General features: G+C 66.1%; 56 protein-coding genes, 1 pseudogene and 2 riboswitches (2 of these 59 running past the window's edge). Of the genes and pseudogenes, 32 read left to right on the top strand and 25 right to left on the bottom strand.

Going from position 1 to position 55,709, the window contains the following annotated elements; all coding sequences use genetic code 11:
• Positions 1–213: the 3' end of a 2,3,4,5-tetrahydropyridine-2,6-dicarboxylate N-succinyltransferase gene (gene dapD, locus ABID59_RS30615; RefSeq protein ID WP_354031997.1), read on the top strand. Its footprint begins 759 nt before the window's first position; the window shows 213 of its 972 coding nt (coding positions 760–972); its start codon lies off the left edge, out of view; it ends in the stop codon at positions 211–213.
• 18 nt (positions 214–231) lie between these two features.
• Here the strand turns inward: dapD and bluB are convergent, their stop codons facing one another.
• From bluB to cobU, 3 genes are read right to left on the bottom strand one after another with little or no spacing between them, the layout of a single operon-like run.
• Positions 232–864, bottom strand: a complete 633-nt coding sequence (gene bluB, locus ABID59_RS30610) for a 5,6-dimethylbenzimidazole synthase (RefSeq protein ID WP_354085838.1) — start codon at positions 862–864, stop codon at positions 232–234.
• 3 nt (positions 865–867) lie between these two features.
• Positions 868–1,653: an adenosylcobinamide-GDP ribazoletransferase gene (cobS, locus tag ABID59_RS30605; protein ID WP_354085837.1), complete on the bottom strand. Its 786-nt coding sequence runs from the start codon at positions 1,651–1,653 to the stop codon at positions 868–870.
• Entirely contained in the window at positions 1,650–2,153 is a 504-nt protein-coding gene (gene cobU / locus ABID59_RS30600; protein WP_354085836.1) for a bifunctional adenosylcobinamide kinase/adenosylcobinamide-phosphate guanylyltransferase, read from the bottom strand. The genes cobS and cobU overlap by 4 nt, the downstream gene beginning before the upstream one ends.
• A 121-nt stretch (positions 2,154–2,274) precedes the next feature.
• Between cobU and cbiB the strand changes: the two genes are divergently transcribed.
• Together cbiB and cobD are read left to right on the top strand one after the other, a co-directional pair.
• Complete coding sequence (cbiB, locus tag ABID59_RS30595; protein ID WP_354085835.1) at positions 2,275–3,216, top strand: adenosylcobinamide-phosphate synthase CbiB; 942 nt, start codon at positions 2,275–2,277, stop codon at positions 3,214–3,216.
• Between the two features lie 11 nt (positions 3,217–3,227).
• A complete protein-coding gene (gene cobD, locus ABID59_RS30590) occupies positions 3,228–4,193 on the top strand; it encodes a threonine-phosphate decarboxylase CobD (protein ID WP_354085834.1) in 966 nt (321 codons plus the stop codon).
• On the opposite strand, the gene ABID59_RS30585 is transcribed toward cobD, so the two are convergent.
• Both ABID59_RS30585 and cobO read right to left on the bottom strand, forming a co-directional pair.
• Positions 4,182–5,630, bottom strand: coding sequence for a cobyric acid synthase (locus tag ABID59_RS30585; protein WP_354085833.1), 1,449 nt, complete (start codon positions 5,628–5,630; stop codon positions 4,182–4,184). The genes cobD and ABID59_RS30585 overlap by 12 nt on opposite strands.
• Positions 5,631–5,669: 39 nt before the next feature.
• Positions 5,670–6,305 (bottom strand): cob(I)yrinic acid a,c-diamide adenosyltransferase, encoded by a 636-nt coding sequence (gene cobO / locus ABID59_RS30580; RefSeq protein WP_354085832.1) that lies wholly within the window; start codon positions 6,303–6,305, stop codon positions 5,670–5,672.
• Between the two features lie 40 nt (positions 6,306–6,345).
• Positions 6,346–6,565: riboswitch (cobalamin riboswitch) on the top strand.
• 96 nt (positions 6,566–6,661) lie between these two features.
• On the opposite strand from cobO, the gene ABID59_RS30575 reads away from it, so the two are divergent.
• The 7 genes from ABID59_RS30575 to cobJ are packed head-to-tail and all read left to right on the top strand — an operon-like array spanning position 6,662 to position 14,569.
• Positions 6,662–7,036: a DUF1636 family protein gene (locus tag ABID59_RS30575; protein ID WP_148755512.1), complete on the top strand. Its 375-nt coding sequence runs from the start codon at positions 6,662–6,664 to the stop codon at positions 7,034–7,036.
• Complete coding sequence (gene cobW / locus ABID59_RS30570) at positions 7,033–8,067, top strand: cobalamin biosynthesis protein CobW (protein ID WP_354085831.1); 1,035 nt, start codon at positions 7,033–7,035, stop codon at positions 8,065–8,067. The genes ABID59_RS30575 and cobW overlap by 4 nt, the downstream gene beginning before the upstream one ends.
• Positions 8,067–11,315 carry a cobaltochelatase subunit CobN gene (gene cobN / locus ABID59_RS30565; RefSeq protein ID WP_354085830.1) on the top strand — a complete coding sequence of 1,083 codons (3,249 nt, stop codon included), beginning with the start codon at positions 8,067–8,069 and terminating at the stop codon, positions 11,313–11,315. Before cobW ends, cobN begins: the two co-directional genes overlap by 1 nt.
• Positions 11,312–12,475 carry a precorrin-3B synthase gene (gene cobG / locus ABID59_RS30560; RefSeq protein ID WP_354085829.1) on the top strand — a complete coding sequence of 388 codons (1,164 nt, stop codon included), beginning with the start codon at positions 11,312–11,314 and terminating at the stop codon, positions 12,473–12,475. The genes cobN and cobG overlap by 4 nt, the downstream gene beginning before the upstream one ends.
• Complete coding sequence (locus tag ABID59_RS30555) at positions 12,475–13,104, top strand: precorrin-8X methylmutase (protein WP_354085828.1); 630 nt, start codon at positions 12,475–12,477, stop codon at positions 13,102–13,104. The genes cobG and ABID59_RS30555 overlap by 1 nt, the downstream gene beginning before the upstream one ends.
• 2 nt (positions 13,105–13,106) lie before the next feature.
• Positions 13,107–13,838, top strand: a complete 732-nt coding sequence (locus ABID59_RS30550; RefSeq protein ID WP_354085827.1) for a precorrin-2 C(20)-methyltransferase — start codon at positions 13,107–13,109, stop codon at positions 13,836–13,838.
• Positions 13,835–14,569 (top strand): precorrin-3B C(17)-methyltransferase, encoded by a 735-nt coding sequence (gene cobJ, locus ABID59_RS30545; protein ID WP_354085826.1) that lies wholly within the window; start codon positions 13,835–13,837, stop codon positions 14,567–14,569. The genes ABID59_RS30550 and cobJ overlap by 4 nt, the downstream gene beginning before the upstream one ends.
• On the opposite strand, the gene ABID59_RS30540 is transcribed toward cobJ, so the two are convergent.
• Positions 14,545–15,291 carry a cobalt-precorrin-6A reductase gene (locus tag ABID59_RS30540; RefSeq protein ID WP_354085825.1) on the bottom strand — a complete coding sequence of 249 codons (747 nt, stop codon included), beginning with the start codon at positions 15,289–15,291 and terminating at the stop codon, positions 14,545–14,547. The two genes, cobJ and ABID59_RS30540, sit on opposite strands and share 25 nt — an antisense overlap.
• On the opposite strand from ABID59_RS30540, the gene cbiE reads away from it, so the two are divergent.
• The 7 genes from cbiE to cobT are packed head-to-tail and all read left to right on the top strand — an operon-like array spanning position 15,290 to position 21,462.
• Positions 15,290–16,471, top strand: coding sequence for a precorrin-6y C5,15-methyltransferase (decarboxylating) subunit CbiE (gene cbiE / locus ABID59_RS30535; protein ID WP_354085824.1), 1,182 nt, complete (start codon positions 15,290–15,292; stop codon positions 16,469–16,471). The two genes, ABID59_RS30540 and cbiE, sit on opposite strands and share 2 nt — an antisense overlap.
• Positions 16,468–16,836 (top strand): cobalamin biosynthesis protein, encoded by a 369-nt coding sequence (locus tag ABID59_RS30530; RefSeq protein WP_354085823.1) that lies wholly within the window; start codon positions 16,468–16,470, stop codon positions 16,834–16,836. The genes cbiE and ABID59_RS30530 overlap by 4 nt, the downstream gene beginning before the upstream one ends.
• Positions 16,833–17,615 (top strand): precorrin-4 C(11)-methyltransferase, encoded by a 783-nt coding sequence (gene cobM, locus ABID59_RS30525; RefSeq protein WP_148755502.1) that lies wholly within the window; start codon positions 16,833–16,835, stop codon positions 17,613–17,615. The genes ABID59_RS30530 and cobM overlap by 4 nt, the downstream gene beginning before the upstream one ends.
• Positions 17,615–18,925, top strand: coding sequence for a cobyrinic acid a,c-diamide synthase CobB (locus ABID59_RS30520; protein WP_354085822.1), 1,311 nt, complete (start codon positions 17,615–17,617; stop codon positions 18,923–18,925). The genes cobM and ABID59_RS30520 overlap by 1 nt, the downstream gene beginning before the upstream one ends.
• Positions 18,922–19,653 carry a uroporphyrinogen-III C-methyltransferase gene (cobA, locus tag ABID59_RS30515; protein WP_148755500.1) on the top strand — a complete coding sequence of 244 codons (732 nt, stop codon included), beginning with the start codon at positions 18,922–18,924 and terminating at the stop codon, positions 19,651–19,653. Before ABID59_RS30520 ends, cobA begins: the two co-directional genes overlap by 4 nt.
• Entirely contained in the window at positions 19,650–20,399 is a 750-nt protein-coding gene (gene cobF / locus ABID59_RS30510; RefSeq protein WP_354032014.1) for a precorrin-6A synthase (deacetylating), read from the top strand. Before cobA ends, cobF begins: the two co-directional genes overlap by 4 nt.
• Before the next feature lie 10 nt (positions 20,400–20,409).
• Positions 20,410–21,462: a nicotinate-nucleotide--dimethylbenzimidazole phosphoribosyltransferase gene (gene cobT / locus ABID59_RS30505; protein WP_354085821.1), complete on the top strand. Its 1,053-nt coding sequence runs from the start codon at positions 20,410–20,412 to the stop codon at positions 21,460–21,462.
• Here the strand turns inward: cobT and ABID59_RS30500 are convergent, their stop codons facing one another.
• On the bottom strand, positions 21,463–22,035 hold the full coding sequence (locus ABID59_RS30500; protein ID WP_354085820.1) for a histidine phosphatase family protein: 573 nt from the start codon (positions 22,033–22,035) through the stop codon (positions 21,463–21,465).
• Between the two features lie 72 nt (positions 22,036–22,107).
• Positions 22,108–22,310, top strand: a riboswitch (cobalamin riboswitch).
• Positions 22,311–22,428: 118 nt separating this feature from the next.
• Here ABID59_RS30500 and ABID59_RS30495 point away from each other — a divergent pair.
• On the top strand, positions 22,429–24,786 hold the full coding sequence (locus ABID59_RS30495; protein ID WP_354085819.1) for a TonB-dependent receptor: 2,358 nt from the start codon (positions 22,429–22,431) through the stop codon (positions 24,784–24,786).
• Between the two features lie 12 nt (positions 24,787–24,798).
• Complete coding sequence (locus ABID59_RS30490; protein WP_354085818.1) at positions 24,799–26,232, top strand: PepSY domain-containing protein; 1,434 nt, start codon at positions 24,799–24,801, stop codon at positions 26,230–26,232.
• Position 26,233: 1 nt separating this feature from the next.
• Here the strand turns inward: ABID59_RS30490 and ABID59_RS30485 are convergent, their stop codons facing one another.
• On the bottom strand, positions 26,234–27,601 hold the full coding sequence (locus ABID59_RS30485; protein ID WP_354085817.1) for an amidase: 1,368 nt from the start codon (positions 27,599–27,601) through the stop codon (positions 26,234–26,236).
• A gap of 132 nt (positions 27,602–27,733) precedes the next feature.
• On the opposite strand from ABID59_RS30485, the gene ABID59_RS30480 reads away from it, so the two are divergent.
• Positions 27,734–28,069: a hydroxyisourate hydrolase gene (locus ABID59_RS30480; protein ID WP_354085816.1), complete on the top strand. Its 336-nt coding sequence runs from the start codon at positions 27,734–27,736 to the stop codon at positions 28,067–28,069.
• Here ABID59_RS30480 and ABID59_RS30475 read toward each other — a convergent pair whose 3' ends face one another.
• From ABID59_RS30475 to ABID59_RS30450, 6 genes are all read right to left on the bottom strand, one after another.
• Positions 28,070–28,885 carry an ABC transporter permease gene (locus tag ABID59_RS30475; protein WP_354032021.1) on the bottom strand — a complete coding sequence of 272 codons (816 nt, stop codon included), beginning with the start codon at positions 28,883–28,885 and terminating at the stop codon, positions 28,070–28,072. It lies immediately after the preceding gene.
• Entirely contained in the window at positions 28,885–29,748 is an 864-nt protein-coding gene (locus ABID59_RS30470) for an ABC transporter permease (protein ID WP_354032022.1), read from the bottom strand. The genes ABID59_RS30475 and ABID59_RS30470 overlap by 1 nt, the downstream gene beginning before the upstream one ends.
• 4 nt (positions 29,749–29,752) lie before the next feature.
• Positions 29,753–30,799, bottom strand: coding sequence for an ABC transporter substrate-binding protein (locus ABID59_RS30465; RefSeq protein ID WP_354085815.1), 1,047 nt, complete (start codon positions 30,797–30,799; stop codon positions 29,753–29,755).
• A gap of 29 nt (positions 30,800–30,828) precedes the next feature.
• Positions 30,829–31,923, bottom strand: coding sequence for an ABC transporter ATP-binding protein (locus ABID59_RS30460; protein WP_354085814.1), 1,095 nt, complete (start codon positions 31,921–31,923; stop codon positions 30,829–30,831).
• Positions 31,924–32,030: 107 nt separating this feature from the next.
• The gene (locus ABID59_RS30455) at positions 32,031–32,783 is read right to left on the bottom strand and encodes an aspartate/glutamate racemase family protein (RefSeq protein WP_354085813.1); all 753 of its coding nucleotides are present in this window, start codon (positions 32,781–32,783) and stop codon (positions 32,031–32,033) included.
• On the bottom strand, positions 32,780–33,517 hold the full coding sequence (locus tag ABID59_RS30450) for a GntR family transcriptional regulator (RefSeq protein ID WP_354085812.1): 738 nt from the start codon (positions 33,515–33,517) through the stop codon (positions 32,780–32,782). The genes ABID59_RS30455 and ABID59_RS30450 overlap by 4 nt, the downstream gene beginning before the upstream one ends.
• A gap of 179 nt (positions 33,518–33,696) precedes the next feature.
• Here ABID59_RS30450 and ABID59_RS30445 point away from each other — a divergent pair, with 179 nt between their 5' ends.
• Complete coding sequence (locus ABID59_RS30445) at positions 33,697–34,437, top strand: maleate cis-trans isomerase family protein (RefSeq protein ID WP_354085811.1); 741 nt, start codon at positions 33,697–33,699, stop codon at positions 34,435–34,437.
• 26 nt (positions 34,438–34,463) lie between these two features.
• The gene (hydA, locus tag ABID59_RS30440; protein WP_354085847.1) at positions 34,464–35,873 is read left to right on the top strand and encodes a dihydropyrimidinase; all 1,410 of its coding nucleotides are present in this window, start codon (positions 34,464–34,466) and stop codon (positions 35,871–35,873) included.
• Positions 35,874–35,901: 28 nt separating this feature from the next.
• On the opposite strand, the gene ABID59_RS30435 is transcribed toward hydA (ABID59_RS30440), so the two are convergent.
• Complete coding sequence (locus ABID59_RS30435) at positions 35,902–37,035, bottom strand: MFS transporter (RefSeq protein WP_187435350.1); 1,134 nt, start codon at positions 37,033–37,035, stop codon at positions 35,902–35,904.
• Between the two features lie 246 nt (positions 37,036–37,281).
• On the opposite strand from ABID59_RS30435, the gene ABID59_RS30430 reads away from it, so the two are divergent.
• The 7 genes from ABID59_RS30430 to ABID59_RS30400 all read left to right on the top strand — a co-directional run bounded on the left by ABID59_RS30430 (position 37,282) and on the right by ABID59_RS30400 (position 45,433).
• Entirely contained in the window at positions 37,282–38,214 is a 933-nt protein-coding gene (locus ABID59_RS30430; protein WP_354032028.1) for an N-carbamoyl-D-amino-acid hydrolase, read from the top strand.
• Positions 38,215–38,274: 60 nt separating this feature from the next.
• Positions 38,275–39,744: a dihydropyrimidinase gene (gene hydA / locus ABID59_RS30425; RefSeq protein ID WP_354085810.1), complete on the top strand. Its 1,470-nt coding sequence runs from the start codon at positions 38,275–38,277 to the stop codon at positions 39,742–39,744.
• Between the two features lie 216 nt (positions 39,745–39,960).
• Complete coding sequence (locus tag ABID59_RS30420) at positions 39,961–41,565, top strand: ABC transporter substrate-binding protein (protein ID WP_354032030.1); 1,605 nt, start codon at positions 39,961–39,963, stop codon at positions 41,563–41,565.
• A gap of 17 nt (positions 41,566–41,582) precedes the next feature.
• The gene (locus ABID59_RS30415; protein ID WP_148755481.1) at positions 41,583–42,524 is read left to right on the top strand and encodes an ABC transporter permease; all 942 of its coding nucleotides are present in this window, start codon (positions 41,583–41,585) and stop codon (positions 42,522–42,524) included.
• Positions 42,521–43,444: an ABC transporter permease gene (locus tag ABID59_RS30410; protein WP_354032031.1), complete on the top strand. Its 924-nt coding sequence runs from the start codon at positions 42,521–42,523 to the stop codon at positions 43,442–43,444. The genes ABID59_RS30415 and ABID59_RS30410 overlap by 4 nt, the downstream gene beginning before the upstream one ends.
• 19 nt (positions 43,445–43,463) lie before the next feature.
• Complete coding sequence (locus ABID59_RS30405) at positions 43,464–44,453, top strand: ABC transporter ATP-binding protein (protein ID WP_354085809.1); 990 nt, start codon at positions 43,464–43,466, stop codon at positions 44,451–44,453.
• Complete coding sequence (locus ABID59_RS30400; RefSeq protein ID WP_148755478.1) at positions 44,450–45,433, top strand: ABC transporter ATP-binding protein; 984 nt, start codon at positions 44,450–44,452, stop codon at positions 45,431–45,433. The genes ABID59_RS30405 and ABID59_RS30400 overlap by 4 nt, the downstream gene beginning before the upstream one ends.
• Before the next feature lie 9 nt (positions 45,434–45,442).
• On the opposite strand, the gene ABID59_RS30395 is transcribed toward ABID59_RS30400, so the two are convergent.
• Positions 45,443–45,661: a hypothetical protein gene (locus tag ABID59_RS30395; RefSeq protein WP_354085808.1), complete on the bottom strand. Its 219-nt coding sequence runs from the start codon at positions 45,659–45,661 to the stop codon at positions 45,443–45,445.
• 27 nt (positions 45,662–45,688) lie between these two features.
• Between ABID59_RS30395 and ABID59_RS30390 the strand changes: the two genes are divergently transcribed.
• The 3 genes and pseudogenes from ABID59_RS30390 to ABID59_RS37480 form a co-directional block, all read left to right on the top strand.
• Positions 45,689–46,111, top strand: coding sequence for an OsmC family protein (locus ABID59_RS30390; protein ID WP_354085807.1), 423 nt, complete (start codon positions 45,689–45,691; stop codon positions 46,109–46,111).
• A 165-nt stretch (positions 46,112–46,276) separates the two neighbouring features.
• Positions 46,277–46,792 (top strand): peptide-methionine (S)-S-oxide reductase MsrA, encoded by a 516-nt coding sequence (gene msrA, locus ABID59_RS30385; RefSeq protein ID WP_148755476.1) that lies wholly within the window; start codon positions 46,277–46,279, stop codon positions 46,790–46,792.
• Positions 46,793–46,808: 16 nt separating this feature from the next.
• Positions 46,809–46,916, top strand: a pseudogene (locus tag ABID59_RS37480) (tripartite tricarboxylate transporter substrate binding protein); the annotation flags it as partial.
• A gap of 27 nt (positions 46,917–46,943) precedes the next feature.
• On the opposite strand, the gene ABID59_RS30380 reads toward ABID59_RS37480, so the two are convergent.
• The 9 genes in view from ABID59_RS30380 to ABID59_RS30340 are tightly spaced (at most 30 nt apart) and all read right to left on the bottom strand, a layout consistent with a single transcriptional unit that may run on beyond the window.
• Positions 46,944–47,573: an FMN-dependent NADH-azoreductase gene (locus ABID59_RS30380; RefSeq protein ID WP_187435348.1), complete on the bottom strand. Its 630-nt coding sequence runs from the start codon at positions 47,571–47,573 to the stop codon at positions 46,944–46,946.
• Positions 47,574–49,151: an isochorismatase family protein gene (locus ABID59_RS30375; protein ID WP_354085806.1), complete on the bottom strand. Its 1,578-nt coding sequence runs from the start codon at positions 49,149–49,151 to the stop codon at positions 47,574–47,576.
• Between the two features lie 21 nt (positions 49,152–49,172).
• Positions 49,173–50,021, bottom strand: coding sequence for an MBL fold metallo-hydrolase (locus ABID59_RS30370; RefSeq protein WP_354085805.1), 849 nt, complete (start codon positions 50,019–50,021; stop codon positions 49,173–49,175).
• 30 nt (positions 50,022–50,051) lie between these two features.
• Positions 50,052–50,936 (bottom strand): amidohydrolase family protein, encoded by an 885-nt coding sequence (locus ABID59_RS30365; RefSeq protein WP_354085804.1) that lies wholly within the window; start codon positions 50,934–50,936, stop codon positions 50,052–50,054.
• Entirely contained in the window at positions 50,933–52,054 is a 1,122-nt protein-coding gene (locus tag ABID59_RS30360; RefSeq protein WP_354085803.1) for a vWA domain-containing protein, read from the bottom strand. The genes ABID59_RS30365 and ABID59_RS30360 overlap by 4 nt, the downstream gene beginning before the upstream one ends.
• Positions 52,051–52,932 carry an AAA family ATPase gene (locus ABID59_RS30355; RefSeq protein WP_148755470.1) on the bottom strand — a complete coding sequence of 294 codons (882 nt, stop codon included), beginning with the start codon at positions 52,930–52,932 and terminating at the stop codon, positions 52,051–52,053. Before ABID59_RS30355 ends, ABID59_RS30360 begins: the two co-directional genes overlap by 4 nt.
• Positions 52,933–52,944: 12 nt before the next feature.
• Entirely contained in the window at positions 52,945–53,967 is a 1,023-nt protein-coding gene (locus tag ABID59_RS30350) for a xanthine dehydrogenase family protein molybdopterin-binding subunit (RefSeq protein ID WP_354085802.1), read from the bottom strand.
• Positions 53,968–55,563 carry a xanthine dehydrogenase family protein molybdopterin-binding subunit gene (locus tag ABID59_RS30345; RefSeq protein WP_354085801.1) on the bottom strand — a complete coding sequence of 532 codons (1,596 nt, stop codon included), beginning with the start codon at positions 55,561–55,563 and terminating at the stop codon, positions 53,968–53,970.
• A gap of 12 nt (positions 55,564–55,575) precedes the next feature.
• Positions 55,576–55,709: the 3' portion of a (2Fe-2S)-binding protein gene (locus ABID59_RS30340; protein WP_354085800.1), read on the bottom strand. 343 nt of this gene lie beyond the right edge of the window; 134 of the gene's 477 nt are visible here — the last part of the coding sequence; the start codon falls outside the window, past its right edge — the gene reads right to left on this strand; its stop codon occupies positions 55,576–55,578.

Below are 55,709 nucleotides of genomic sequence, written 5' to 3'. Positions count from 1 at the left end.
GGCATTTCATTGGGTGACGATTGTATCGTCGAGGCGGGCTGTTACGTCACGGCAGGCGCGCGCATCCTTCTGGAAGATGGCCGGGTGCTGAAAGCCAAAGAGCTCTCGGGTGAGAGGGGCCTGCTTTTTCGTCGTAATTCCCAGAGCGGCGCTCTTGAGGCAACCAGGCGTACTCCAAATTGGGACGGCCTCAACTCGCAGCTTCACGGCTAGGTCTGAGAGGCAGCTCGCTTAGCGCCGCAGCGTGAATTCGTCTGCACCCCGCCGGTGCTCCCAATTCGCCCGCTCGAGCTCGGGCTGATCGCACTCCGCCTCGGGATAGCCGATGCAGAGATAGGCGATGAATTTCCAGGACGCGGGCACGTCGAGCACGCCGCCGATGCGCTCCGGATTGAGGATCGAGACCCAGCCGATCCCGATCCCCTCGGCGCGTGCGGCGAGCCACATGGCGGTGATCGCCGCGACCACGGAATATTCTGTTGTCTCCGGCATGGTCGCGCGGCCGAGGCCGTGGCCGATCTCGCTGGCCTTGTCCGCGAATATTGCGAGATGGCGAGGTGCCTGTTCGAGCCCAGAGAGCTTGAGCGCGGCATAGCGCGCGGCGCGCTCGCTGGAGTAGCAGTTCAGCGCGTCGGCGTTGCAGGTCCTGAAATCGTCGATCACGTCGCGGCGCCGTACCGCATCATCGACAGTGACGAAGCGCCATGGCTGGCTCAGGCCGACCGACGGCGACAGGCAGGCCGTCTCGATCAGCCGCTCCACGGCACCGTCGGGCAGCGCATCGGTGCGAAAGCGGCGCACGTCGCGGCGCCACACGAACAGCTCGCGCAATTGCCGGCGGAAGGCGTCGTCGAACTCGACCATCGATCATCCTCCCGCGTGAAGGAAGGCTGCGGCCACCAGCAGGATCAGGATCTCGCCGGCCTGCTCGAAAGCGCCGAGGATGTCGCCGGTCTGCCCGCCGATCTGACGGATGGCAAGCTGCGCCACGATCAGCCCGGCGAGCGAGAGCAGGACCAGGCCGACCAGCGCCTTGGCCGGTCCGAGCGCAACGGCGAGGGTGAGCGTTCCAACAGCGAAGGCGATCGCCACGCTGCGGCCCGGCGGCGATCCGGCGCGCGCGGAGAGCCCGTCGGGACGCGCAGGGGCGACCAGCGACATGAAGGCCGGCACGCCGGCGCGGGCCGCAGCGTGGGCCGAGCACAAAGCCAGCATCACGGCCCATGGATCGGCGATTGCGGCGAGCGCACTCCAGCGCAGGCCGAACGACAGGATCAACGCACAGACGCCATAGCTGCCGATTCGGCTGTCGCGCATGATCTCGAGCTTGCGCTCGCGCGTCCGTCCGCCGCCGAGGCCGTCGGCGGTATCTGCGAGCCCGTCCTCGTGCAGCGCGCCGGTGATGAGGGTCGTTGTCGCGAGAGCGAGCAGGGCGGCCATGCCTGGTGCCAGTCCCAGTCTGCTCGCAAGCGCATAGGATACTGCGCCTGCAAGGCCCACCAGCAATCCCGCGATCGGCAGCGCCCAGGTCGCGCGCGCGATGTCACCATCGCCGGCCGGCTTTGACGATGCCACCGGCACGATCGTGACGAAGGACGCCGCGATCCTGAGATCGGCGACCACGTCTTTCAGAATGGCGGCGCGCGGCTTCATTTCAGTTTCATCGGCAGGCCGGCGACGACGAGCTCGACTTCGTCGGCGGCCGTCGCAATGGTCTGGTTCATGATCCCGGCGGCATCGCGAAAGCTGCGCGCCAATGCGTTGTCGGGCACGATGCCGAGACCGACCTCATTGGTGACGAGAATCACCGGGCTGCCGAGGCGGGGCAGGGCGGCGGCGAGCTCGGTCACCTCGCGTTCCCAGTCGCGCGCCGCATGCATCAGGTTGGAGAGCCACAGCGTCAGACAGTCGACGAGCCGCGCGCCGCCGCCATCGGTTGCGACCAGCGCGGGCACGAGATCGAGCGGCACCTCGCGCTCGATCCAGTCGGTTCCGCGGCGCGCGCGGTGTTGTGCGATGCGCGCCTTCATCTCCGCGTCGAGCGCCTCGGCCGTCGCGACATAGACCGGCTGCCCGGGGAAGGCGCGCGTGCGCGTTTCCGCACGCTTGCTCTTGCCCGATCGCGCTCCGCCCGTGATCAAGATGACGGCCATGAAGGTCTCCTGTGGGCCTGACTAATCACCAATCGCGGCCAAAGACAAAGCCGAAATCAGGCATCCGGGGGCTTGCGCTCGCCGCTCGCTTTGCGCAACAGGGGCGGGACAGGAGGCCAGTGTGGGTTTTGCGGGCGCGATGGTGGTGGCGATGGCGGTGGATGCCTTGCTGGGCTGGCCGTCAAAGCTGTTTGCGCGGATCGGCCACCCCGTGACCTGGCTGGGCGGGCTGATCGCCGCCATCGATGCCGGCTGGAATCGCGAATCTGACCCGCCGGCGCTCCGCCGCGCTGCCGGCATCGCCGGCGCGCTTCTGGTGATTGCGCTCGCGGTTGCGCTCGGCTGGCTGCTCCAGTCCTTGCTTCCCCCGAGTTGGATCGGAATCGTGCTGGCCGGCATTTTGGCCTGGCCGCTGGTCGCCTTGCGCTCCCTGTATGATCACGTCGCTGCCGTCGCGAATCCCCTGCTGGGCGGCGACATCACCGCGGCACGCGCGGCGGTCTCGCGCATCGTCGGCCGCGATCCCGCCGCGCTCGATGAAGCCGGCATCGCGCGCGCGGCGATCGAGAGCCTCGCGGAGAACGCGTCCGACGGCATCGTCGCTCCGGTGTTCTGGGGTGCGCTGTTCGGCCTGCCCGGTATTTTTGGCTACAAGGCGATCAACACGCTGGACTCCATGATCGGCCATCGCAACGAACGGCACGAAGCCTTTGGCTGGGCCGCGGCGCGCATCGACGACGTCGCGAATTTCGTTCCGGCCCGTCTGACCGGCTTTCTGTTCGTGCTGCTGGCGCGGAAGCGATCCGAGGCGCTGTCGTGCATGACACGCGACGCGCGCCGTCATCGCTCGCCCAATGCCGGCTGGCCGGAGGCGGCGATGGCGGGAGCGCTCGGCGTGCGGCTCAGCGGCCCTCGCATCTATCACGGCAGCATCACCGACGAGCCCTGGCTGAACGGAGGAGCGCGCGATCCGCTTGCGGCCGACATCGGCGAGGGATTGACCGTCTACCGTCGGGCCATGCTGCTGCTCGCGGGGCTCCTTGCGATCCTGGCCTGCGCGTGAAAGAACAGGGCATGCGCGAGCACGGTGGAAATCTTGATCACGCCCGGTGGCATTTTGGCGGCCACGCAGAGGACTGGATCGATCTGTCGACCGGGATCAACCGGCTGGCCTATCCGGTGGGCGAGATCGCCGCGCATCATTGGCAGGCGTTGCCGTCGCGATCCGAGATCGACGCGCTGCATCAGGCCGCCCGGCACGCCTATGGCACGAGCGCGCCGATCGTTGCGATGAGCGGCGCACAAGCCGCCATTCAATTGGTGCCGCAACTCGCGCCGCGCGGCCGGGCGCGCATCCTCGCGCCGACCTACAACGAATATGCTCCCGTTCTGTCGGCTGCGGGATGGGAGGTCGAGGAGGTGAGGGCGCCCGACGCGCTGGCGGGGGCGAACCTTGCCATCGTCGTCAATCCCAACAATCCCGACGGCCGCCGTTATGCGCCGAAGGATCTGCTCGCGCTGTTGCCGCGCGTCGGTCACCTCGTCATCGACGAGAGTTTTGCGGACGGCATTCCCGAGCTCTCGCTCGCTTCGGAAGCGGGGCGGCCGGGGCTGCTGATCCTGCGCTCCTTCGGAAAGTTCTATGGTCTTGCCGGCCTGCGGCTCGGTTTTGCGATCGGCCATGCGGATGACATCGGCAGAATCGCGGCGGCGTCAGGTCCATGGCCGGTCTCTGGAGCTGCGATCGCGATTGGCTGCCGCGCCTTGCGCGATGACGCCTGGGCCAAGGCGACGTCAGCGCGGCTTGCCCGCGACTGCGTTCGCCTCGACGACATCGCGCAGTCGCAAGGCTGGCGGCTGGTTGGCGGTGCGCCACTGTTTCGCCTCTACGAGGCGCCGGATGCGCGTGCTGCGCAGGAAAAGCTGGCACGCGGCCAGATCTGGTCCCGCGTCTTCGCGCAAAAGCCGACATGGCTGCGCCTTGGGCTTCCGGGCGCTGAGGCCGAATGGTTGCGCCTTGCCGAGGTCCTAGCGCGCTAGCGCGAGCAGGCCTTCGACGTCGAGATGTTGTTCGATGTGATCGGCGAGTGCGTCGAGCGCGCTGTCGACCCTGGCGTGATAGGGCTCGTCGCCCGCGGGAATGTCGAGCTTTGCAAGGAATGCCCTGCGAAATGCGTCCGACGTAAAAAGGCCGTGCAGATAGCTGCCTTGCACGCGCCCATCGCGTGAGATCGCGCCTTCGGGCTCGCCGTTCAGTTTTGCGAATGGCCGCGCGCGATCAGGTCCATCGGTGCGACCGATATGGATTTCGTAGGCCTGGATCGGCTGATCCGTCGCCGCATGCACCGCCGTCACACGCGTCAGCGTCTTCTGCGGGCTCATCACAGTTTCCACATCCAGCAGGCCAAGCCCCGGCGTGTCGCCCGCGGGCCCCTCAATGCCATCAGGGTCGGCGACGCTGCGTCCGAGCATCTGATAGCCGCCGCAGAGACCGAGCACATGACCGCCCCTGCGGTGATGCGCGAGCAGATCGATGTCCCATCCCTGTGCGCGCAGGAAGGCGAGATCGCCGCGGGTGGATTTTGAGCCGGGGATGATGACGAGGCTGACATCGCCCGGGATCGCTTCGCCCGGACGCACCATCACGAGGTCGACACCCGGCTCGAGCTTCAGCGGATCGAGATCGTCGAAATTGGCGATCCGCGACAGCGCGAGGCAGGCGATCTTGCACTGGCCTGGCTTGCGCGCGTCGCTTAAGCCCAGCGCGTCCTCGGCCGGCAGCTCGCCGGCGCGCGCGAACCAGGGCAGCACGCCAAGGCCGCGCCATTCGGTCTTCGCTTCGATCAGCCTGTAGCCGTCGTCGAACAGCGTGGGATCGCCGCGGAACTTGTTGATGACAAAACCCTGGATCATCGCGGCATCATCCGGGTCGATCACGGTCTTGATGCCGACGAGTTGCGCGATGACGCCGCCGCGATCGATGTCGCCGACCAGCACGACGGGCACGTCGGCCTTGCGCGCAAAGCCCATATTGGCGATGTCGGCTTTGCGCAGATTCACCTCGGCCGGACTGCCGGCGCCTTCGACCAGCACCAGATCGGAGCGCGCCTTCAGCCGCTCAAAGCTCTCCAGCACCGCGCCCATCAAGGAAGGCTTCATCGCCGCATATTCGCGCGCACGCGCGGTCGCGATGCGCTTGCCCTGCACGATGACCTGCGCGCCGACATCCGTCTCGGGTTTCAGCAGCACCGGGTTCATGTCGGTGTGCGGCGCGACGCCGGCGGCGAGCGCCTGCAGCGCCTGGGCGCGGCCGATCTCGCCACCATCGATGGTGACGGCGGCATTGTTCGACATGTTCTGCGGCTTGAACGGGAGCACGCGGAGGCCGCGGCGCGTGAAGGCGCGCGCGAGACCGGCGACGATGAGCGATTTGCCTACGTCCGAGCCGGCTCCCTGGATCATCAATGCGCGCGCCATGGTTTTATTAGAGCTTGGTTTTTTCAGAGCTTGGCGTCTTCAGAACTCGACACCGGCCTGCGCCTTGATGCCGGAGCGGAACGGATGTTTCACCAGCGTCATCTCGGTGACGAGATCGGCGATCTCGATCAGCTCGTCCTTGGCGTTGCGTCCGGTGAGCACGACATGCGTCATCGGCGGCTTCGAGGTCTTCAGGAAATCGACGACCTCCGCGATGTCGAGATAGTCGTAGCGCAGCGCGATGTTGATCTCGTCGAGCACGACCATGCGCAGATTGGAATCGAGAATCAGTTCCTTCGCCTTGTCCCAGCCGGCGCGCGCGGCTGCGATGTCGCGGGCGCGGTCCTGCGTCTCCCAGGTAAAGCCTTCGCCCATCGCATGGAACTGGCAGAGCTCGCCAAAATGGCCGGTGAGCAGGCGCCGCTCGCCGGTATCCCAGGCGCCCTTGATGAACTGCACGACGGCGCAGGGGAAGCCGTGGGCGACGCAGCGCACGATCATGCCGAAGGCGGAGGAGGACTTGCCCTTGCCGGCACCGGTATGGACGATGATGAGGCCCTTTTCGCCGCTCTTGGTCGCCATGATCTTGTCGCGCGCGACCTTGATTTTCGCCATCTTCGCGGCATGCCTGGCGTCGGCTTCCGCGGCCGTTTTTGTATCCGGTTCAGGCGTCATCGTACCCGGTCCTTCGGCTTGACAAGAGGCGGCCGGGGGCAAATGGTGACCCGGCGTTGGTTCCTGTCCTATGACAGGCGAAGAGGGAATGCGATAGGGTCCGAATCGGCAAGATTTGGGTCCAAACTGCAGCCGCCCCCGCGACCGTGACCGGAGAGATGCCCAAAGCCACTGATCCTACTTGCGGATCGGGAAGGCGGGGATCGAAGGGGAAACCCTGCTCCGCAAGCCGGGAGACCTGCCAGCGCGGACGATTCTTGAACCGGCGGACGGGGTGTTCCGCGACGGGGAAACGGGCCTTCGCAAGAACGGTTCGTGTGCCTCTTCGCCTCCCGCAGATACTTCTGGAAGAGGCGATGACCGTTACACTTCACGTCTGCATCACCTGCCGTGCCGGCGAGACGCCGAGCGAAGGCGAGGCGACACCCGGCAAGCGCCTGCATGGAGCGATCCTCGAGGCCGGCGTGCCCGACGGCGTCAATGTGGTTCCCGTCGAATGCCTGTCTGCATGCAGCCAGGGCTGCTCGGTGGCGCTCAGCGCGCCCGGCCGCTGGTCCTATGTCTATGGCCGGCTGTCGGATGCCAACGCGCAGGACGTGGTCGCGGGCGCTGCCGCCTATGCCGCCGCGCCCGATGGCCTCGTGCCGTGGCGCAGCAGGCCTGAGATCTTCCGCAAGCAGTCGCTTGCCCGCATTCCCCCCATTGCCGTGTTGCCGGAGGCCGCCGAATGAACTCGCTCGCAAAAGTCCCTGTGACGGTGGTCACCGGCTTTCTCGGCTCCGGCAAGACGACGCTGATCCAGCATCTGCTCGCCAATCCCAACGGCAAGAAGCTCGCCGTGCTTGTCAACGAGTTCGGCAGCGAAGGCGTCGACGGCGAGATCTTGAAGTCCTGCGCGGATGCGAACTGCCCCGAAGAGAACATCGTCGAGCTCGCCAATGGCTGCATCTGCTGCACCGTTGCGGATGATTTCATTCCGACCATGGAGAAGCTGCTTGCGCGCCCGGTGCGGCCTGATCACATCCTGATCGAGACCTCGGGGCTGGCGCTGCCGAAGCCGCTACTCAAGGCGTTCGACTGGCCGGAGATCCGCTCGCGCATCACGGTTGATGGCGTGATCGCGCTCGCCGATGCCGAGGCGGTCGCCGCCGGCCGCTTTGCGCCGGATCCGGCTGCGGTCGAAGCGCAGCGCGCGGCGGACGAAAATCTCGATCACGAGACGCCACTGTCGGAAGTGTTCGAGGACCAGATCGCCTGCGCCGACATCGTGCTGCTGACCAAGGCCGATCTTGCGGGCGCAGCCGGCATTGAGGCCGCCAAGGCGTTGATCACCGCCGAGATGCCGCGTCGCGTGCCGATGCTGCCGATCACCGACGGCGCCATCGATGCGCGCGTCATCCTTGGCCTCGGCGCGGCCGCCGAGAATGATCTCGCCGCGCGCCCCTCGCATCATGATGGCGAGGAGGAGCATGAGCATGATGATTTTGCCTCCGTCGTGATCGATCTTCCTGAGGTCACTGACATCGATGCGCTGGTCGCATCGGTGCAGCGTCTGGCGCGCGAGCAGAACGTGCTGCGCGTCAAGGGCTACATTGCGGTCGCGGGCAAGCCGATGCGCCTGCTGCTGCAGGCGGTCGGCGAGCGGGTGCGCCACCAGTTCGACAAGCCCTGGGGCGCGGGCAACAGGCGGTCGAAGCTCGTCGTGATCGGCGAGCACGGCGATATCGACGCGGCCGCGATCAAGGCGGGATTGGGAGTCTGATGCACGTCGTCTTCCGCGAGAGCCGCGGTCTCGAGGAGACCGCGACGCCAAGGGACATCGGCCAGGACCCGGCCGATCTCGTGGTGCTCTCGTACTCGGATTCCGACCTCGCGGCGTTCGCGGCCGGCTGGCGCCGCGGCCGCACCAGCCTGCCGTCGCTGCGGCTTGCCAATCTCGCAGAATTGCGTCATCCGCTCTCGGTGGACACCTATATCGAGCGCACGTTGTCGCAGGCGCGCGGCATCCTGGTGCGGCTGATCGGCGGTGAGTCCTATTGGCCGTACGGGCTGGCTGCGCTGCAGGAGCTGGCAAGAGATCGCAACATCGTGCTCGCCGTGCTGCCGGCTGATGGTCGTGACGACACGCGGCTCGATGCCTATTCCACCTTGCCGGTCTCGACGCTGCGCCGGCTGAAAGTGCTCTGCGACACCGGCGGCCCCGTCGCCGCGCAAGCCGCGATCACGCAACTCGCGCTGGCATCGGGTCTCTATGCCGGGCCGGTCGTCGGCGAGATGACCGTTCCCGAGATGGGCTTTTACGATCCCGCACGCGGCGTCATCGGCGCGCCGGTGCCGAGTGAAGGGAGGCCGCTCGCGCTGGTGGCGTTCTATCGCTCCTATCTCGCGGCTGCCGACACCGGTCCGGTCGATGCGCTGATCGCCGCGCTGCGCGAACAGGGGTTTGACGCTCACGGCGCGTTCGTGACCTCGCTGAAGGCTACAGGCGTTGCGGATTGGCTGAGGACGTATCTCGCGAAGAATCCTCCGGCGGCGATCGTCAATGCGACGGCGTTCTCGGCGATGGGCGACGACGGCACGACGCCGTTCGATGCCGCGTCATGTCCGGTGTTCCAGGTCGCGCTCTCATCGGCGCGACGCGAGGACTGGGCGGAATCGCTGCGCGGCCTGTCGCCGGGCGATCTTGCGATGCATGTGGTGCTGCCCGAGGTCGACGGGCGCCTGTTCGCGGGCGTGGTGAGTTTCAAATCGGCTGCGATGCGGGATATCGATCTGCAATTTTCGCATCTGGCTCATCAGCCGGACGAAGAGCGCGTGAAGGCCGTCGCCGCACGCGTGGCGGCCTGGCGGCGGCTTGCGGAGAAACCTGCCGCCGAGAAGCGGTTGGCGATCGTGCTCTCGAACTATCCCGGCCGTCCGCACCAGATCGCGCATGCGGTCGGTCTCGACGCGCTCGCCTCGGTCGAAGCGCTGGTGTCCGATCTGACTGAAGCCGGCTTCGATGTTGCGCCGATCAGAGCGCTTGGCGAGACATTGCTCAGCCAGAAACTAACCTGGAGCGTCGCCGAGTACCGCGTGGCGCTCTCGCGCCTTCCGCAAAGTTTGCAGGACGATCTCGCACAAGCCTGGGGTGCGCCGGAGACCGATCCGAACTGCCGCGACGGCGCGATCCACTTCTCTGCGATCCAGTGCGGCCACTCGATCATCGCAGTCCAGCCCGAGCGTGGCGACGCGACCACGCGCGATTCCGACTATCACGATCTCGCCCGTACGCCGCGCCATGCCTATGTCGCGTTCTATCTCTGGCTCCGGGAGCAGGAGATTGATGCCGTTGTGCATATGGGCGCGCATGGCACGCTGGAATGGCTGCCCGGGAAATCCGTGGCGCTGTCGTCGCGCTGCTGGCCGGAAGCGCTGATCGGCGCTCTGCCTGTCATCTATCCCTTCATCGTCAACGATCCCGGCGAGGCCGCGCAGGCCAAGCGGCGCATCGGTGCCGTGACCATCGGCCATCTGCCGCCGCCGCTTGAACAATCTGCGGTACCGGAAAGCCTGCGCCGGCTTGAACGTCTGCTCGACGAATATTCGACCGCTGACGGTCTCGATCCCGCCCGCCGCCAGCGCCTGATCGCTGCGATCCGCGACGAGGCGCGCACGGCAGGCCTCGAGGACGATCTCGACCTGGATGCCTCGGCCGCGCCGGCCGAAGCGATCCCGCGGATCGATCGCTTCGTCTGCGATCTCAAGGAAAGCCAGTTCGGCGATGGCCTGCACGTGTTCGGCCGCGGCGTCTGTGGCGAGGCCGAGCGGGACGGGTTGCGTGCCGCGCTCGCGGGCCAGCGCGTGGCGCCGGGCCCGTCAGGCTCGCCCTATCGCGGACGTCAGGACGTGCTGCCGACGGGACGCAATCTCTTCGCCGTCGATCCGCGCGCGGTGCCGACACCGTCGGCGCATGCGCAGGGGATAAAACTCGCCGAAGAGCTGCTGCGTCGTCATCTTCAGGATCACGGCGACTGGCCGAAAGGCCTTGTCGTCGATCTCTGGGGCTCCGCGACGATGCGCACCGCGGGCGAGGAGTTCGCGATGGCGCTGCATCTGGCCGGTCTCGCGCCACACTGGGATCACGCCTCCGGCCGCGTCACCGGCTACGATATCATCGCGCCGGCCGAGCTCGGCCGTCCCCGCATCGATGTCACGCTGCGCGTGTCAGGCCTGTTCCGCGATGTCTTCGCAGGCCTTGCGCAATTGTTCGAAGCCGCCACCGAGGCGCTGGCGTCGCGCGAGGAGGAGGGCGAGGAGAATCCCTATCGCCACCGCGCCTCGCGCGTGTTCGCGCCGCGCCCCGGACAATACGGCGTCGGCCTCTCGGCAATCCCCGATGCGTTCACGCCCGAGACGCGCGACGCCGCGGGCGAAGCCTGGCTGTCGGCATCGTCCTGGGCGTTCTCCGCCGATGGCGAGATCAAGCCGGATCGCGCCGGCATCGAACAACGGCTCGCATCGGCCGATGCTTTCGTTCACCTCCAGGATCTGCCGGAAACCGATCTGCTGCTCGCCGCCGACTATGCCGCGCATGAAGCCGGCATCGCCGCAGCCGCCGCGCATCTGGGTGCGGCGGGGCCATCGCTCTATCATCTCGACACGACGCGCCTCGACGAGCCGCATGCGCGCACGCTGACCGAAGAGATTTCGCGCGTCGTCCGGGCGCGCGCGGCCAACCCGGCCTGGATCGCAGGCATGATGCGCCACGGTTTTCGCGGCGCCGCCGAGATCACCGCGACGCTGGAGCACATGGCTGCCTTCGCCCATCTGGCGGGGGCCGTGCCGCCGCATCTGTTCGATCTCTACTACGACGCGACGCTCGGCGACGCCGACGTCCGTGCCTTCATGGCCGGCGAAAATCCGGCGGCGCTCGCCGCGATGGAGACCTGCTTCACGCGGCTGCACGAGGCCTCGCTCTGGCGGACGCGCCGTAATTCGATTGCGGCTGCGCTGAAGGAGGCGTCATGAGCGCGGCTTCGGTGAAGGGCTGGTGTCCCGGCGCGCTGCGGCCGATGCAATCAGGCGACGGGCTCGTGGTCCGCGTGCGCCCGTTCGGCGGCCGGCTCGATGCAGCACAGACCTCCGGGCTTGCGCATCTCGCCGAGCGCCACGGCAATGGCCTGATCGACGTGACCAGCCGCGCCAATCTTCAGATCAGGGGCGTCACCGACACCAGCCACCGGCTGCTGCTTGACGGTCTTGCGCAACTGACGCTGCTCGACCCCGACGCCGACACCGAATCCCGGCGCAACATTCTGGTCACGCCGTTCTGGCGCGATGGCGACGAGACCCAGGCGCTTGCGGCCGAGCTCGAAGAGGTGCTGGCGGACTCGATGCTCGAGCTTCCGACGAAATTCGGCTTCGCCATCGATGACGGCAAGTCACGCGTGCTCGCCGGCAATTCCGCGGATGTGCGGATCGAGCGTGATGCTGCAGGCGGTCTGATCGTGCGCGCAGACGGCGCCAGGCTCGGCCGCAGCGTCGCGCGCGGCGAGGCTGTGACGACCGCACTCGCTTTCGCAAGCTGGTTCATCGCCTCCGGTGGCGTCAGCGGCGGGCGCGGGCGCATGGCAAAGCATCTTGCGGCTGGCGCGGAATTACCTGAGCTGCTGCGCAGCGAGGCGGAGCCGGCGCCCATCATGGCGGCAGCGCGCCCCGGCCTTTATCCGCAGGGAGCCATGGTCGGCGTCGCCTTCGGGCAGATGCCGCATGCGACGCTCAATCGCTTGTCCGGCTGCGGGCATGCACTGCGGATGACGCCATGGCGCATGGTCTTGAGCGAGGGCAAGCGGACAATGCCGACCGCTTCCGGCCTGATCACCGAGGCCTACGATCCGGCGCTCCGCGTCATTGCCTGCAGCGGCGCGCCGCGCTGTCGCGAGGCGCATGCCGACACGCGCGCACTTGCTGCGGCGCTGGCACCGAACATCGGCGCGGCCTCGCGGCTTCACGTCTCGGGCTGCGCCAAGGGCTGCGCCCATTCCGGCACCGCCGCGATCACGCTGGTTGCGACAGGCGCAGGATTCGATCTCGTGCGCGGCGGGTCGACCAGCGATGAGCCGATCCTGCGCGGGCTCGACCGCGATGATATCGTTCGCGATCCCTCCATCCTGATGGGAGGGCACTGATGCCGCATACTTACGAGACCGACGGCGCCGCGATCTACCGGCAGTCCTTCGCGACCATCCGGGCCGAGGCCGATCTGGCGCGCTTCACGCCTGATGAGGAGCAGGTCGTGGTGCGGATGATCCATGCCGCCGGCATGGTGGGTCTCGAGGCGCATATCCGCTTCACGCCTGACATGGCGACCGCCGCGCGCGCGGCGCTGCAGAAGGGCGCGCCGATCTTGTGCGATGCGCGCATGGTCTCGGAGGGAATTACGCGCGCGCGATTGCCTGCAGCCAATGCCGTGATCTGCACGCTCGGCGACGAGACCGTTCCCGCGCTGGCGCGATCCATGCGCAACACGCGTTCGGCCGCGGCGCTGGAATTGTGGCGCCCGCATCTCGACGGCGCGATCGTCGCGATCGGCAATGCGCCGACGGCGCTGTTTCATCTGCTCAACATGCTGGAGGACGGCGACTGCCCGCGGCCCGCGGCGATCATCGGCTGCCCGGTCGGCTTCGTCGGTGCCGCCGAATCCAAGGCCGCATTGATGGCCGATCCGCCGGCGCCGGCGCTGACGGTCGAAGGTCGCCTCGGCGGCTCCGCGATGACGGTCGCCGCCGTCAACGCGCTCGCAAGCCGGAGCGAATAGCGATGGGACGCATCGTCTGCTGCGGTCTCGGCCCCGGCGACCCTGACATGATGAGCGTGCGCGCCGATCGGACCGTGCGCGGCGCGAAGCATGTCGCCTATTTCCGCAAGAAGGGCCGGCCCGGCCAGGCGCGGCGCATCGTCGAGGGTATGCTCGGAAGCGGCGTCACTGAATATCCCATGGAGTATCCGGTTACGACCGAGATCGCTTTCGACAGCCCGGACTATGTCCAGCTGCTGGCCGGCTTCTACGACGAATGGGCCGAGCGCCTGGCGCGGCTGGCGCGCGCCGTCGATGTCGTCGTGCTGTGCGAGGGCGATCCTTATTTCTACGGCTCCTTCATGCATCTGTACACGCGCCTGCAAGGCCGCGTCGCGATCGAGGTGATCGCCGGCATTCCCGGCATGGTCGGCTGCTGGAACGGCGTTGGTCAGCCGATCGCGCTCGGCGACGACGTGACGACGGTGCTGATGGGCACGCTGACTGAAGCCGAACTCGAACGCCGCATGCGCGATTCCGATGCGCTCGTCATCATGAAGACCGGCCGCAATCTCGCAAAGGTGCGCCGTGCGCTCGAATCCGCCGGCCGTCTGGATGACGCCTGGCTGGTCGAGCGCGGCACCATGCCGGGCGAGCGCGTCGTGCGGCTCGCCGAGATCGACACCGCTGACTGTCCTTACTTTGCGATCGTGCTCGTGCACGGCAAGGGCCGGCATCCGGACGCCGCCGAATGACGGGCACGCTGACCATCGCGGGCCTCGGGCCGGGCAATGATGCACTGGTGACGCCGGAGGTGTCCGCCGCGCTCGCCGCCGCGACCGATATTCTGGGCTATGCTCCCTATGTCGCGCGCGTCGCGCCGCGTCCCGGTCTCACCCTGCATCCGTCCGACAACCGTGAAGAGCTGCAGCGCGCGCGCGAAGCGTTGCGTCTGGCTGCCGAAGGCGGACAGGTCGTCGTCGTCTCCTCCGGCGACCCCGGCGTGTTTGCGATGGCCTCGGCCGTCTTCGAGGCGCTCGAACGGGCGCCGCAATATCAGGATCTGCCGATCCGCGTGCTGCCGGGCATCACCGCGATGCTGGCCGCCGCCGCGCGCGCGGGTGCGCCGCTCGGCCACGATTTCTGCGCGATCAATCTCTCCGACAATCTCAAGCCCTGGGCGGTGATCGAGAAGCGGCTGAGGCTGGCCGCGGAAGCGGATTTTTCGATTGCGCTGTACAATCCCCGCTCGGCGAGCCGGCCGGACGGATTTGGCCGCGCTCTCGCGGTTTTGAAAGGTGCCGGCTGCGGCGAGCGCCTCGTGATCTTCGCGCGCGCGATCAGCGCACCTGACGAGAAGATCGTGACCGTGACGCTGAACGATGCGACATCAGAGATGGCCGACATGCGCACGCTCGTCATCGTCGGAAATTCGCAGACGCGCCGGGTCGGCCGCTGGGTCTATGCGCCGAGGCAGGTCCGATGACCGAGCCATTGCATCACTTCAGTGACGCTCTCCACCCGCAGCCGTTCGGGCAGTTGTGGTCGCGAGATCATGATCACGGGCAGGCCGAGCCTGCGGGCGGCATCGATCTTGGCGCGCGCGCCATCGCCGCCGGAATTGCGCGCCACAATCCAATTTATGCCGCGCATGCGCATCATCTTCAGCTCGCCATCAAGGGTGAACGGTCCACGCGATACGATCACATCGGCAGCAAAGGGCGGGGGCGCTTCGGGCGGATCGACGAAGCGCAGCGTGTAGGCGTGCTGGGGCCGCGCCGCGAACGGCGCGATGTGCTGGCGGCCGATGGCGAGGAACACTTTTGCCGGCGATTCCGGCAGCGCGGCGACGGCAGCGTCGACGTCCGCGACCTCGATCCAATTGTCGCCTGGCACATTGTCCCACGGTGCGCGTTCGAGCGCAATCAACGGCGTGCCGGTTTCCGCGCACGCTTCAACGGCATTGCGGCTCATCCCGACCGCGAAGGGATGCGTCGCATCGATCACGTGCGTGATGCCTTCGCGCCTGATGGTATCGGCAAGCCCGCCCGCGCCGCCAAAGCCGCCGCTGCGGGTCGGCAGCGGCTGATCGGCGGGCGCGCGGGTGCGGCCGCCATAGGAATACACGGCATCGATCCCTGCGCGTGCGATCTCCGCGGCAAGCAGGCTCGCATCGGCAATTCCGCCCAATATAAGGGCGCGCATCATGGCTGATCCCTGGCTGACCATCATCGGTATCGGCGAAGATGGCCTTGCCGGGCTGTCCGATGCAAGCCGAAAGGCGCTAGCCAAGGCAGAAACCGTGTTCGGCGGCGAGCGTCATCTCGCGCTTGCAGGCGTGAGCGGGCGCGGCCGCCCGTGGCCTGTGCCGTTCGACGGGGATGTGGTGCTGAGTCGACGCGGTCGACCGACAGTGGTGCTTGCCTCCGGCGATCCGTTCTGGCACGGCGCCGGCGCGAGCCTGGCCGAGAAGCTCGACGGGGATGAGTGGATCGCACATCCGGCGCCGTCAACCTTCTCGCTGGCGGCGGCACGGCTGGGTTGGCGTCTGGAAGCAACCGCCTGTCTTGGTCTCCACGCCGCGCCGTTTGAGCGTCTCGTGCCGCATCTGGCGCGAGGTGCGCGCATCATTTGTCTCGTGCGCGATGGCAAGGCGGCCCGCGATCTCGCGAAGTGGCTGACGCAACGCGGATGGGGCGCCTCACTCGTGTGGACTCTCGTTGCGCTTGGCGGCCCAGGCGAAAGCATCGACCAGCACCGCGCTGATCTCTTTGCCGAGAATATTGCCGGCAATCTGCTTGCGCTGGCGGTGCAGGCGTGGGGAGGACAGGGCATTCCTCGCGGCTCGGGATTGTCGGACGATCTCTTTGTCCATGACGGCCAGATCACCAAACGACCGGTGCGCGCGCTCGCGCTCTCGGCGCTGGCGCCGCGTCCCGGCGAGCGGCTGTGGGACGTTGGCGCCGGATCGGGCTCGATCTCGGTCGAATGGGCGCTGTGCGGCGGGACCTCGACAGCCATCGAGGCGCGCGAGGATCGCGCCGAGAACATCCGCAGCAATGCGGCGGCATTCGGATTGGCGCATCGGATCACCGTGGTCGCGGGACAGGCGCCGGAAGCACTCGCGGCGCTGGGAGCACCTGACGCCGTCTTCGTCGGCGGCGGTCTTGATCGTGCGATGTTCGATGCCGTCTGGTCGCGCCTCGCGCCCGGTGCGCGGCTGGTCGCCCATGCGGTGACGCTGGAGACGGAAGCGCTGCTCGGCGAATTGCACCAGCGCCACGGCGGCGAGCTGATGCGGGTCGAGATTGCGCATGCCGCTCCGCTCGGCCGCTACCGGTCCTGGGAGGCGACGCGGCCGGTGGTGCAGTGGAGCACAGTCCGATGAAGGTCGCCGGGCTCGGATTCAAGAAGGATGTGACGCTGGCTTCGTTGCGCGAAGCGCTTGCGGCGGCCGGCGGGTCCGATGGCCTCGCGGCTATGGCAACAGTCAGCGACAAGGCTGACGCAGAGGCATTGGAACTGCTCGCGCGCGAGTGTGGCGTTCCGATCAGGGCCGTCGCCGCCGAAGTGCTGGCCGGCATCGCGACGCCGACGCAGTCAAAACTCATCACGGAAAAATTCGGTACTGGATCGGTTGCCGAAGCGGCAGCGCTCGCCGTGGCCGGCCCTGGCGCGCGGCTCATCGCAACGCGCGCGGTCTCGCAGGATCGCACCGCGACCGCGGCGATCGCGGAAGGAGACGGCCCATGACCGTGCACTTCATCGGCGCCGGGCCGGGCGCCGCCGATCTTCTCACCCTGCGCGGGCGCGACCTGATCGCGGCCAGTCCGGTCTGCCTCTATGCGGGCTCGCTGGTGCCCGAGGGCGTGCTGGCGCATTGCCCGAACGGTGCGCGCATCGTCAACACCGCATCATTATCGCTCGACGAGATCGTCGCGGAGATCACGGCCGCGCATGCGGATGGCAAGGACGTCGCGCGGTTGCATTCCGGCGACCTCTCGATCTGGTCGGCGATGGGCGAGCAGCTTCGCCGCCTGCGCGCGCTCGGCATTCCTTTCACCGTCACGCCCGGCGTGCCGTCGTTCTCGGCGGCCGCGGCGGCGCTCGAGGCCGAGCTGACGTTGCCTGGCCTTGCCCAGACGGTGGTGCTGACGCGCACGCCGGGCCGCGCCAGCGCGATGCCCGAGGGCGAGAAGCTTGCGGCATTCGCCGCGACCGGCGCGGTGCTCGCCATCCACCTGTCGATCCATCTGCTCGACAAGGTCATCGCCGAGCTGACGCCGCATTACGGCGCGGACTGCCCGGTCGCCATCGTCTGGCGCGCGAGCTGGCCCGACCAGCGCATCGTCCGCGCCACGCTCGCATCGCTCGATGCAGCCACAGCTACCGAGATGGAGCGCACCGCACTCATCCTGGTCGGAAGGACGATTGGCGCTGCGGATTTCGACGAGAGCCGGCTTTACGCCGCCGACTATGACCGCCGCTACCGGCCCGTTGGTGCCGAGCCGCGTTTTCCGGAGGCATCGTGATGCCGGCCGGCCTCGTCATCTCCGCGCCGGCCTCCGGCGTCGGCAAGACCACGCTGACACTGGCGCTCGCGCGTGCCTGGCGCAATCGCGGACTGAACGTGCGGTGCTTCAAGAGCGGGCCCGACTACATCGATCCCGCCTTCCATGCCGCCGCCACAGGCCGCGCCTCCGTCAACATCGACAGCTGGGCGATGGACCGCGCCACGATCGCGCATCTCGTCGGCCGGGGCACGGATGCCGACATCGTGCTCGCCGAGGGCTCGATGGGCCTATTCGACGGCGTCGCCGCGCGCGGCGTCTCCGGCACCGGCGCCACCGCCGACATCGCGGAGATGCTGGGCTGGCCGGTGGTGCTGGTGATCGATCCCTCCGGACAGGCGCAGACGGCAGCGGCGATTGCCGCTGGCATGCGCGACTATCGCCTCGGCGTGCGTCTCGCCGGCGTGGTGCTCAACCGCGTCGCGAGCCCCCGTCACGAAGACCTCGTGCGTCGCGCGCTCAATGACGTCGGCATCGCCGTGTTCGGCGCGCTGCCGCGTCACGCCGAGATCAGCCTGCCGAAGCGGCATCTCGGCCTGGTGCAGGCCGAGGAGCAGGCCGAGATCGGAAAGCTGATCGACGAGGCCGCGCGCTTTGTCTCAGAGCATGTCGATCTCGATGCCGTGCTGCGGTCCGCGGCCGCCTGGTCTGTGCAACCAGCGGCGAACGGCCTGAACGTGACGCCGCCGGGGCAGCGCATTGCACTCGCCCGCGATGCCGCTTTCTCCTTCGTCTATCCGCATATGCTGGAGGCCTGGCGCGCGGCGGGTGCGGAGATCTCGACGTTCTCGCCGCTGGCGGATGAAGCGCCCGACGCTAGCGCCGACGTGTGCTGGCTGCCCGGCGGCTACCCCGAGCTTCATGCCGGCAAGATCGCCGCCAATGCGCGCTTCCGCAGCGGCTTGCGCGCCTTCGCCGAGACACGACCCGTGCACGGCGAATGCGGGGGGTATATGGTGCTGGGAACTGCTTTGACCGATGCCGACGGTATCAGTCATGAGATGACGGGCCTGCTCGGACTGGAGACGAGCTTTGCCAAGCGCCGCATGCATCTGGGTTATCGTCTCGCCGCGATCGCTGCGCCAATGCCGGGCCATCAGGTTGGCGCGCGCCTGCGCGGTCATGAATTCCACTATTCGACGATCGTCGCCCAGCCCGATACGCCGCTGGCAGTCGTGCACGACGCAACCGGAGCGGTCATCGCCGAAACCGGCTCGTGGCGCGGCCACGCCACCGGCACGTTCTTCCATCTAATTGCGGAGGATCGGTGAGCGGCTTTGTCACCTTCATTTCCGCCGGGCCCGGCGATCCTGAGCTGCTCACGCTTAAGGGCGCCGCGCGGCTGCGCGAGGCGGACGTCGTGCTCTATGACGACCTTGCCTCGGGCGCGATCCTCGATCTGGCGCGCCCGGGCGCCAATCTCGTCGCGGTCGGGAAGCGCGCAGGGCGGCCCTCGACCAAGCAACACCACGTCAACCGCTTGCTGGTCGACTACGCTGCCACGGGCGTGCGCGTCGTGCGGCTCAAATCGGGCGATGCCGGCATTTTTGGCCGGCTCGAGGAGGAGCTGGAGACGCTGCGCGAGGCCGGTATCGGTTACGAGATCGTTCCCGGCGTCACTTCGGCTTGCGTTGCCGCCGCGCAGGCCGGCATTCCCTTGACCCGTCGCCACACCTCGCGCCGGGTGCAGTTCGTGACCGGCGCCGATGTCACCGGCGAGCTGCCGCAGAATTTGAACTGGGCCGCGCTGGCCGATCCTGATGCGACGACCGTGGTCTATATGGGCCGGCGCACCTTTCCGGCGTTGGTCGCGAAATTGATCGAGCACGGGCTTTCGCCGAATACGCCGGCGCTATTCGCCGAGTCCCTCGGCCGTACCGACGAGCGGCTGGTGCGCACCACCATTTCCGAGCTTGCCGAGCAGCTCGCGCGCGGCGGTGCGGCTTCCACGGCGGCTGTGATCGTGTTCGGCGCGCTGGCGGAGGGCGGATCGTCATGATGACGCTCTCCCTGATCGGCATCGGTTGCGGCGATCCCGGGCAGCTCACGCGTGCGGCGATTGGCGCAATAAATGCCGCCGATCTCGTTCTAATCCCACGCAAGGGGACGGCAAAATCCGATCTTGCCGATCTCAGACGGACGATTTGCGCCGATGTGCTCACCAATGACACCACGCGTATCGCCGAGTTCGATCTCCCGATGCGCGACGCCGGCGAGGCCGATTATCGCAAGGGCGTCGACGACTGGCACGACGCGGTCGCCGCGACCTGGTCGCAGACGATCGCCGATCATCCCGGCGGTGACGGTAAGGTCGCGCTGCTGATCTGGGGCGATCCCTCGCTGTACGATTCCTCGCTCCGCATCGCGCGGCGGCTCCATCCGTTGCCTGATATAGAGGTCGTGCCCGGCATCACGTCGATCCAGGCGCTGTGCGCGGCGCATGCACTGCCGCTCAACGACATCGGCGAGCCGTTTCTGGTGACGACGGGACGCCGCCTGCGCGAAGGCGGCTGGCCCGTGGGCGTCGATACAGTCGTTGTGATGCTCGACGGCGGCACGGCGTTCCAGTCGCTCGATCCCGAAGGGCTTCACATCTGGTGGGGCGCCTATCTCGGCATGGCCGATCAGATCCTCATGTCCGGGGCGCTCGCCGAAGTGGGCCCGCGCATCGTCGCATCGCGGCAGGCCGCGCGCGAGCGGCACGGCTGGATCATGGACAGTTACATTCTCAAGCGCAGGCCGTAAGCGAGGCAGCATGCTCCCCGAATGGGTCACCCGGAAATGCCCCGAGATCTCCGCCGCTCATCGCGAGGCCGCGATCGCGCGGCAGACGCAACTGACAAAACCGACCGGCGCGCTGGGGCGGCTGGAGCAGCTTGCGATCGAGCTTGCCGCCTTGCAGGCGACCGAACGCCCTCGGGCCGCACGCGTGCCGATCGTCATCTTCGCCGGCGATCACGGCATCGTCGCGCAGGGCGTGTCGGCCTATCCGCAGGCCGTGACCATCGCGATGATGGCGAATTTTGCCTCCGGCGGCGCCGCGATCTCGGTGCTGGCGCGCGAGCTCGGCTCTACCCTCGAGGTCGTCGATGCCGGAACGCTGGCTGAAGTGGCGATGCCTGATATCGTCACGGACAAGCCGCGCTTTGGCACCCGCGATTTCAGCATCGACGCAGCACTCTTGCCGGCCGAGCTGGCATTCGCCTTCGAGGCCGGCCAGCGCGCAGTGGCGCGGGCGCAGGCCAATCAGCCCGATCTGCTGATCTTCGGCGAGATGGGCATCGGCAACACCACGACGTCGGCGGCGATCGCCGCGAGCCTGCTCGGCATCAGCGCCGAGGAAATCGCGGGCACGGGCACCGGAGTCGATGCGGCGGGCCGGGCGCACAAGGCGCGCGTGATCGATGCGGCGATCGCACGTCATGGCGTTGCGGGCGCAGCGCCCGAAAAGATCCTGTGCGCCGTGGGCGGCCTCGAGATCGCGGCGATCTCCGGCGCAATCATCGCGGCTGCGCAGGCGCGCATTCCCGTGCTGATCGACGGTTTTATCGTTTCGGTTGCTGCGCTCGCGGCGGTGCGGCTGAACCCGTCTTGCCAGCCGTTCCAGCTCGCCTCGCATCAATCGGCGGAGCAGGGGCATCGGTTGGTGTTGCGCGCGCTGAACGTGCAGCCGCTGATCAGCCTCGATCTCAGGCTTGGTGAGGGATCGGGCGCCGCGATCGCGCTGCCGCTGGTGCGATCGGCATGTAGCCTTCACAACGACATGGCGACGTTCGCGCAGGCCAACGTGCCGGATCGGCCTGTTTGATCAGGCCACGCGCTGATTGACCGAGACGACACGCCAGCCGGTCGCGAGCCGATCGATCCGGGTCAGCGACAGCGGATCGATCACGAAGCGCAACGCCGCTTGCGGCGTCAGATCCAGTGCGAGGCAGAGCGCGGCACGGATGGTGCCTGAATGCACGACGAGCGTTGCGTGAGCTGTGCCGATCCGCGCTAGCCCCAGCCGGACGCGCGCGACCTGATCCTCAAAGCTCTCGCCGCCTGGCGGCCGTCCGCGCGCCGGATCGCTCCAGAATTGCGCATAGGCCTGGCCTCCGTCAGCTGCGAGCTCGTCATGCCGCCGGCCGGTCCAGCCGCCAAAATCCTGCTCGCCGAATTCGGCCAGCAATTCGGGCTCGAGCCCCAGCGCGCGTGCAGTCTCGACCGTACGCCGCGACGGGCTGGCATAGCTCGCGGCATCCTGCGGCAAGCGCTGCCGTAGCGCCTCCAGTTGCGCGCGGTCGCCGAGATCGGCGGGCGCGTCGGCGGCGTGGATCGTCCCTTTGACGCCGTCGACCGGCGCATGCCGGATCAGCCAGAGGAAGGTCTCGCCTTCCATGCTTATCTCCAAAGAAGTTGGTCGCTGCGGCAATAATGGCGCAGCTTGTACATTGACTCTGTCTTGATCGTAACCCTAGATGACTTTGACGGTTTCCCCGAGAGGGGATGAAAAGGGAATGCGGTGCGGGGACATTGTCCCCAATGCCGTAGCTGCCCCCGCAACTGTAAGCGGTGAATCCTTCGTCAGAAGCCACTGGGTCCTCGGTCCCCGGGAAGGCGACGAAGTGGTCACGACCCGCGAGCCAGGAGACCTGCCGTCAGCCGTGGTCACACGCGAAGATGTCGGTCGGGGAGTACAGACATTCGGCTTCATCGGAAGGCTTTATGAGCCGGAAGATGGGACCTTGGTTCGCGGTGACGTGCCACTGACGTCACTCCGAGGTCCAAGACCGTGTTTTCCATCCGTATTGTACGACCACGCCGTTTCGTGCTGGCGTCCGCCGCTCTCACATCTTTTGTCGCCATCGACTTGCCAGCTGCCTTGGCGCAGCAGGTCCGCGAACCCCTGCCGCCCGTGGAGATATCGCCGCCGCAATCCCGCAAGCAGGCCAAGCCAGCCGGCCGGGACGCGGCAAGCGCACGCCGCACGGCGGCGCGCAGGGCCGCCGCGGCAGCGGCCGCGCCCAAGCCGGTCGTGCCGATCGCTGCGGCGCCGACGCCGCTCAACAGCAACGTGGTCGCTGAAAGTGCCTCGCGCCTCGGCCTGACCGTGCTCGAGACGCCCGCAACCGTCGAGGTGATCTCCGCCGAGACCATGCGCGAGCAGGGCTACCGCACCGTCTCCGACGTCGCCCAGGGCGCGGTCGGCGTCACCGCCGGCGACAATCCGGCGGAGCCGTCGGCCTTCTCGATGCGCGGCTTCACCAACAGCCAGATCAACACGCTCTACAACGGCATCAAGATCGGCCCGCAGAACATGACCTCGCGGATCATGGACACGGCCAATCTTGAAGCCGTGGAGATCCTGAAAGGGCCGGCCTCGCTGATCTCGGGCGAGGGCGCCGCCGGCGGCGCGATCAACTTCGTCAGCAGGCAGCCGCACACCGGGCCGATCCGGAACGAGGCTGACTTTTCATACGACTCCCTGAACTCCTTCCGCGCGCATTACGGCTCGGGCGGCAGCACCAATGTCGAGGGGCTCGACTACCGCTTCGACGTCAGCCGCTCCACGCTCAACGGCTTTGCCGACGACACCAACACCAGGACGCTCGACGTCTCCGGCCAGCTCAACTATCGCATCTCCGACAGCCTCAAGGTCTGGGGCGCAATCGAATATCGCGAGGACCGCTCCAGGGCTTATTGGGGCGCGCCATTGGTGCCGGTGGCGTTCAGCGGCTCGCACGCGACGGCTGGCATCGTCTCGGGCAGCTACGTATCGAGCTTCAACCCGTCGAATCTCGGGCCGATCACCATCGACGACCGTACCTTCAACACCAACTACAACGTCCTCGACAACCGTAACGTGGCGCAGGAAGTCTGGCTGCGCGGCGGCTTCGAGCTGAAGCTTGCCCCCGACCTGACCTTGAAGAGCCAGGCCTATGCCTATGGCGCTGAGCGCTCCTGGTTCAACAACGAGGTCGAGGCATTCAACACCGCGACGAATACGGTGGACCGCAGCCGCTTTTATGTGGCGCACAGCCAGCGGCTGGTCGGCAACGTCACCGACCTGACTTGGGATGCGAATATCGCAGGCTTCGACAATCGTCTCGTCACGACGCTGTCGTCGAGCTACCTGGACTTCGTCAGGCCGGGTGCCTTCAAGCCCCTTGGCGATTCTGTGCCGCTGGTCGATTTCGACCGCGGTTTTTATGGCCCGCTCACGATACAGCAGCAGACCGCGCGCATCGACAACGAGGCGCTGTCGTTCGAGGACCGGCTGAAGCTGACGCGCACCTTTGCGCTGATCGGTGGTCTGCGCGTCGAGCATATTGGGCTTGACCGCAATTCGACTGACCCCGCCGGGCTTGTGAAAGCAGACTTCCCATTCTCGAAATCCTGGGCGCCCGTCACCGGCCGCATCGGCTACACCTGGGAAGCCGTTCCGGGTTTGACCTTCTTCAGCCAGTACGCCACCGGCGCGGACGTCTCGGCCAACAATATCTTCCTGGTTGCTCCGACCCAGAACCTCGACCTGACGACCGCGCGCACTTACGAGACCGGCGTCAAGCATGTGCTCTGGGACAACAGAGCGGAGTGGTCGTTTTCGGCCTACGACATCCTGCGCAAGAACGTCTATGCCGCGGCCGGTGGCATGCAGCTCAACATCGCTGGACGGCAGGAATCGAAGGGTGTCGAGCTTGCCGGATCAATCCGCCCGATCGAGCCTTTGCGTCTCTGGGGCAACATCGCCTATGTCGATGCGCGCTACGCCGGCTACGACTTTGCCGGCGGCTCGTTCTCGGGCAACACGCCGCCGAACGTGCCGCGCATCGTTGCCAATGCCGGCGCGTCCTGGCGCTTCTTCACGCCGTGGCCTGTCGAGGTCGGCATCACTGGCCGCCATGTCGGCGACCGCTACAACAGTGACGCCAACACCGTGACCATGAATGCCTACACCGTCGGCGATCTCTACGCCTTCGTCGATATCCCCAAGACGGTGTTCAATGCGGCCGACCAGGCCCGCGTAACCTTCCGGGTGCGCAACTTCACCGACAAGCGCTACGCGATCTGGGGCGACCCGTTTTATCCCGACCAGATCCTGCTGGGTGCACCGCGGACCTATGAAATCTCCGCCGCGTTCAAATGGTAGGGTGTTGACCACATGATGGGCGCGATCGTCCTCTCGCACCGCTGGCTTGGGATCGCGTTCTGCTTCCTGTTCGCGATGTGGTTTGCGAGCGGAATCGTGATGCACTTCGTTCCGTTTCCGTCTCTGACGGAGGCGGAGCGCTTTGCCGGGCTTGCGCCAGTTGAGCGCGCGCAGCCGGTCATGTCGGTGGCCGACGCGGTCGCCGCCAGTGGGATCGCGGACGCCACGCGTGTGCGCTTGATCCAGCGCAGCGACGGGCCGGTCTATGTGGTGTCGGGACCATCGCGTGTGCGGGCGGTTTATGCGTCCGATGGGGCCGATGCATCGGTGGAGTTTCCCGACGTCGCGCTCGCCATTGCGCAAGATCATGCTCGTCGACGTGGGCTCGATGCCGCAAACGCCACGATCGTGGCGCGTGCCGATTACGATCAATGGAGCGTCCCCAACGGTTTCGATCGCCATCGGCCTCTGTTTCGGGTCGCGCTCGGCGATGCGGCGGGAACGGAAATCTATGTCTCGTCGCCTACCGGCGAGGTTGTGCTCGACACGATCCGCAGCGAGCGCGGATGGAATTGGGTCGGCAGCGTCGTGCACTGGATCTATCCGACGGTGCTCAGGAGCAACTGGTCGCTGTGGGACCAGGTGGTCTCGACACTGTCGTTGGTGGCCTTGACCGCAGCGGTACTGGGCGCAGTGCTCGGTGTCATCAGGATTAGGATCCGCGGGCGCCAGATCGCGTCGCCCTATCGCGGCTGGCACGCCCTGCATCACATCATCGGGCTCGTTTCGACCGTTTTCGTGCTGACCTGGATTTTCAGCGGCTGGCTCTCGATGGATCACGGCCGGCTGTTCTCGCGTGGGCAATTGACCCCGGCCGAGGCCGCCGTGACGAACGCCGTGCCGGACTGGCGCGCAGCTCCGTCGCTCGATCAGCAGCCCATTTCCTCCCCGGTCCGTGAAATCGAATGGTTTGCCTTCCAGGGGAGCGTCTTTCGGCGCGATCGGACCGGCCTTAACAGCCAGACCTTGACCAGGGCGGGCGAGCCGGCCCCGGCTCGGCAAGCGGCGTTCCTGACTGAGCAGGACCTCCTCAGCTTGACGACGCGCCTGGCGACAGGCTGCGGCGCGGCGTCTGTTGTCGCCTATAAGGATGACTATTCCGCGCAGTCCATCGTTCCCGGCGCGCCCGTCTACCGCGCCCGCTGCGGCGATCTCTGGTTCGACATCGACGGCGCCGATGGCAGCGTGCTGCAACGGCTGGATGCCTCGCGGCGAGCCTATCGTTGGCTCTATGGCGCGCTGCACACGCTCGACTTCCCTGTCCTGATGGCCCATCCGCGTCTGCGTGATGTCCTGATCGTCGGACTTTGCACGCTTGGCCTGGTGTTCTCCGTCACGGGCATCGTGATCGGCTGGAGCCGTTTGCGGTCGACCTTCGTGACGTGACCTACGCCCGCAGCACCGCCTCGATATGTCGTGCGGCGCACAGCAATGTGCGATCCTGTCCGCGCCGGGCGATGATCTGGAGGCCGAAAGGAAGTCCGGCCTTGTCACGCCCGCACGGGATCGAGATCGCCGGCAGCCGGGCGTGATTGACGAAGGGCGTGAACACGGCGTGCCCGCGAGGGCTCGCCGGGCGGCCGCCGATCAGGTCGGGTCCGAGCTGGGTCAACGGCCAGGCGACACAGGGCACCGTCGGGGCCAGCAGCAGGTCGACTTCGATGAAGAAGGTCGCAAACGCATGGGCGATCGACGTGCTGGCGACCAGCGCCCGGGCAACATCGCTGCCTGACCAGGCGAGACCGCGTTCGACCTGCTTGGCGATATCCGGATCGAAAGCGGTTGGATCCTTGCGAAAGGCATCGCCGTGGAGAGCGGCAAGGCCCGCGTGCTGAAGCGGCATGATAGCGTCTTCCGTCGCACCCGGGGGCCAGACGGGATCGCGTTGTGCGACGGGTAAGCCTGCGGTGGCGAGACGCGCAACCGCGGAGGCGAGCCCATTTGCGACGACATCGTCGACTGCGACGTCGAGCCCGAGACGTGGCGAGAATGCGATGCGCAGGCTGGAGATGTCACTGGCATGTCGCGCGATGTTCGCTGAGTCCGGATCGCGCGGATCGTCGCCGGCCATGGCTTCGAACGCCAGGGCGATATCGCCGACATCAATGGCGATCGGCGCGATGACGGACAGGCCGAAGAATGGCTCGGCGAAACCGGGCCCATAGGGGATCGCGCCATAGGACGGCTTGAAGCCGGCGACGCCGACATGGGCCGGCGGCCTGCGGCTGGAGCCACCGGCATCGGTGCCGATCGCGAGCGGCACAAGGCCGGCTGCAACGGCCGCGGCGGGTCCGCCCGAAGAGCCGCCCGGCGTCAGTGCGGGATTTTGCGGATGCCGTGTCGGCCCAAACAGCGACGACGTCGTCACGCCCTTGCAGGCGAACTCGGATGTTGCCCCGATGCCGACGACAACAGCGCCTGCGCGGCGCAGCCGCTCGATCGCAATGGCATCCTGCGGCGCGATGAAATCGGCGAACAGGCGCGAGCCCTGCGTCACGCGCCAGCCGCCGACCCAGATATTGTCCTTGACGATGACGGGAACGCCGGCGAGCGACATGGCCTCGCCATTGCGCAAGCGTGCGTCGACCGCTGCCGCATCAGCGAGCGTCCGCTCGGGATCGATCGTGACGACCGCATTCAAGGCTTTCGCAGCCTCGATGCGGGCGAGTGCGGCCTTGGCAGTCAATACCGCACTGATCCGTCCGGCGCTGACCTCGGCCGCAATCTCGCGCGCGCTATGTGCCGGATTTGTCATGGCCTCCCCGGATCAACGCCAGTGTGGCGCAGAGCGCGAGGCACGCTGCGCCGAACGCCGGCAGCAGTGCAGGCACTGGCCGAACCGCCGCGTTTCCGTCTACCATGGCGGCGCGCTCACGGGAGGAACATTGTGGCAGGCGGCATTTCCATTCACGCGGTCGATGTGGCGAGCGGACGGCCCGCGCAGGGGTTGCGCGTCGAGATCTGGCGGATTGATCCGGATTCGTCGCGGATCGCCGACGGGCGGCTCGGCGCCAACGGCGTGCTCGATCATTCCGTTACGCGCGGCGAAGGCGTCACGGCCGGCGAGTACGAGGTGCTGTTTCATCTCGGCGAGTTCTTCGCGGACAGCGACGGCTTCTTGACCGTGACGCCGTTCCGCTTCCGCATCCACAATGTCGACGAACATTTTCATCTGCCGCTGAAGTTTACGCGCTGGGGATATTCGCTGTTCCGCGGCGCCTGATCAGTTCGCCAAGCGCCGCGACAGGCCGGTGACGCGCTCCATGACAGCAACCAGCAGGACTGTGGCAATGATCAGCACGCTCGAAAGTGCTGCGATGGTGACATCGAGCTTGCCCTCGAGATCCTGCCACATCCGGATCGGCAGCATGTCGGTTGCGGCATCGCGCAGGAACAGCGAGACCGGCACGTTGTCGAAGGACGACATGAAGGCGATGAAGGCCCCGGCAATGATGCCCGGCCGGATCAGCGGCAGCACGATGCGCCGGAACGTATAGAGGCGGCTCGCGCCCAGCACCGCCGAGCTCTCCAGGAGCGTCGGCTCGAGCTGGGCAAGAGCCGCGACCGTATTGCGCACGACATAGGGCACGCAGACCACGGTGTGGCCGATCACCAGCGTCAGCGGCGACACCGGCAGACCGACCAGCGAGAATAGCATCAGCGCAGCCAGACCGAAAGCCAGCGCCGGCAGCACCAGCGGCGACATGAACAGGGAATCGAGCAGCCGCGCCGACAGCGCGCGCGATCGCGAGATCGCAAGTGCCGCCGCAACGCCAAGCACGATCGACAGGCCCGTTGCCCATAGCGCGACGATCAGGCTGTTCTTCGCCGCGAAATGGAGCTGCCAGGCGTTCCACAGTTCGGCGTACCAGCGCAACGAATAACCCGGCGGTGGGAACCGCAGCGAGAAGCCGCTGGTGAAGGAGACGATCAGGACCACCAACGATGGTGCAATGATGATGACCAACGCGATGATCGCGATGACAGTCATGACAAATTCGAAGCTGATCGCTTCAAGGGTCCGTTTGCGTCCGCTCATCACGCCCCTCCATAGCCGCGCGACATGCGGCCGAGCGTGGTGAAGACGGAGACGACCGCGAGCACGGCGAGCAGGAAGATGATCGAGATCGCGGACGCAAACGGCCAGTTCTGCAGCGTGGACGCCTGCTGATAGAGATACATCGGCATGAACAGCATCTGCCCGCCGCCGATCAGCGACTGCGTGATGAAGGCGGTGATCGCAGCGGCATAGGTCAGCGTGCATCCGGCGATCACGCCGGGCAGCGACAGCGGCAGCACGATCCTGAAGAAGGTGCGCCAGCTCCCGGCGCCGAGCGAGCAGGAGGCGTCGTCGAGATTGGGATCGATCCTGCCGAGCGCGGTGATCAGCGGCAGTGTCATCAGTGGCATCTGCACCTGCGCCAGCGCGATCACCACGCCGAACTGGGTGTAGAGCAGTTTTAAGGGCGTATCGACGATGCCGAGCGATTGCAGCGTCGCGTTGATGATGCCCTGGCGGCCCAGGATGACGATCCAGGCGAAGGTGCGCACCACGACGCTGGTCAGGAGCGGCAGCAGCACGATCAGGATGATGATTGTCTGCAGCCGCGGCCCGACCCGTTGGTAGAGCCAGGCGATGGGAAAACCGAGCACGAGACAGACGGCGGTCACCTCGGCACCCAGCCACAGCGTCGAGCCGAGCACGCTGAGGCTGAAGGGATCGGTGAGGAAGTGGAGGTACTGGCCGAGCCCCCAATGGAGCCCGGCCGTGTCGTTGTGCAGCGAGAGCCAGAGCAGTTGCAGCAGCGGCGCCACGAAGAAGACCAGGAAGAACAGCGCCAGCGGCGCTGCCAGTCCCATTCCGTAGGACGTCACGTCCCGTGATGCCGGTGCTGTGCCCATGGTGCTAGATCTTGATCTCGCGGTTGAAGCGCTCGATCCAGGCTGAGCGCTGCTCATTGATCTTCTTCCAGTCCTGGAACACGAATTTCTGCTTCAGCTCGGCCGTGTCCTTGGCGAGCACACGCGCGATCTCGCCGCCCATCGCCACCTTGGAATTGGTCGGCACGATCAGATAGGGCGAGTTCATCAGCGCGGTCTGCACCTCCGGGCTGAGCGATGCCTCGATCAGCTTGAAGGCGAGCTCGCGGTTGGGCGAGTTCTTGACGATGTGGATCGTGGTCTTGAAGGCGATCGCGCCTTCCTTCGGCGCCACGAACTCGACCGGCACGCCGCGCGCTTTCAGGATCTGGATGGCGTTGAAATTGCCGGGCGAGATGTCGATCTGGCCCTGCTGGAACAGGGTGGCGAGCGCGCCGGGATTGGCGGCGACCGCGGCCAGATTGGGCTTCAGCTCTTCGAGCGCCTTGAAGGCGGGATCGACATTGGCCTCCGAGCCGCCGCGCATCTTGGCGATCTCGACCAGCCAGCCGGTGCCGAGCGTCGAATTGAGGTTGGTGATGCCGACGCGGCCCTTGAATTCCGGCTTCCACAGATCGGCCCAGGAGGTCGGCGGCGTCTTGATGGCCTCCGGATTGTAGGTGAGGCCGACGACCTGGAAGAATGGGGCGGGGCCCATCGGCTCCTGCGCTTCCGAGATCAGGTCCTTGAAATAGGCGCTCTTCTCGACCGGATAGGATTCTGCGAGATCCTGGCCAATCGCGACAAGCGCCGGACCGGGATCGTGCAGCATCACGTCGATCGGCGGATTGGCCTTGGCGGCATTGATCTTCGCGATCTGGTCGACCGACAGCATCGGATCGAGCACGATCGCCGCGTCCGCGTTGGCTTTGCGGAACGCCGGCACCAGCACGGCCTTGTGCGCTTCCTCCCAGCTTCCGGTGAAGGTCGCAAACACCAGTGGGCGGGCCTGGGCGTAGCTCAGCCCCGGAAACGCCTTCATGGCGCCGAGGGTGAGTGCGGTGGTCATCAGGCTTCGGCGGTTGAGGATCATGTCGAACTCCCTGTGGACTAGACTAAAATCTAAAGCGTTGCGGGAAAGGCGTTGGCGAGCGAGGGGGCGAGCGGCGCGAGGCGCACCGCCGCACCGTTTTCCAGCGCGCGCGTCCCGCCGATGCGCGCCTGAGAAATCTTGACGCCGGAGCCGTCGGCGGTGGTCACTTCGTGCACGACGGTCGCCCCCAGCGGCAGCGACATGCCGACCACGCCGGCAAAGCCCGTCTCGTCGCCGACGAATTGCAGATGCTCGGGGCGGATGCACACCGTGACGCGGCCGCCTTCGGTGAGAGTGCCGCCGGCCGGCCGCGCGATGATCTCCGCGCCGGCATCGAGCCGCACCTTTGCAGCGGTGCGGTCCGCGGATACCACGACGCCCGGCATGCGGTTGCTGGAGCCGACAAAGGTGTTGACGAACAAGGTCTGCGGACGGTCATAGACGTCCGACGGCGATCCGAACTGCTCGAGCTTGCCATGGCTCAGCACGGCGACGCGGTCCGCCATCGATAGCGCCTCTTCCTGGTCATGGGTCACGATCAGTGTCGTGATCCCGGAGACGCGTTGCAGCCGTTTGACCTCGATCTGCATGTCGAGCCGCAGATTCTTGTCGAGCGCGGCAAAGGGCTCGTCGAGCAGCAGGATCGACGGCTTGATCGCGAGCGCACGGGCGAGCGCGACACGCTGCTGTTGGCCACCGGAGAGTTGCCGGGGTAGCCGCTCCGCCATTGCGGGTAACTGCACGAGTTCGAGCAGCCGCTGCGCCTCACGCTGGCGCGACGCCTTGTCGACGCCGCGGGCGGCGAGGCCATAGCCGACATTTTCGCTGATCGAGAGGTGCGGAAACAGCGCGTAGTTCTGGAACACGATGCCGACGGCGCGGCGGTTGGGCGGCAGCGCATCGACGATGTGATCGCCGATGATGATCCGCCCCTGGGTCTGTGCAATGAAGCCGGCGATGATGCGCAGCAGTGTCGTCTTGCCACAGCCGGAGGGCCCGAGTAGTGCGATGATCTCGCCGCCCTTGATGTCGAGATTGATGTTCTCGACGGCACGCGCGCCGCTCTGATAGCGATGGGTTACCGCGTCGACGACGAGCGATCGCCCGCCTGGCGTATCAGCCATGGTGTTGCCTCCCGTTCTCCCCGGAAAGAAAGCAAGTCTCGTGCCCCAGTCTGCCGCCAGCCGTGCGATTGAAGACCGATCGTACCTCTCGCATCGTCAGACCCTTCTCACTCATTGTCGCGATGCTCGAGCCGGGCGGCGAGCACCTCGGCAAGGCCAATGGTTGGCTTGGCAGCGGGCCTTCGGAACGTCCCTGCCGTAGCCTTGCGCAGGCGCAGCGCAACCAGCGCCTCGGCCTGCTTCACTGAGGCGACCACTTGATCAACCACAGGGACCGGGACGCGGTGGGCGACGCGCTCGGCAAGCCCCGAAAGCGGGGCGCCCGCAAAAATCAGAACGTCGGCCTCGTCCTCGACGATCGCACGTTGCGCGAGTTCGACGAGCACATCCTCCTTTTCGGTGCCGACCTCCGAGATCGCTTGAAACGGCGTATCGAGCATTCGGATACCGGCGCAGCGCTCCCACAGCCCGTGGGCGCGGACGCATTCCTCGTACCAGGGCCCCAAGGCCTGTGCGAAAGTGACGATGGCAAAGCGGCGTCCGGCCATGCAGGCCGTGAGCATCGCTGCTTCCGCCATGCCGACCACGGGAATGTCAAAGGTCTCGCGTGCGGCGAACAGGCCGGGGTCACCGAAAGCCGCGATAATTGCGGCGTCGACGTTCCGCTGCTGCTCGGCCAGCATCTCCAGCGCGATGGCGCCGCCGATCTGGGCCTCGGTGCGCGTCGAGATATAGGGCACACCGCGCGTCGCGGTGCAGGGGATCAGCTCGGTGCCGGGGGACGCCGCGCGCTGTCCGACGCCCGCCATCAGCCGGGTGACCTCGATGCTGGTGTTCGGGTTGAGCAGCAGAAGCTTCATGATTGCGACGCCGTCCGCCTGGGTTGGGATTTGGCGAGGACTTCGAGCAGCGCCGTCCCGGTGCGTGCGACATGAGCGCCGAGCAGGCGGCCGGCCGCCTCGCCGTTGCGCGCCTCGAGCGCGGCAAGAATAGCGGCGTGCTCGTCGACCGAATTGCTCCAGCGGCGGTCGGCACCGAGTGCGAGGTAGCGCGCGCGCTCGGCGCGGGAGATCAGCATCTCATGCGCTTCGCGCAGCGGCTTGTTGCGGGCCATACGGACGATGGTGTTGTGGATCTCGCCGTTGATGGCGAAGTAGTCGTCGAGCTTGCCGTTACGGTGATGACCCTCCATCCGGGTCTGAAGCGTGCGCAAGCGGGCAAGGTCGCGCTCGGTGGCACGCGCCGCGGCGAGCTCTGCGGCAAGTCGCTCGATGCCGGCCAGCGCCTCGAACAATTCCGAGATGCCGTCGACCGCGATATCGGCGATGCGCGGGCTGCGGTTGGGACGGAGCTCGATCAATCCTTCGGCGGCGAGCACCTTCATCGCCTCGCGCAAAGGGGTGCGCGATACGCCCAGCTCTTTCGACAGCTTTGTCTCCTGGGTCTGCGCTCCCGGCGGCAGCTCGCCGCGAATGATCATCGTCCGCATCCGCGTGGCGGCGCGCTCATGCAAGCCCCTCCTCTTGAGCTTGGGCGATTTTCGTCCGGGGCTTGGTTCGGATTTCTGCTGCACGCGGGCTTCCTGCCTGCGCATGACCCTATCCACTCCCCACCAAATGCGGTGCCCAAATTTGCGACGTATGTGGCTCAAAACAAATGCATATCGAATAAATTGTATGCAGCATGCAGATTGCGGCTTGCGCAGCGCGATGCCGGCAAGGATGATCTTTCGAGGGGCGCAATCGCGCCTTCGCAATGGAGCGTCCGTGATCGATGTCAGTCCTGCGCAAGCGTCTCGGCATGATCACGCCGTCCTCCAATTCGGTACTGGAGCCCGCGACCTGCGCCATGCTGCAGGGCATCGACGGCGTTACCGCCCATTTCTCCCGTTTCCGCGTCACCGAGATCGCGCTCGACGCGGCAGCGCTGAGCCAGTTCGATGCATCGGTGATGCTGCCGGCCGCTGACCTGCTGGCCGATGCCAAGGTCGACGCCATCGCCTGGAACGGTACGTCGGCGAGCTGGCTCGGCATCGGCCGCGACAGGGGCCTTTGCGACGCGATCACGGCGCGCACCGGCGTGCCGGCAACGACCTCGACGCTCGCCTGCATCGATGCCGTCCGCGCACTTCGAGCCAAACGTATCGGTCTGGTCTCGCCCTATAGCGATGACGTGCAGCGGCGGATTGGCGAGGTCTGGGCCGAGGAGGGCATTGCGCCGCACGCCGAGCGACACCTCGGCCTGCGCGATAATTTTTCCTTCGGCGAGGTCGCGCCCGCGACGATCGCGGACATGATCCGCGTGGTGGCGGCGGAGGGCGCCGACGCCGTCGTCATCCTTTGCACCAATCTGGACGGTGCCGCGCTTGCGGCCTCGCTCGAGCAGGAGCTGAATATCGTTGTGCTTGACTCCGTTGCAGTCACGCTGTGGCGAAGCCTCAGCCTCGCCGGCGGCGACATCGCGACCCTTATGTCGTGGGGGCGGATATTCCAGACAAAGCCGATCATCAAGTGACGGAGACGCAAGTGCTTCAAGGTCAAGTGACGCAGCTCGATCTCGCCATTCGCGGCGGCACCATCGTGACGGCCAGCGACGAGTTTCGCGCCGATATCGGCATTCGCGACGGCCAGATCGTCGCCATCGCCGACAGCATTGAAGGCGCGGCACGCGAGATCGACGCGTCGGGGCTGCTGGCGCTGCCGGGCGGGATCGACAGCCACGTCCACATCTCTCAAGTCCAGGGCCCCGACGTCGTGATGGCCGACGATTTCGCCTCGGCGACGCGCGCAGCCGCAGCCGGCGGGAACACCATGGTGCTGCCCTTCGCGCTCCAGGAGAAGGGGACGTCGCTACGGACCTGCGTGGAGAACTACCGTAAGCTCGCGGAGGGCGAGTGCTACATCGACACCGCCTTCCACCTCATCATCTCCGATCCGACCGCGGTCGTGCTCGGGCAGGAGCTGCCGGCGCTGGTCAAGGACGGCTACACCTCGTTCAAGGTGTTCATGACCTATGACGACCTCGTGCTCAGCGACAAGCAGCTGCTCGAGGTCTTCGATGTCGCACGCCGCGAGGAGGCGTTGGTGATGGTCCATTGCGAGGGCTATGACGCCATCCGCTTCCTCACCACGAAGCTCGAACGCGAGGGCCACATCGCGCCCTATTATCATGGCAGCTCGCGGCCCCAGGCCGTCGAACGCGAGGCGACGCATCGCGCCATCAGCCATGCCGAGGTGATCGGCGTCCCCATCATGATCGTCCACGTCTCCGGGCGCGAGGCGATGGAGCAGATACGGTGGGCCCAGCAGCGCGGCCTGCCGGTGCATGCCGAAACCTGCCCGCAATACATTACGCTCACGGCCGACGACATGAAGGGCCTGAACATGGACATCTCAGGAGCCAAATATGTCTGCTCGCCGCCGCCGCGCGATGCTGAGAGCCAGCAGGCGATCTGGGAAGGCATCACCACCGGGGTGTTTCAGACCTTCTCGTCCGACCACTGCCCGTTCCGCTACGACGATCCCAAGGGCAAGCTGACGCCGAATGCCCGCACCTCGTTCCGCTGGGTGCCGAATGGCATCCCCGGCATCGAGACGCGACTGCCGATCCTGTTCTCCGAGGGAGTCTCGAAGGGGAGGATCACGCTGCAGAAGTTTGTCGAGCTGACCGCGACCAACCACGCCCGCATCTACGGGCTCTATCCGCGCAAGGGCTCGATCGGAATCGGCTTCGACGCCGATATCGTGCTATGGGACCCGAAGCTCAAGAAGCCGATCCGGCAGGTCGATCTGCACCACGGCTCCGACTACACGCCCTGGGAAGGCTTTGACGTCACCGGCTGGCCTGTCACCACCATCGCGCGGGGCCGGGTCGTGTACGAGCAGGGCAGGATCGTCGGCGATAAGGGCGCGGGCGAGGTGCTGAGCCGCGGCAAGTCGAGCCTGGTGTGACGGGAAGATGATGCTGTGGCGCGCTTTGCTATTTTGTGGTCACGGCGCGCGCGGACAGCGTGACGAGGCACATCAGCGCCGCGAGCATCCAGAATGCCATCGGCAGCCCGGTGGCGTGGGCGATAAAGCCGATGCCGGCGGGGCCAACCAGAACGCCGGCATATCCGGCGGTGGTGATCGATGCCACCGCGAGCCCCGTGGGCATCGCGGTCTGCATGGCTGCGCCACGAAACAGCACCGGCACGAGGTTCGAGGCGCCGAGACCGATGAGCAGGAAACCGGCGATGGCAACGGCCTTGCTCGGCGCGAGCAACAACACTGCAAGGCCCGCGACGGCAAGCAGGCTTCCCCCGACCAGCGTTGTGCGATCGCCGATGCGTGCCACGACGGCGTCGCCGCCGAGCCGGCCAATGGTCATCGCGATCGAGAACACGATGTAACCGATCCCGCCCTGGGCCTCGCTGACGAGGCCCGTGCCGATGACGAGCAACGCGCCCCAGTCGAGCATCGCGCCTTCGATCAGGAAGGTGATGGCCGCCAGCAACGCCAGCAGCAGCACGATGCCATGCGGCAGCACGAACAGCGGTCCCTCCTGCGCCTGCGCCGAACGCAGCAGGCGCGGCCAGGCGAGCGCCATCGCGATCAGCATCAGCACGGCGCAGATCAATGCGCTCGCGAGCGGTCCAAGATGAAACGACAACAGCGCCGTCATCACCGCGGATCCGGCGAACCCGCCAATGCTGAAGAGCGCATGAAAGCCCGACATCAGCGGTTGTCCTGCCGCACGTTCGACCTCGACGGCATGGATGTTCATGGCGACATCGATGGAGCCGAGCGCAGCCCCGAATGCGAGCAAGGCAATCGCCAATGTCAGGGGCGTGCCGGCGATGACCAGCAGCGGCAACACCAGGGCGAGGGCAATTCCGCCCGCGATGATGATCGGCTTGGTGCCGTGGCGTGCGCTCAAGATGCCGGTTGCGAGCATCGCGATGACCGAGCCGATACCGAGGCTGAGCAGCAGCAAGCCAAGGACCGCGTCATCGACCGCGAGCCGTTGCTTCGCGAACGGCACCAGCGGCGCCCAGCACGCAATGCCGAAGCCGGCGACCAGGAACGAGAGGCGCGTGGCGAGCCGCGTCGCCGGACGGTCGGCTGATGTCATTCGCAAAGCTCCGGAGGGGATTGGGGAAGAGGAGAGGGGGGCGCAGCTATAAACCGAAGCGAAGAGAGAGGTTCCGCATGCTTGTAGCTCGGATGGAGCGACTTGTCCGCCGAACGGGGGGCGCGGCATGAAAGCTGCTTGGCTGGAAAAATGGCGTGAGGCTGCGTTATGCTGCGCGTGCCGCCCCCCAGAAGCTGCGATCTCCAGCCTCGCCAAGAAATTTTTCAAATAATCAGGAACTCGCTGATGCGTATCGTCAATGTTGCCGCCGCCCAGATGGGCCCGATCCAGAAGGCCGACAGCCGCGAGGCCGTGGTCAAGCGCATGATCGCGCTGATGGACGAAGCCAAGGCCAAAGGCGCCGACCTGATCGTCTATCCGGAACTGGCGCTGACAACGTTCTTCCCACGCTGGTACGCAGAGGACCGGGCGGAGTTCGACAGCTGGTTCGAACGCGAGATGCCGAGCGCTGCGACCAAGCCGCTGTTCGAGCGTGCCGCGCAGCATCAGATGGCAATGAATTTCGGCTATGCCGAGCTGACGCCCGACGGCCGCCACTTCAACACGGCGATCCTCACCGACAAGTCTGGCAAGATCGTCGGCAAATATCGCAAGGTCCATTTGCCCGGCCATGCGGAATACGACACCAATCGATCGCACCAGCATCTGGAGAAGCGCTATTTCGAGCCGGGCGATCTCGGCTTCAACGTCTGGCGCGAGCTGGGCGGCATCATCGGTATGGCGATCTGCAACGACCGCCGCTGGCCGGAGACCTATCGCGTCATGGGCTTGCAGGGCGTCGAGATGGTGCTGATCGGCTACAACACGCCATCGGTGAATGCGGAGCGAAGCGAGGAGGGCGTCGAGAAGCGCCTGTTCCACAACCGCCTCTCGGTGCAGGCCGGCGCGTATCAGAATGCGACCTGGGTGGTCGCGGTGGCCAAGGCTGGCGTCGAGGACGGCCATGCGTTGTTTGGCGGCAGTCTGATCGTCGATCCCGACGGCGAGATCGTTGCCGAAGCCCGGACGGACGGCGACGAGCTACTTGTCCATCCTTGCGATCTCGAGGCCACCACCTTCGGCAAAACCACGATCTTCAACTTTGCACAGCACCGCCGCATCGAGCATTACGGCCTGATCACCAGCCGTACCGGCGCGGTGCCGCCGCCGGAGAAATGATGCCCATGGTCTTCCTGCAAACTGGCAATCATTTCCCTCAGGCCTATCATGGAGTGCCTCATGACTGAACCCACTTACGATCTGATTATCCGCGGCGGCCGCGTCGCTACCACGACCGATGTGTTCGAGGCCGATGTGGCAATCTCCGGCGAGACCATCGTAGCCATCGGCCGCGGGCTTCCGTCCGCCAAGCGCGAGATCGACGCACGCGGCAAGCTGGTGCTGCCCGGCGGTGTCGACAGTCATGCGCATATCGAGCAGCTGTCCGCGGCCGGCATCATGAATGCCGACACTTTTGAAAGCGCGACCGTGTCGGCGGCCTTTGGCGGTACGACCACGGTGATCCCGTTCGCGGCCCAGCACGTCGGCATGAAGCTGCCGCAGGTGGTGGAGGATTATCACGCGCTTGCAAAGAAAGGCGCCGTGATCGACTACGCCTTTCACATGATCATCGCGGACGCGACCAGGGAGACGGTCGAGGAGCACATTCCGGCGCTGGTGAGGCAGGGGCACGCCTCGATCAAGATCTTCATGACCTACGACCGGCTCAAGGTCGACGACGAGCCGCTGCTCGACATTCTCCTCGCCGCACGCCAGTCCGGCGCGATGTTATGCGCCCATGCCGAAAATCACGGCATCATCGCCTGGATGGTGAAGCGGCTGCTCGTGCGCGGCTACACGATGCCGAAATACCACGCCGTCAGCCACGCGCGTGTGTCTGAAGCCGAAGCCTTCACCCGGCTGATCGGCATGGCGGCGCTGATCGATCAGCCCATCATGATCTTCCATGTCTCGACCGCCGAGGGCGCAAAGGTCATCCGCGATTCGCGCGGGCAGGGGCTCAAGGTGTTCGCCGAGACCTGTCCGCAATACCTGTTCCTCACGGCTGATGATCTCGACAAGCCCGGCGCGGAGGGGGCGAAGTGGATGTGCAGCCCGCCGCCGCGCACGCATTCGGACCAGGAGGCGCTGTGGCAGGCGCTTTCGCTCGGCGATCTCCAGACCATCTCATCGGACCACGCGCCGTATCGTTACGACGAGACCGGCAAGCTGCGTGCTGGCCCCAATCCGAACTTCAAGCAGGTCGCGAACGGCCTGCCGGGACTGGAGCTGCGGCTGCCGCTGTTGTTCGACGCGATGGTGTCGAAAGGACGGCTCGGTCTTGAGAAGTTCGTCGAGCTGACCGCGACGGCACCCGCAAAAATCTACAATTTGCATCCGCGCAAGGGCTCGATCGCGGTCGGCGCGGATGCTGATATCGCGATCTGGGATCCCAATCGCGAGACCACGATTGCGGACGACATGATGCACGATCTTGCCGGTTACACGCCGTTTGCGGGCCGCAAGCTGAAGGGGTGGCCGGTGTCGGTGCTCTCGCGCGGCCGCGTGATCGTCGACGGCGACAAGTGCCTCGCCAGCGCCGGCAGCGGCAAATTCCTGGCGCGGAGCGGCGGCGAGGCGGCAAAGCCGACGGGCCGGCTGGTGGCGGACATGGATCCTGAGCGGAATTTCGGAGCAAAACTGCTGTGATCGCGGACCGCGCGCGATGAGGATCGTCGCGGACCAGCACCTCGCGTGTCCTTGGCGCGGTCTCGTCCGTGCTGCTGCGCAACGATAGGCCCAAAAGGCGATGAGAACCCGCTGGCGGCCCCGCGGTTACTGGCATACCATTTGCACGCAAATGGGCTCTGTTTCACCTGCCCTTGGCCAACACGGCCGGCATCACGGCATTACCGGGAGGATTTCATGGATCGCAGGACCGTATTGAAGGGACTGGCCGGCGCGGGCGGTCTGGCATTGTCGGGTGGCGTCTCGGCGCCTGCGATCGCACAAGGCGCCTCAGCCCGCACCCTGCGCTTCGTGCCACAGGCCAATCTCGCCAATTTCGATCCGATCTGGGGCACCCAATATGTCGTGCGCAACGCGGCGGCGCTGGTCTGGGATACGCTCTACGGCATCGATTCTTCGCTTCAACCGCAACGTCAGATGGTCGAATCCGAGGAAGTAACCGACGATGGCACGACCTGGACGTTCAAGCTGCGATCGGGGCTCAAATTCCATGACGGCGAGCCGGTGCTGAGCAAGGACGTCGTCGCGAGTCTTGCGCGCTGGGCGGCGCGCGATCCGATGGGTCTGATGATCAAGGCGCTCCAGCAGGAGCTCACCGCGGTCGACGACCGCACCTTCAAATGGGTGCTGAAGCAGCCTTTCCCGAAGTTGCTCTACGCGCTCGCGAAGAACAACTCGCCTTGCGCCTTCATCATGCCGGAGCGGATCGCTCAGACCGACCCGTTCAAGCAGATTGGTGACTATGTCGGCTCCGGGCCGATGAAGTTCGCCAAGAGCGAGTGGGTCCCCGGCGCGAAAGCCGTGTTCGAGAAATTCGCCGATTATGCGCCGCGGCAAGAGAAGGCGTCGTGGCTCGCCGGCGGCAAGCAGATCCTGATCGATCGCGTGGAATGGATCGTGATGCCGGACGCGGCGACCGCAGCGGCCGCGCTGCAGAACGGCGAAGTCGACTGGTGGGAGAGCCCGATCGCCGACCTCGTTCCGGTCCTGAAGAAGAACAAGAACATCAGCGTCGATATCGGCGATCCCCTCGGCAATATCGGCTCGTTCCGCATGAACTTCCTGTACCCGCCCTTCAACGACGTGCGGGCGCGACGTGCGGTGCTGATGGCCATGAGCCAGGAAGACTATATGCGCGCCATCGTCGGCGACGACAATTCGCTGTGGAAGCCGCTGCCCGGCTACTTCACGCCGGACACGCCGCTCTATTCCGAGATTGGCGGCGAGATCCTGAAGGGCAAGCGCGATCTCGATGCGGCCAAGAAGCTGCTCGCCGAGAGCGGTTATTCCGGCCAGCCGGTGACGTGCCTGGTGGCGCAGGACCAGCCGATCACCAAGGCGCAGGGTGACGTTACCGCGGACCTCCTCAAGCAGCTCGGCATGAATGTCGACTTCGTCGCCACCGATTGGGGCACGGTCGGCTCGCGTCGTGCGGCGAAGACGCCGCCGGGACAGGGCGGCTGGAACATGTTCCACACCTGGCACGCCGGCGCGGATTGCATCAATCCCGCGCCCTACACCGCCATTCGCGCCAACGGTGACAAGGCCTGGTTCGGCTGGCCCAGCAGCCCCAATACCGAGAAGGAAGTCTCGTCCTGGTTCGAGGCCAAGAACCTCGATGAGGAGAAGGCCGCCATCGGCCGCCTCAACAAGGCCGCACTCGATGACGTCGTCTACGCCCCGACCGGCTTCTTCCTGAGCTACACGGCGTGGCGCAAGAACATCTCCGGCATCGCGAAAGGGCCGCTGCCGTTCTTCTGGGGCGTGTCGAAATCCGCATGACCGCGCGCTGAAGCCAGATGCTCTCCTACATCCTCCGGCGCATCGTCTCGACCCTGCCAGTGATGGCAATCGTCGCGCTGTTCGTGTTCAGCCTGCTCTACATCGCGCCGGGTGATCCCGCCGTGGTGATTGCGGGCGACCAGGCAAGCCCGGAGGATGTGGAGCGCATCCGCCAGAGCCTCGGCCTCGATCGACCCTTCCTGATCCAGTTCGGAAGCTGGGTCTGGCGTATCCTGCATGGCGATCTCGGCACCTCGATCTTCACCAACCTGCCGGTTTCGACGATGATCGGCCAGCGTCTGGGGCCGACGCTGTCGCTGATGATGGTCACGCTGCTGCTCACGATCGTGGTCGCGGTGCCGCTCGGGGTCGTGGCCGCGTGGAAGGCTGGCAGCCTGATCGACCGCGCCATCATGGCGTTCGCCGTGTTCGGCTTCTCGCTGCCGGTCTTCGTTGTCGGCTATGTCCTTGCCTATATCTTCGCGCTGGAGCTCGAATGGCTTCCGGTGCAGGGCTACACGCCGCTCACGGAGGGGTTCTGGCCCTGGCTGCAAAATCTGATCCTGCCGGCGGTCGCGCTCGGCTGCGTCTACATCGCGCTGATCGCGCGCATTACTCGCGCGACCATGCTCGAAGTGCTGCAGCAGGACTATATCCGCACGGCGCGGGCCAAGGGCCTGGGGCAGGGCGGCATCCTCTTCGTTCATGCGCTGAAGAACGCAGCCGTGCCGATCGTCACTGTGATCGGGATCGGCATCGCGCTTTTGATCGGCGGGGCGGTCGTGACTGAAAGCGTGTTTGCGATCCCGGGCCTTGGGCGGCTGACGATCGATGCGATCCTGCGCCGCGACTATCCCGTCATCCAGGGCATCGTGCTGCTGTTCAGCTTTGTTTACGTGTTGGTCAATCTGATGATCGACGTCACCTATACGATCGTTGACCCGAGGATCCGCTATTGACCGACATGACCGTCAACCCGCACGCGCTCCCGGCCGGCCTCGTCGTCGCGCCTCAACTGCCCGAAATCCTTCGGCCCGTCGTGATCCGGCGTGGCGTCGTCGGTTTTCTGCGCAGCCATCCGACGGTCGCCATCGGCGGCGCGCTGCTGCTGATGCTGGTTCTTATCGCGGTCTTCGCGCCCTATCTCGGCACGGTCGATCCGACCGCGCTCGCACCAGCCAAGCGGACCCGCGCGCCCTCGGCTGTTTTCTGGTTTGGCTCCGACGTGCTCGGCCGCGATATCTACTCGCGCGTGCTGTTTGGCGCGCGGGTCTCGCTCACGGTCGGTCTGTCCGTTGCGATATTCGCCTCCGCGGCGGGTCTTGCCATCGGAATCGTCGCCGGCTTCATCCGCTGGGCAGATGGCATCCTGATGCGCTTCATGGACGGCCTGATGTCGATCCCGCCGATCCTGCTGGCGATCGCGCTGATGGCGTTGACGCGCGGCAGCGTCGGTAACGTCATTCTTGCCATCACGGTCGCCGAGATCCCGCGCGTCTCACGCCTCGTCCGCAGCGTTGTGCTGTCGTTGCGCGAACAGCCCTATGTCGATGCGGCGGTAGCCTGCGGCACGCGCACGCCGATGATCATCCTGCGCCACATCCTGCCCAACACGCTGGCGCCGATGTTGGTGCAGGCGACCTATATCTGCGCCAGCGCGATGATCACGGAGGCGATCCTATCCTTCATCGGCGCCGGTACGCCGCCGACCATTCCGTCCTGGGGCAACATCATGGCCGAGGGCCGCGCGCTGTGGCAGGTCAAGCCCTATATCGTGTTCTTCCCGGCGGCATTCCTGTCCGTCACCGTGCTCGCGGTCAACCTGCTGGGCGACGGCCTTCGCGATGCGCTCGATCCGCGCATGGCCAAGAGCCTTTGATGTATCGAGGCTGATCGCGATGGCACTGCTCGAAGTCGAGAATCTGCAGACCCACTTCCGCACGCCCAGCGGCATCAACCGCGCGGTCGACGGCGTATCCTTCCACGTCAATGAGGGCGAGACGCTGGCCATCGTCGGGGAGTCCGGCTGCGGCAAGTCGGTAACCTCGATGTCCCTGATGCGGCTGATCCCGGAGCCGCCGGGCAGGATCGCAGGTGCCATCCGCTTCGCGGGCAAAGATATCTTGAAGCTCTCAGATCGCGAGATGCGCGCGATCCGCGGCAACGACATCTCGATGATCTTTCAGGAACCGATGACGAGCCTCAATCCGGTGCTGACCGTCGGCCGGCAGATCCGTGAAACGCTGATGATCCATCAGGGGCTGGACCAGCAGGCCGCCGAGGCGCACGCGATCGAGATGCTGACGCTGGTCGGCATTCCCGAGCCGAAACGGCGCGTGCGCGAATATCCGCACCAGCTTTCCGGCGGCATGCGTCAGCGCGTGATGATCGCGATCGCGCTCGCCTGCAATCCGAAGCTCCTGATCGCGGACGAGCCGACCACCGCGCTCGACGTCACCATCCAGGCACAGATCCTGAAGCTGATGCTGGATCTGAAGCGCCGTGTCGGTGCGGCGATCATCCTGATCACGCACGATCTCGGCGTGGTCGCCGAAATCGCCGAACGCGTCATGGTCATGTATGCCGGCCGTAAAGTCGAGGAGGCGCCGGTCGCCGAGCTGTTCCGCTCGCCGCGCCATCCCTATACCCAGGGCCTGCTCGGCGCGGTGCCGAGGCTCGGCTCCTCGCTGACCGGCGCCGCGAGGCGGCTCGCCGAGATTCCCGGACAGGTGCCCGATCTGCGCAAGCCCATCACCGGCTGCGTCTTCGCCGGCCGTTGTGCGCTGGCAACCGATCTCTGCCGGCAATATGCGCCGGGTCTCGAGGAAAAGTCGCCGCGCCACATCGCGGCCTGCCACTACGCCGCCAAGGGAGCGGTTGCGGCATGAGCCCTCCGCTGCTCCAGGTCAACGACCTCAAGAAGCATTTTCCGGTCAAGACCGGCCTGTTCGGGCGCAAGTCCGAATGGGTCTACGCGGTCGACGGCGTGTCGTTCGAGATTGCGCGCGGCGAGACGTTGTCGCTGGTCGGCGAGTCCGGCTGCGGCAAGTCGACGGTCGGCCGCGCAATCCTGCGGCTGTTCGACGTGACGTCGGGCCAGGTGATCCTCGATGGCCAGCGCATCGACGACGCGCATCCGAGCACGATGCGCCAGATGCGGCAACGCATGCAGGTGGTGTTCCAGGATCCGTTCTCGAGCCTCAATCCGCGCATGCGCGTGCGCGACATCCTGGCGGAGCCGATCCGCAATTTCGGCCTCGCCAAATCCGCGGCCGACCTCGAGACGCGCGTGACCGCGCTGATGGACACGGTGCGCTTGCCGCGGGAAGCGCTCAACCGCAGGCCACACGAATTCTCCGGCGGCCAGCGCCAGCGCATCGGCATTGCACGGGCGCTCGCGGCCGAGCCGGAGCTGATCGTCTGCGACGAGGCAGTTTCGGCGCTCGACGTCTCGGTCAAGGCGCAGATCGTCAACCTGTTGCAGGATCTTCAGCGCGAGTTCGGGCTGGCATTGCTGTTCATCAGCCATGACCTCGCGATCGTCGAGCACATGACCCACCGCGTTGCGGTGATGTATCTCGGCAAGATCGTCGAGGTGGCGCCGCGCCGGGAGATATTTGCGGCGCCCAGGCATCCCTATACCAAGGCGCTGCTCTCGGCAGTTCCGTTGCCGGAGCCCGGTGCGCAGCGCAACCCCATCATCCTTGGCGGCGACGTGCCGAGCCCGATCAATCCGCCGAGCGGGTGCCGCTTCCACACCCGCTGCCCCTACGTGTTCGATCGCTGCCGGACCGAAGAGCCGCAGCTTCGTTCGGCTGGGGGCGAACAGTGGGTCGCCTGCCACCTCGATGCGCTGCCGGCGGGATAAAGAACCTCTTCAGCCAACGTCGATCGCAAGCTGATCATCTGTCGCGGCTGAAGACATCCGGCTGGAGCGGCGCGTGGTTTCCACCGCGCGGGCGACGTCAAAATCCGGCCAGGCTTGGGCCTCCACGCCGGACAGGTCGGTATTTGACGGAACCGCTACGGCGCTCGAACGGTTGAAGGGCGACACCGCGGTGACGCCGGGATAGCCTTCCGTCGGCGCGGTGCGCAAGCAGGCAAGCAAAACCAGGAGAAAGAGATGATCCGCAAGGCAAAAGCAGTATGGCAGGGCACCGGCCGCGATGGGACCGGCCATCTATCGAGCGAATCCGGCGTGCTCGCCGAGACGGCCTATTCGTTCAAGACGCGGTTCGAGAACGAGAAGGGCACCAATCCCGAGGAATTGATTGCAGCGGCCCACGCCGGCTGCTTCACGATGGCGCTGGCCTTCGGTCTTCAGCTCGCTGGCTTCACGCCGACTGAGCTCTCCACCGAGGCCGCGGTTACCCTCGATCCCGAAGGGAAGGGATTCAAGATCAGCAAGTCGGCGCTGACCTTGCGCGCCAAAGTGCCCAACCTCGACGACGCCGGTTTTGCCCGTATCGCCGGCGAGGCAGAGAAGAACTGTCCGGTGTCGAAAGTGCTTAACGCGACGATCACGCTCGACGCCAAATTGACCTAGCCGAATATTGGGAGCTGCGCCAGGAATTGCCGGCGCCAGGACTTGCCGGCACCAGGACTTGCCGGCATCGGCCTGATGAAGGCAAAGTCCTGGGCGAGAGGCCGTCGAGGATGGGGTGTTTCCGCTTGAATCGCGGCAATCCCGATGAAGCAGATGGAGCATCAAATGACGACAGAGCGCGCAGTTTTGGCTGGAGGATGTTTCTGGGGCATGCAGGATCTCATCCGCAAGCAGCCTGGCGTGATCTCGACGCGGGTCGGCTACACCGGCGGTCGGGTGAAGAACGCCACCTATCGCAATCACGAAGGCCACGCCGAAGCAATCGAGATCATGTTCGATCCCGCGAAGACCAGCTTCCGGACCATGCTTGAGTTCTTCTTCCAGATCCACGATCCCACGACGTTCAATCGTCAGGGCAATGATCTCGGCACGAGCTACCGCTCCGCGATTTTCTACACGTCAGACGAACAGAAGCACGTCGCCGAAGACACCATTGCCGATGTCGAGGCATCGGGCCTGTGGCCCGGCAAGGTGGTGACGGAAGTCGCCCCCGCCGGCGAATTCTGGGAGGCCGAGCCCGAGCATCAGGATTATCTCGAACGCTATCCCGACGGCTACACCTGCCATTTCATCCGGCCGGACTGGAAGCTGCCGCGACGTGCGGCTGCTGCGGGAGGCTAGCGGTGGCCAAGGGTTCTTGAGTCAGGCGGGCAAGATACGGCTGCTCGCGGTCACACCCGACAAGCGATCGAGCGGCGCGCCTGATATCCCGACCGCCATTGAATCGGGGATGCCGGATCTTCAGTCGCTGCAAGGGTGACAAGAGCGCAGCTCAGAACCGCTTCGCTATCTCGGCGAGGCGGCGGTGGGCGGTGTCGCGGGCGGCACGGATCGGCTCGGCCGGGCCTGCCGTCGGGCCGATCGGCACGAAGCGCACGTCGCTGACGCCTATGAAACGAAGCGCCTCGCGCAGGTACGGAGTCGCCATGTCGATGCGGCCGCGGTTCATGCCGGTGGCAAAGTCGCTGCCGGAGGCGAGGATGACGATCGTCGGCCGATCCTTCAGCAAAGGAAGGTAACCCTGCGCCGGATCGAATCGGAACGTCAGGCCGGGCTGGATGACGATGTCGAACCACTGCTTCAGCTTGTAGGGGATGCCGAAATTCCACATCGGCGTCGAGATCAGCACGCGGTCGGCCAGCGAAAAGCGCAGCGCCATCCGCTCGGCCTGCGCAAAGCTGTCCCGCTGCGCGTCGTTGAAGGCCAGCGCGTTCATCCGCGCATATTTGGCCTCGACGATGGGGCCTGCAAATTCCGGCATGAGCTCGCGCCAGAGATCGACGACGTCGATGTCCCAGTCGGGGCGGGCCTGGCGAAAGCCGTCAAGGAACGTCCGTGCACCGGCGCTCGACTCGGAATCGGCGCGTGGGGAGCAGGAGAGGTGCAGAAGCTTCACCGCCACTCATCCCAGCGCTCTAATGACGGCGTCCGCGCGGGTGACCACCGCGACGTTCTGCATGGCAAAGTTGATCGAGGCCGAGTGCCAGTCGGCATTCATGGTCGAGCAGCAGTCCTCCGGCACGATCATGAAATAACCTTTGTCGGCACCGGTGCGCGCGGTGTGCTCGACCGACATGTTGGTCCAGGCGCCGGTATTGATGATCATGTCGCGGCCGGTGGCTTTGAGGATCGTCTCCAGCCGCGTGCCTTCCCAGGCGCTCATCCGCATCTTCTCGACGACGAAGTCGCCGGGGCGCGGCTCGAGGCCGGAGACCGGCGCCGCCCCCCAGCTGCCGCGCACCATCGCCTTGCTGTCGACGAGACCCTCGAACAGTGGCGCGTTCAGCGTCACGCCGGGTGCGCCGGGCTCGACCACGAACCAGACGTGGATGATGACCACGCCTCGGGCACGCGCGGCCTCCGCGAGGCGGCGGACATTCTCGACGACATGCTGCTGCTTCGCGTGCCCCGGCGCGCCGGACTCGGCAAAGGCGCCGCCGTCCATGATGACGTCGTTCTGGAGGTCCTGGATGATCATGGCGCAGCGGTTTGGATCGAGGCGCAACTCGCCGTCGGCCAGGATTGGCGCCGCGGCGGCAGGGCCGGCGCTCGTAGTGCCGCCGCCACTGCGCCTGCCGCTCATGTAGGGCTCGTGGCGCGGGCCGGCCTTGGTCGGGATGGCATAAACCGAATGCGTCGAGGTCAGGTACAGCGTGCGGAAATCCGGTCCGCCCCAGGCGAGGTTGGCGACGAGCTCGGGCACGCGAACTTTTCCAAGCAGCTCACCATGCGGCGAATAGACCCAGACGCCGCCGGGTGCGGTGACCCAGACATTGCCGTGCTGGTCGCACTTCATGCCGTCGGGCAGGCCCGGCTCCAGCTCGGAGCGGATGCCGCTTGCGAACACCCGCGCGTTCGACAACATGCCGTCGGCATTGACGTCGAAGACGCGGACCAGCGCCTGCACGGTGTCGTTGACATAAAGCAATGTCTCGTCGGGCGAGAAGCACAGTCCGTTCGGTTGATCGAACAGGGTTCTGTCGACCACCAGCTTGGGCTCGCTGCCGGGCACCACGCGATAGACGCCCTGGAAGCCGAGCTGGCGCGGCCGTTCGACGCCATAGACCGGCATGCGGCCGTACCAGGGATCCGAGAAATAGATCGCGCCGGACGAGTGCACGCAGACGTCGTTGGGGCTGTTGAGCTCCTGCCCGCCGAAGTGCGAGGCCAGCACCTCGCGCCGTCCGTCCGGCCGCTCGCGGATCAGCGACGAGGTCGCGTGCTCGCAGACGATCAGGTTGAGCTCGGAATCATAAGTCATGCCGTTGCATTTGTTCGACGGGCGCTTGACCTCGGCAACGCCGCGCCGCGCATCCCAGCGCCGGCGCACGTCGCCCGGCATGTCCGAGAACAGAAGGTAGTGATCAACGGGATGCCAGATCGGCCCTTCCGTGAAGTCAAAACCTGTGCCGACCTGCGCGACCGGCGCGTAAGGGTCGATCAGCGTCTCGAATTCGGAGCGCAAGGTGACGTGTGTCATGGGTCGGTCCTCAAGATCATCTCAGGCCGGAAACCAGTTGCGCGCGGGCAGGGACTGGACGATCGGGCCCGGCACCTGGTCCTGGAGCCGGCCCACGACGTTGCCGCCTTCGATCCTGGCGGGGCGGTCATGCACCGGCAGCAGATAGCGCGAGTTGCTGAGCAGCTTCTTGATCGCGGCCTTCTCCGCGCGCTTGCTGGTGCCGTGATTGCCGGTCGTGCGCGGCTCCCAATCGTGGATCTCGTTGAAGGGCGTGACGATCTGGTCGTTGATATCGTAGATCACATCGCCGCATATGGTAGCGATGCCGTCGGCGGTCTCGACGATGATGTTCATCGAGCCCTCGGTATGGGCGTTGGCGGCGTCGCAATAGACGCCGGGCATCAGCTCGATCGGGCCGGTGATCTCGAGGTCGAGGAAGCGCAGCGCGCTCTTGGTGTGCAGGCGGTCGATCAGGTGCTTGATGTCGGGCGCCGGATATTGCGGATGCATCAGTCCGGAAACGGAATACTCCAGCTCCTTGCGGTTGAGGACGACAGTCGTGTTCATCGGGAACAGATCGTCCTTGCCGGCATGGTCGATGTGCAGATGGGTATGGCAGACGAAGCGCACGTCACCCATCCGCACGCCGTGGCGCGCGAGCTGGTTCTCGATCATGTTCTCGTGGTACTGCAAGCCGCGCATGCCCAGCGTTTCCATGATCTGGTTGGATCGATAGCCGGTGTCGACCACGATCGGATATTTGCCGCCGAGGATCAAAAAGCCCAGCGTGAGGACGCGGCGGGTGCGGCCGCAGTCGCGGCCAAGCACCAGGAAGCTCGATTCCAGCTCGATATCGCCGTAGTCGAGGATCTTGATCTCCAGCGCCATTCGTATCCCTCCCTGTTCTGCTTTTATCTGTCAAAGCCGATAGACACGCGTTGCGGTGCCTCTGAAGATCGCATCTCGTTGCGCGGCACTCAGCGGGGCTGCCGCTGTACGAAATGCGTCGACCAGTTCGCGATAGCTGGTCCACAACTTCTCGATCGGGAAATTGGATCCGAACAGGCAGCGCTCGGCGCCGAAGATCGCGACTGTGTCGGTGACCACGGCAGCGATATGCGCGGGGTCGTTGCGATGGATGAACGTGCCGAGCCCAGACAGCTTGGAGACCACGTTCGGGCAAACCGCGAGCCGGGCCATCCCGGCGCGCCAGGCGGCGCGCCCCGCAGGCGAAAGGTCTTCGAGCATGCCGGCATGCTGGAGGACGAAGGTCACCTTGGGACAGGACTCCGCAAGCTGCGTTCCATCCGGCATCTGAGGCGTGAAGAGTTGGAGATCAAAGCTCCAGCCGTAGTCGGCGAGGTGCGCAATGTTGCGACGAACCATGGGATCGATGCAGAGATCTGGCTTTGCGGCGAAGCGATAGAGCGGATTCTCGTGCCAGTGCAGCTGCATCCGCGCGCCGCGCACGAGCGGATAGCGCTTCAGGCGGTCGAGTTGCGGGCGCACGTCGTCGACCGCGAAATTGGCATAGGCGACGATGGCATGTGGCCAGCCGTGCTCGTCGGCGGTCTGCTGCACCCAGGCGGCTTCGTCCTCGAAGCGGTCGTTGGCCCAGTTGGTCTGGACGTAGACCGAGCGGGTGACGCCGCTGCCCTCGAGGTCGTCGAGATATTCCTGGATCGGATAGTCGCGGCGGATGGCCTCGTAGGGTCCGAAAATGCGGGGCTGCATCGGGCCGGTCAGCCAGGGCAGGTCGGCCTGCCGCCAGACATGATGATGCCCGTCGACAATCCCGGTCACGCAACTCTCCTTCGTCCCAGTGCCAGTACGTGGGCAACGATCGACGTGCTCGATCCGCCGTCGACGAGGTCGTCGACGAAACGCTCGATGGCAACCAGCGCTTCCGTCTGCGGACGGAAACCCGGCCCGGTCGCGAGCGGCGTCAGCCAGCTCACGCGCCAGGCCCGCCGCGACAGTTTGGCCACGGCGTCACGGAGTGCATCGGGTTCGCCCCGCTCCAGCCCGTCCGAGACGATGACCACGGCCGCCCCTCGCGCGTACCCGCCGAACCGCGGCACTGCGAGGAAGGCCCGCAGCGCGTCGCCGATGCGGGTGCCGCCGTCCCAGTCGCTGACGAGATGCGCGGCCGCACTCAACGCCTGCTCGCGCCGCTTCAGTCGCAACGAGCGGGTGACGCGGGTCAGCCGGGTGCCGAAGGTGAAGACCTCGACATTGGGCGCAGCCTGGACCAGCGCATGAGCGAGTTTCATGTTCTCCTCAGTACGGCTCTTCATCGAGCCGGAGACGTCGATCAGCAGCAGGAACTTTCGCGGGCGCTGGCGTCGCTTCATATGGCCGAGCCGCAGAATTTCGCCGTCATTCCGGACGGAGTCGCGCAAGGTGCGGCGGAGATCGGCAAAGGGACCGCGACGGGCGCGCATGCGGCGATGGCCGCGCCGCCGCGGCAGCCGCCGGGGAGCCTCGCGCGACAGGCGGCGGAGTGCGTCTGTCGTGGAAAGCTGCGCAAAGCGGCGTTCAACCAGCGCCTCGGTGCGGGTGGCGGTCAGGCCGGACTCATTGGCCTCCTCGGAGAGCAGTGGCTCCTGGTCGCCGCGGCCTTCCTCCTGCAGCCTGACGGTCTCGTCATCCTCGCCATCATCGACGTGCTCGAGCGCTTCGCTGCCGCGGAAGTGGAGGTCGAACAGGCGGTCAAAACTCGCGCGGCGTTCGGGCGGCGGAGCGAGAGTGGCCAGTGCCGCCTGCCTGATATCCCCGAGGTCGCGCGGGCCGAGCAACTCGATCGCGGTCAGGAATGCGGTGGTCTGCTCCGGGGCGACGGCAAAGCTGTTGGCGCGCATGAGTGCAACGAAGGAGACGAAGATGCGGGCGGCCTGTGGCAGTTGGAGGTCGGTGCTCATGCGGTTGCCTCCGCGAGCATGGCGTCGAGCCGGGGCGAGATAAAGTGCAGATCCTCCTCATCCTTCAGCGCCACGCCGATCGAGCGCCTGAAGGCGTCGGGCCAGCGCGCGCCGCCCCTGTGTAGGAGCGTTGCGGCCTCGGCCCAATCGACGGCTTCGGCGATGCCCGGCGCCTTGCTCAGCGGCTCGCGACGGAGCCTGCCGACGGCCGCGACGACGGCGCGTGCGGTCGCTTCCGCAACACTGGAAGCCCGCAGCATGACGATGCGTGCCTCACGCTCTTCGGTGGGATAGTCGATCCAGTGGTAGACGCAGCGGCGGCGCAACGCCTCGTGCAAATCGCGTGTGCGGTTCGAGGTCAGCACGACGACGGGTCGCTCGGTGGCGCGCACCGTGCCGCGCTCGGGGATCGAAATCTGGAAGTCGGACAAAAATTCGAGCAGGAAGGCCTCGAACTCCTGGTCGGCGCGGTCGATTTCGTCGATCAGCAGCACAGTGGAGTCTGGGGCCCGCAGCACCGCCAGCATGGGACGCTCGATCAAAAACGTCTCGCCATAGATGTCGATGCTCTCGTCGCCGGCCTGGCGGATCGCGAGCATCTGGCGCGGGTAGTTCCACTCGTAGAGCGCCGCGGAGGCGTCGATCCCCTCGTAGCATTGCAGGCGGATCAACCGGCGGCCGAGCACGGCGGCGATGGCTTTTGCGGCCTCTGTCTTGCCGACGCCCGGTGCGCCCTCGAGCAGCAGGGGCTTGCCCAGCGCGAGGCCGAGATAGGCGGCAGTCGCGAGGCCCTCGTCGGCGAGATAATAAGCCGCACGCAGCGCCTTCTCCAGCGCCTCCGGGCTGTCGATGCCGACGATGTTGCTGCGGACCGCCATGAGCCAGGCCCTCTAGCGCCGCGCCTGCGGCCGCGCGCCGCCCTGGGCCTTGATCGCGCGCAAGACTTTTTCAGGCGTAATCGGCAGATCATCGATGCGCACGCCGACCGCGTTGAAGATCGCATTGGCGACCGCCGGCAGCACCGGGTTCGCACACATCTCACCCGGACCCTTGGCGCCGAACGGACCGTCGGGGGCAGGGCGCTCCAGCACCGCAATGTCATGCGGGCAGATGTCGCCGGGGCCGGGCATCAGATATTCGACGAAGTCGCGCGGGCCGTGCACGGGCTCGGGATAATATGGCTCCGGGGTCTCGTAGAGCGCGTGGCTGACGCCCATCCAGGCGCCGCCGACAAGCTGCTGCTCGACCAGGCGCGGGTTGAGCGCGCGGCCGAGCTCGTAGGCCGAATCCATCCGCACCATCGCAACTTCGCCGGTCTCGTCGTCAACCTCGACCTCGGCGACCAGGCAGGCATGGGCGTAGCAGGTGGCGGGCGACATCTCGCCGGTCTCCGGATTCACTTCTGAGAGCGGCACCAGGAAGATGCCGCGGCCCGAGATGGTCTTGCCCTGCTTGAACTGCGCGGCGATCGCGACGTCCTTGGTCGAGATCGAGCGATGCGGCGCGCCCTTGACGTGGATGTTGCCGCGCCCGTCGGTCTCGAGATCGGCGGCGTTGACCTCGAGCTCTTCGGCCGCAGCTTCCATCATGACACCGCGAGCCTCGCGGGCCGCCGCCATCACCGCGTTGCCTACGCGATGGGTGCCGCGCGAGGCGAACGAGCCCATGCAATGCGGGCCGGTGTCGGAATCCGCGGTGTCGACATAGACGTCCTCGACCGGCACGCCCAGCGTCTCCGCGCAGATTTGCCGGGTCACCGACTTCATGCCCTGGCCCAAGTCGATCGACGACAGCGCCACCGTGAATTTGCCGCTCGGGTTGGAATGTACCAGCGCCTGGCTGGGGTCGCCGCCGAGATTCATGCCGATGGGATAGTTGATCGACGCGATGCCGCGTCCGCGATGCCGGGTCATCTAGCGCCTCCTGGTGCCGAAGACGGAGGAGAAACGGGTCGCGCCATGCGAGGGCGTGGTTGGCCGCGGAGAGGGCGGTGGAGGAGCCGGCGGTGGCGGCTCGCGCGGCGGTTCGCGGGTGACGGTGGGCGGAAGACGGTCGTAGCTGGTGCGCTGCTGCGCCGGAGCGGTGGGCCGCGCGCGCGAAGAATCCGTCGGGGTCGGCGGGATCACGGCGCGGCTGCCGCCGCCGTCCTTGCGCGAGGATGCTCGCTTGAACTCCTCACGAAGCGGCCACTTGGCTTTCTCGGCCGCGACCTGGACGCATTCGATCAGGGCGGTGTTCTTGGCCTCGCGCCGGTGCGCCTTCATGTCGCCGTCGCGATAGGCGTTGAGGATCCGGAACTCCATCGGATCCATGTTGACGAGGTGTGCCAGCTTGTCCATCTGACACTCGATCGCAAAGTCCATCGCGGTCACGCCGAAACCGCGCATGGCGGTCGCCGGCGTGCGGTTGGTGAAGACGCAATAGACGTCGCCATAGACGTTCGGGATAGTGTAGGGACCCGGAAGATGCGCTGCGCATTTCACTGCGGCGTAGCTGGACAGCCGCGTATAGGCGCCACTGTCAAAGTAGCAGCGGATCTTGCGCGCGACGACGCGGCCGTCGCGCATCACGCCGTCCTTGATATAGATGCGCTCGGCGCCGCGCGGCGGGCCGTATTGCATCTCCTCCTCGCGCCCGAACACATAGCGCACGGGCCGCCCGGTCAGCATCGCGCCGAGAATGGCGAGCGGCTCGGTCACCGTGTCCACCTTGCCGCCAAAGCCGCCGCCGACGGTGCCGCCGATAAAGTGGAAGGTGTTGGACGGCACGTCCAGAATCTTGGCGCAGGTGTCGACCGAGAAGAACAGCGCCTGGGTCGAGGTGTAGACCACATAACGGCCGTTGGTGTCCGGCGCCGCGATCGCACCATTGGTCTCGGTCGGCGCATGCTCGATCGGCGACATCTGGTAGCGCTGCTCGAGCACGTGGTCGGCGGTCGCGAGCGCCGCGTCGGCATCGCCGAAGCGCAGCTTCTGGTGATCGTAGGTCTCGTGATAGGTGAAGGTGTTCTTGGGATAGGTTTCGTTGACGACGGGCGCGCCGGGCTTCAACGCATCCTCGACGTCGAACACCGCCGCCAGCGGCTCGTAGTCGACCTTGACTTTTGCGATGGCCTCGAAGGCCTCGCGCTCGCTGTCGGCAACGATGGCGACGATCGGTTCGCCCTTGTAGCGGACCTTGTCGACCGCGAGCGACGGCTCATCGTCCTTGCCGAAATTGATCAGGCTCAGAAGCGTGTTGAGATTAACCGGCACATCAGTGCCGCGGATGATCCGGCGTACGCCGGCGGAGCGCTCGGCCTCGGTGGTATCGATGCGGCGAATTCTGGCATGCGCCTGCGTCGAGCGGACGACCTTCAGATGCAGCATGCCCTGGAGCTTGTGGTCGTTGAAGTAGCTCGACGTGCCCGTGACGTGGCCGAGCATGTCCTGGCGCTGGGTGCCCTTGCCGATTTCCTTCAGATTGTCGTCGCGCTCGTCGGCGAAGATGTCCTTGCGCAGTTCCAGCATGGTCACGTTCCCTTAGGCGCTGACCCGGCCGCTGGCGGCGGCGAGGATGGCGTTGATGATCGGCTCGTAGCCGGTGCAGCGGCAGATGTTGCCGGAGATGGCTTCAATGACCTCGTCGCGACTCGGCGACGGGTTGCGGTCGAGCA

The organism is Bradyrhizobium sp. S3.3.6, assembly GCF_040546905.1.
GTDB lineage: Bacteria > Pseudomonadota > Alphaproteobacteria > Rhizobiales > Xanthobacteraceae > Bradyrhizobium > Bradyrhizobium cytisi.
The sequence above is the reverse complement of the archived record's forward strand: the minus strand, read 5'-3'. Positions and strand labels throughout refer to the sequence as shown.

Bases quoted from the DNA above. Each gene is read 5' to 3' on its own strand.
- ABID59_RS30455 (WP_354085813.1), bottom strand. From the start codon at position 32,783: ATGAAGCTTCTGCTGCTCAACCCGAACACCAGCATCGAGGTCACCCGG.
- ABID59_RS30420 (WP_354032030.1), top strand. From the start codon at position 39,961: ATGGATCGCAGGACCGTATTGAAGGGACTGGCCGGCGCGGGCGGTCTG.
- ABID59_RS30430 (WP_354032028.1), top strand. From the start codon at position 37,282: ATGCGTATCGTCAATGTTGCCGCCGCCCAGATGGGCCCGATCCAGAAG.
- ABID59_RS30445 (WP_354085811.1), top strand. From the start codon at position 33,697: ATGTCAGTCCTGCGCAAGCGTCTCGGCATGATCACGCCGTCCTCCAAT.
- cobJ (WP_354085826.1), top strand. From the start codon at position 13,835: ATGACGGGCACGCTGACCATCGCGGGCCTCGGGCCGGGCAATGATGCA.
- cobG (WP_354085829.1), top strand. From the start codon at position 11,312: ATGAGCGCGGCTTCGGTGAAGGGCTGGTGTCCCGGCGCGCTGCGGCCG.
- ABID59_RS30450 (WP_354085812.1), bottom strand. From the start codon at position 33,517: ATGCGCAGGCAGGAAGCCCGCGTGCAGCAGAAATCCGAACCAAGCCCC.
- ABID59_RS30575 (WP_148755512.1), top strand. From the start codon at position 6,662: ATGACCGTTACACTTCACGTCTGCATCACCTGCCGTGCCGGCGAGACG.
- cobO (WP_354085832.1), bottom strand. From the start codon at position 6,305: ATGACGCCTGAACCGGATACAAAAACGGCCGCGGAAGCCGACGCCAGG.
- cobM (WP_148755502.1), top strand. From the start codon at position 16,833: ATGACCGTGCACTTCATCGGCGCCGGGCCGGGCGCCGCCGATCTTCTC.
- ABID59_RS30540 (WP_354085825.1), bottom strand. From the start codon at position 15,291: ATGATGCGCGCCCTTATATTGGGCGGAATTGCCGATGCGAGCCTGCTT.
- ABID59_RS30585 (WP_354085833.1), bottom strand. From the start codon at position 5,630: ATGGCGCGCGCATTGATGATCCAGGGAGCCGGCTCGGACGTAGGCAAA.
- cbiE (WP_354085824.1), top strand. From the start codon at position 15,290: ATGGCTGATCCCTGGCTGACCATCATCGGTATCGGCGAAGATGGCCTT.
- hydA (WP_354085810.1), top strand. From the start codon at position 38,275: ATGACTGAACCCACTTACGATCTGATTATCCGCGGCGGCCGCGTCGCT.
- ABID59_RS30400 (WP_148755478.1), top strand. From the start codon at position 44,450: ATGAGCCCTCCGCTGCTCCAGGTCAACGACCTCAAGAAGCATTTTCCG.
- ABID59_RS30390 (WP_354085807.1), top strand. From the start codon at position 45,689: ATGATCCGCAAGGCAAAAGCAGTATGGCAGGGCACCGGCCGCGATGGG.
- ABID59_RS30355 (WP_148755470.1), bottom strand. From the start codon at position 52,932: ATGGCGGTCCGCAGCAACATCGTCGGCATCGACAGCCCGGAGGCGCTG.
- ABID59_RS30370 (WP_354085805.1), bottom strand. From the start codon at position 50,021: ATGGCGCTGGAGATCAAGATCCTCGACTACGGCGATATCGAGCTGGAA.
- ABID59_RS30360 (WP_354085803.1), bottom strand. From the start codon at position 52,054: ATGAGCACCGACCTCCAACTGCCACAGGCCGCCCGCATCTTCGTCTCC.
- cobS (WP_354085837.1), bottom strand. From the start codon at position 1,653: ATGAAGCCGCGCGCCGCCATTCTGAAAGACGTGGTCGCCGATCTCAGG.
- ABID59_RS30460 (WP_354085814.1), bottom strand. From the start codon at position 31,923: ATGGCTGATACGCCAGGCGGGCGATCGCTCGTCGTCGACGCGGTAACC.
- ABID59_RS30345 (WP_354085801.1), bottom strand. From the start codon at position 55,563: ATGCTGGAACTGCGCAAGGACATCTTCGCCGACGAGCGCGACGACAAT.
- ABID59_RS30485 (WP_354085817.1), bottom strand. From the start codon at position 27,601: ATGACAAATCCGGCACATAGCGCGCGCGAGATTGCGGCCGAGGTCAGC.
- ABID59_RS30470 (WP_354032022.1), bottom strand. From the start codon at position 29,748: ATGGGCACAGCACCGGCATCACGGGACGTGACGTCCTACGGAATGGGA.
- cobF (WP_354032014.1), top strand. From the start codon at position 19,650: ATGATGACGCTCTCCCTGATCGGCATCGGTTGCGGCGATCCCGGGCAG.
- ABID59_RS30435 (WP_187435350.1), bottom strand. From the start codon at position 37,035: ATGACATCAGCCGACCGTCCGGCGACGCGGCTCGCCACGCGCCTCTCG.
- ABID59_RS30405 (WP_354085809.1), top strand. From the start codon at position 43,464: ATGGCACTGCTCGAAGTCGAGAATCTGCAGACCCACTTCCGCACGCCC.
- msrA (WP_148755476.1), top strand. From the start codon at position 46,277: ATGACGACAGAGCGCGCAGTTTTGGCTGGAGGATGTTTCTGGGGCATG.
- cobT (WP_354085821.1), top strand. From the start codon at position 20,410: ATGCTCCCCGAATGGGTCACCCGGAAATGCCCCGAGATCTCCGCCGCT.
- ABID59_RS30490 (WP_354085818.1), top strand. From the start codon at position 24,799: ATGATGGGCGCGATCGTCCTCTCGCACCGCTGGCTTGGGATCGCGTTC.
- ABID59_RS30415 (WP_148755481.1), top strand. From the start codon at position 41,583: ATGCTCTCCTACATCCTCCGGCGCATCGTCTCGACCCTGCCAGTGATG.
- cobD (WP_354085834.1), top strand. From the start codon at position 3,228: ATGCGCGAGCACGGTGGAAATCTTGATCACGCCCGGTGGCATTTTGGC.
- ABID59_RS30550 (WP_354085827.1), top strand. From the start codon at position 13,107: ATGGGACGCATCGTCTGCTGCGGTCTCGGCCCCGGCGACCCTGACATG.
- ABID59_RS30520 (WP_354085822.1), top strand. From the start codon at position 17,615: ATGCCGGCCGGCCTCGTCATCTCCGCGCCGGCCTCCGGCGTCGGCAAG.
- ABID59_RS30465 (WP_354085815.1), bottom strand. From the start codon at position 30,799: ATGATCCTCAACCGCCGAAGCCTGATGACCACCGCACTCACCCTCGGC.
- ABID59_RS30475 (WP_354032021.1), bottom strand. From the start codon at position 28,885: ATGAGCGGACGCAAACGGACCCTTGAAGCGATCAGCTTCGAATTTGTC.
- ABID59_RS30350 (WP_354085802.1), bottom strand. From the start codon at position 53,967: ATGACCCGGCATCGCGGACGCGGCATCGCGTCGATCAACTATCCCATC.
- ABID59_RS30500 (WP_354085820.1), bottom strand. From the start codon at position 22,035: ATGGAAGGCGAGACCTTCCTCTGGCTGATCCGGCATGCGCCGGTCGAC.
- cobU (WP_354085836.1), bottom strand. From the start codon at position 2,153: ATGGCCGTCATCTTGATCACGGGCGGAGCGCGATCGGGCAAGAGCAAG.
- ABID59_RS30555 (WP_354085828.1), top strand. From the start codon at position 12,475: ATGCCGCATACTTACGAGACCGACGGCGCCGCGATCTACCGGCAGTCC.
- cobN (WP_354085830.1), top strand. From the start codon at position 8,067: ATGCACGTCGTCTTCCGCGAGAGCCGCGGTCTCGAGGAGACCGCGACG.
- cobW (WP_354085831.1), top strand. From the start codon at position 7,033: ATGAACTCGCTCGCAAAAGTCCCTGTGACGGTGGTCACCGGCTTTCTC.
- ABID59_RS30530 (WP_354085823.1), top strand. From the start codon at position 16,468: ATGAAGGTCGCCGGGCTCGGATTCAAGAAGGATGTGACGCTGGCTTCG.
- ABID59_RS30375 (WP_354085806.1), bottom strand. From the start codon at position 49,151: ATGACACACGTCACCTTGCGCTCCGAATTCGAGACGCTGATCGACCCT.
- bluB (WP_354085838.1), bottom strand. From the start codon at position 864: ATGGTCGAGTTCGACGACGCCTTCCGCCGGCAATTGCGCGAGCTGTTC.